The organism is Maricaulis sp. (assembly GCF_048270265.1).
Classification (GTDB): Bacteria; Pseudomonadota; Alphaproteobacteria; order Caulobacterales; family Maricaulaceae; genus Maricaulis.
Genome location: NZ_JBLWTD010000006.1, coordinates 1 through 53,697, shown reverse-complemented (window position 1 = coordinate 53,697; position 53,697 = coordinate 1). Strand labels below are relative to the sequence as shown.

The window sequence follows — 53,697 nt, the reverse complement described above, 5'->3', positions numbered from 1 at the left end:
CGTTCCAATCTGCGCCGCCGCGCCGAGACGGTGCCGACGCTCGATCTGATCCACAAATATCCGCATGACTGGAAGGTGATCATCGTCGGTGATGCCGCCATGGCACCCTATGAGATCACCCATGCAGGCGGATCGGTCGAAGGCTGGAATGACGAGCCCGGTGCGGTGTGGATCAAGCGCCTGGTCGAGACCTGGCCCAATCTGATCTGGCTCAATCCCCAGCCCGAGGAATGGTGGGAATATTCCCACTCGACCAAGCTGGTGCAGGATCTGATCGGCCCCCAGCGCATGTTCCCGCTGACTCTGGAAGGTGTCGACGAGGCAATCCGGGAACTGGCGCGCTAGCTAGCGTCGCGTGCCGCACACCCGCCCCATGCGCAGCCATTGCGTCACCGCCCAGGCGGCCGCTTCATGGCGCAGGCGCAGGAGTGCCTCATGCGGGTCGAGCCAGACCAGTTCATGGTCGTCCTCGATCTTGCCATCAGTCATCTCGTCGAGGGCACACAGGAAAAAGCCGCACTGATTGCGCCGCCGCTCGCCGGTGCGGGTGATGGTGAACTGCTCCGCCCGCGTCACGAGGGCGCCGGGCCGGACCGTCCAGCCGGTCTCCTCGCAGAATTCGCGCGCCAGGGCCTCGGCCTCGCTCTCGCCGGGATCGATCATCCCGCCGGGCAGGTCCCAATTGACATAGGTCTCGCGCGCAATGCGCACGACCGCGATCCGCGCCTGATCGTCCAGCGCGATACCGAAGGCGCAGGGACGGTCGATATAGGGCGCGCCGGCCTCGCACAGCCCGAATTGCGGCACAGCTTCGATGGTTTGCGTCAGGTCCACACGCTAGCCAATCGGATTGACACGACCATCATCGACATCAAGCCCCAGCTCCTGGTCGATGCGGGCGACCCAGCCGCGCACATTGAGGAATTCATCGAGATCGAACCCGCCTTCATCGGCCAGGCGCGTATAGGCGACCAGGGCGATATCGGCGAGCGTCATGGAGTCTCCAACGATAAAGTCACGCGACAACAAGCGCATCTCCATCACACCCAGGGCGCGGCGCCCTTTCGCCATCAGCGCCGGATCAATCGAATCCTCGGGCAGTTTCAGGAAGGCCTTCTGGAAGCGGCGAACGGCGATGGCCGGTTCATGGCTGTACTGCTCCCAGAACATCCATTCGAGCATTTTCGCCTTGTCGAAACTGTCGGCCGGGATCAGCGGCGAACCGCCGGCGAGGTGAAAGATGATGGCGTTGGACTGGGCCAGCAGCCGGCCGTCCTCGCGTTCCAGGCACGGCACCTGGCCGGCCGGGTTGATGGCGAGGAAATCATCGGTGCGCGTCTCGCCTTTCTGGACGTCAATCTCGTGCCATTCATAGGGAATGCCGAGATAATCGGCGGTCCATTTCACCTTCAGGCAATTGCCACTGCGGCGATCGCCATAAATCCTGACCGGCTGCGTCATCGCGACTCTCCCTTGTTTCGCCGCCACCATAGCGCGGCTGGCGGGCAGGTCGAACAGGCAATGCGGCCCGCAGCCCAGGTGTGACAGCTCGCCTCTTGGGGGATGCCGCCGCGCCGCTTATAAGCGCATCAGGACTGGAACAGGTTGAGCCGATATGACGACAGTGACCGCTGCCACACGCACCTCGCCGGAGGAATGCACCAGCATGGCCCAGGTCCGCGAGGGCGTGGATGCCGTTGACCGCGAGCTGGTGGCGCTGATTGCCGAGCGGGCCCGCTATATGGAGGCCGCCGCGCGGATCAAGCCGTCGCGCGATGTCGTGCATGATGACTGGCGCATCGAGGATGTGATCACCAAGGTGACCACCGAGGCAAAGCGTGTCGGTCTCACGACAGCGATCGCGGAACCGGTCTGGCGTGAACTGGTCAGCCGCTCGATTGCCTATGAATTCGAAGTCTGGGATCGCACGCGCGAAGACTGACGGCTGATCAGCTGGCGTCGAAGCAACGCCGTGTTGCGGCAAAGGCCAGCGCCACGGCCTCGGCCGCTGCCGGCCAGCCCGCCTCCGGTGCCGTCTCCGCCGCCTCGCAGGCCTCACCCAGTGCAAACGCGCCGACACCGCGTGCCGCGCCCTTGAGCGTATGCAGGGCGGATATCCAGGTCTGGCGATCCGGCGCTGCAGCGATCAGGCCGATACAGCGCTCCGCCTGTTCACACATCAGTGCCAGCAATTCCGCCTTCAGGGCAGCATCACCACCGGTATAGCGGGCCAGATGGGCGGCATCGAATACGGGCGCCGCAGCGTTGGTAGGGGCAGATCTCATCGCCGCAAGCTCGCACGCGCCTCCTTAACATCCCGCTTAACGCGCCGCGATGCCCCCGCAAATTCTGCGCCCAGGGTAAACACCGCCTTGCCGCCTCCCCCGGCGCCACGCCCGGGCCATGCCGGCGCTGAGATCAACCTCTTGCTTTGTGCCAATTCTCGCGTATGTTCCGCCGCCTCCAACCCCGGCGCGCCTATAGCTCAGTTGGTAGAGCAGCTGACTCTTAATCAGCGGGTCCTAGGTTCGAATCCTAGTGGGCGCACCAATCTCCTTTTTCCTCGCATGCACACGGAATCCGGCCGGCCTGGCCATGGCCGGAACGCACAACGCCCGAACTGAAACAGTCCGGGCGCGGCGCTCTGCAAGGTGGTGTCGGGGGGAGGGTTCAGCCGACCTTGCGAACCTCGTTGAGGAAGGTTTCGACCGTCTTGTTCAGCCGCTCGGCGCGTTCCGAGACGCTACGCACGGAATTGAGCACTTCCTGGGATGCCTCGCCGGTCTGCATCGCAGAACGGGAGACGGCACCGACATTGTCGGAAACCGAGCGGGCACTGGTGGCAGCATGCGCGACCGAGCCCGAGATCTCGCGCGTGGAAGCGCTCTGCTCTTCCGAAGCCGCTGCGATCGCGGCAGAGGCCCGGCTGATCTCCGCAACCGCGCGGGTGACATCACCGATCGAAGCCGACGAGGAGGCCGCAGCCTCCTGGATCGCCTCGATCTGGCCGCGAATATCGCCCGTCGCCTGGGCCGTCTGCGCCGCGAGGGACTTCACTTCCGAAGCGACAACCGCAAACCCCTTGCCCGCCTCACCGGCACGCGCCGCCTCGATGGTGGCATTGAGGGCGAGCAGATTGGTCTGCTCCGAAATATCATTGATCAGCTGGACGACATTGCCGATCTGCTGTGCGGCCGAGCCGAGATTGTCGACCACGGTCTGAACCGCCTTGGAGCGCTCATCAGCCTGGGCCGCCATGTTCGAGGAGTTCTGGATCTGCTGCGTGACTTCCTGGATCGACGCGGACAATTGCTCGGAAGCTGCCGCCACCGACTCGACATTGCTTGAGGCCTCTGCGGCCGATGTCGCCATCATGCCGCTCATGGTGGAGCCTTCAACGGCAGCCGTGGAGAGCTGTTCGGAAATAACCGACATCGAGGAACAGGCTTCGGTCACCTCGCCCAAAAGGGTCATGACTTCGGTGTCAAAGGCGCGGGCCAGATCATTGATCTGGGTCGCACGGCGTTCCTGTGCCTCGGTCGCTGCGCGCTGTTCCTGTTCGAGCTCTTCGGCCTTGAGGCCTTTCTCGCGAAAATGTTTCAGGCTCTCGACTACGGCACCCAGTTCGTCCGTGCGTTCCAGCGCAGCGATATCCAGCGAGTAGTCGCCATTGGCCAGGGTTTCCGTCGCATCGGCAATCGAGCGGACCGACCTGGATATCCGCGTCCCGAAGAAGACGGACAGCGAGATCAGGCCGACCGCAACCAGCGCGGTCAGGCCGACAAACACCATGATGGCCGTCCGCGCGGCTGCATCGGCCAGGTCAGCATCGGCGCGCGACAGGCTGGCAGCCGTGTCGGCGAGTTCCGTGAGATCGCCGCTCAATTCGGTGAAAACGGCATCGAATGGCGCCAGGAATGCAACCGAGCTGACAAAATCGAGTTCCAGCATCTGGCCAACGAAATCGAGCGCGTCGCGGTAGAGCGCCAATTGTTCAGTCAGGCGGTCGATGGTTTCGCCGCGACCGGCTTGATCGGCAAACGGCCGCAGGGTTTCGACCGAGGCTGAAAGCTGGTTGATATTCTCTGCCACGGGCTCGAAAGCGCTCATGACGTCAATGCCCTGCCCCGCCGCCTGCGCGGTGATGATCTGGAAGACGTCGGCATTGATGGTTTCCAGCGTCGTCTGCATGCGGCTGAGGTCAACGCCGACCTCCATGCCCGCAATGACGCGCGCCTGGCTGGCCGAGGCCTGCATCAACGACCAGGTCCCGAGGCCGGCAACGGCGGCGAGCGCGAGGATGGCCGCGATTGGCGCCACGGCGAATGACCGTGCGATCGTGAGATTGAATGATTTGTTACGCTTGGCCATCGAGCCCTCCTGCGAGCAAGTCCGCGAATGCGAATCCGGCAGGGCCGACTCTCTGCCCGAACCGTTTAAGTCAGGGTTGACGCCCCGGCATTGTTTCACCGGGGCGTCAGGTCATTCCCTAGAAGCCTGCACTGATGGAGACCCAGACGCGCGACTCGGTCTGATTGGTCGAATTGGTGACCTCTCCATCGCCGAAATTCGCATTCTGGGCGTTCACAGCGACCGTGAAGTGATCGTTGATCTGGTAGGCACCGCGCATCGACAGGGCGATATACGCGTCGATCGGCACGAGCGTGAGGGTGCCGAAGACCGGTTGCATCGGCATGTTGATCGCCGACACATAATTCGCGTATCCGTCGATAGTGAAGCGGCCATCGGTCCATCCCAGATGTCCGTTCGCAATGTGGGACGGTGTCGCCTCCTCAAAGTTCAGCGGCGTGTAGAACGGGAAGAGGGACATATCGTCCTCAACCTGCTTGTAGGTGTAATTGGCATCCCACGACCAGCCATTGTCCGGACGCCCGGCGAAGGTCAGCTCAACGCCCGAGACGCGGGTATCGCCGCGATTGTTGAACAGGAAGGTCGGAACCGGCACGGACGGCGGAAACACATCCGGCGCAATGCCAAGCTGGCTCTTCACGCCTTCGGTTTCCTGCAGGAAAATCGCCCCGCGGAAGGTGACCGTCGAGGTCAGCGACCGGTCGTAGGCGATCTCGTAATTGGTCACGATCGAAGGCTCGATATCCGGATTGCCCGACGCCACAACGGTGAGGCCCGGCAGATTGACCGGCATGGTGAAGCCGATATCGAACATCGTCGGCGCCTGGACGCCGCGAGCCGCCGACAGGCGAACCGCACCGCCGAATTCCGGTCGCCAGACCAGAGCCGCGTTATAGCTCGGCTCTTCGATGGAGACGTCATAATCAGCCTGGCTGAAGGAGTAGAGCGCCGGGTTCGGTTCTCCGTCACGGCTCCAGTCGACACTGTCATAGCGACCGGCCAGGGTCAGCTCGAGCGCATTGCTGAACTTGTGGTTCCACATCGCCGAAACGGCCGTGGTCTCATAACCGAAATCGCCATTGGTCGGGTCCGGGAACGATCCGGTTTCGCCCTCACGGAACTCGACCGAAAGCCGCACGGTATCATGGCTGCCGATCCGGAAGAGGTCCTGCAGGCGCACCGTATTCAGGCTCGCCGTCAGTGCCCCGAACGCATACTCGATTTCCGTCTCATTGCGGTAGGCAGACAGGGTCAGGAAGCCCCATTCGGTATCGGCTTCCAGATCGCCCTTGTAGGAGACGAGCGTGTAACCGGTATTTTCAGCATAGTAGATGCTGTCGCCTTCGGACGCCTGCACATTCGAGAAGCTTGTTTCGAGCGTCAGGTTGATCTTGTCGGTGAAACGGAAACGGCCTTCAAAGGCACCGGTTTCGCGGCTGAAGTCCGGATCTTCCCCAGCGAGCCGGATGGCGGTGGTGTGATCGGCAAAGGGCGCGAATTCATTGGCTTCGGACGCACCATAGCTGGCGCGGATGGCGATGTTGTCACCGAGCTGGCGCGCGGCGGTGAAGGAAATGCCTTGATACTCATCCGTGCCGGCATCGACGCGCAGCCGGGTGTAGTCACCATGGTTCGGATTGCGGGTGATGATATTGACCACGCCGGCGACCGCGTTGAAGCCATAGAGCGCCGATTGCGGGCCCTTTACGACTTCGATCTGCTGAATCTCGTCGAGCTGGACCGGAAGGGTCGACCAGGCAGTATAGCCATAGCTGTCGAGATAGACTTCGCGGCCATTGACCAGCACCAGTAGGCGCGGCGTGTAGCCGGTCGCGGCACCACGGACAGAGACCTGGCCATCACCATAGGCGTAGCGAGTGACGTCAACGCCGCCATAATGGCGCAGGATGCCGGGAATGTCGTATTCCGGGAAACGGGCGATTTCGTCCTGGGTGATGATGATCATCGTTGCAGGCACATCGGAAGCGCGTTGCGGAGCGCCAGTGGCACCGGCCGTCACGGCTTCACCGAACATCTCGCTCATCGAGGTGTAATCAAGCTCCTGGGCAGACACGCCGGCGCTGAAAGCGGCCGAGAGCGCAATTGCGGAGATTGTCGTCAGGAATGTCGTCGTTTTCATAATATGTCCTCGTTGGGGGCTCCGGCCCACCTAGATTTCTTCAACCATCATTGCGAAAGCCGCCGCGAAGGAGACCGATGAGGCCGAAGCCGCGCCGCTATTGACGACGATCCGTACGGACGGCGCGCTCTGGACGCCCATCACGCATTTGCCGGACTCGACACAGCTCATATCGGTGGAAGCGCTCATCACACCATTGGCGCTGGTCGCGGCGAAGACGCCGGCATCGCCAGCGGCAGAGCCGAGCAGAACCGCAGCATCGGCACCGGCAAGACCGCTCGTGTCCGACGCGGCAACCAGCCGGGGAGTCAGCGTCACGCGGCCAGCCGAAAGGCCACTGCCCATCGTCGTGGCAAGGGCCTGGGCTTCAGCTTCGCTGCCGGCATCGTAGACGATGGCAACAACGCGGGTTGTACCACTGGCGCCTTCGACAAAACCCAGGGCGCGACCGATGACCTCAAGGTCGCGTTGGGTGGTTTCAGCCGCAACCGGCGCTGTCAGGAGCGCACCGGCGATGACTGTCAGTAAGAATTTTTGCATGGGGGGAATCCTGTCCTTTCACAATGACACCCGGGGGGAACACGTGTCGGCAATCCGTGTAGTTTCGCGCCCTTAACCACACCCTTATTCCGGGTAATACGTTATGACCCGATGCGGTGGACCGCCCGCGACGGCCTTCTGGCCTGCCGTTGTTTTGCCCGTTTTGGATTGCATGACGTCTGGATGGGGAAAGCGGACGGGGACATGGCGCGGCGCGCACTGGCCGATCAGGGAGCCGGACAGGCGACGACCGCCTTGCTCGTGCTCGCGACCTGCCTGCTGCCACTGGGCTTGCTGCTACCGGCGCTGCGCACAACCCAGTTCGGTCTGTGGAGCGGAGAGCATTCGATTCTCGGCTTCGGATGGGCCCTGCTGCAGGACAGCGAGTTCCTGCTCGCCGGCATCGTGCTGGGCTTCTCGGTCATATTTCCGGGCTTCAAACTGATCTGGATGTGGCGTCTGCAATTTTCCCGTAGGCCGGACGCCGGCGGCGGCGATCTGCGCTGGCTCGAGCGGCTGGGCAAATGGTCGATGGCGGATGTACTGGTGCTGGCCCTGGTGATTTTCGGCGTGCGCGACAATCTTGTCTTCGCAGCCTCCACCCTGCCCGGCGTCTATCTGTTCGCGGCGGCCACCGTGTTGGCGATGCTCGCCTCCGGCCGCATCGTCAGCCAGCTCGGTGCCCGGCGTGAGGTTGGGCGGGCTACGGCCCCTTGAGCTCGCGCGCCCGGTCGCGCAGCCTGTCGAGCAGGCCGGTAAGCCGGGCCACCTCGTCAGACGAGAGGCCCGTAAGCAGATCGCGTTCGGCCTCCAGCGCCACCGGCGCAATCTCGGCATAGATCGCCCGGCCACTGGCCGTCAGGGACAGCAGACGCGAACGCCGGTCGGCGGCATTGTGCGAGCGGCTGATCAGACCGCGATCAGCCAGGGCACGCACCGCGCGGCTGACCGAGACCTTGTCCATCGCCGTGACATCGCACAGGGCCTGGGCGGTGAGCGGGCGCCCCTCGCCGAGAATCGCGATGACGCGCCATTCCCAGATCGTGATCCCGAACCGGCTCTGATAGGCCTGCGCGACCATCGAACTGACCTGGTTGGACGCGATCGCCAGCCGGTAGGGCAGATAGTCGCCCAGCCGCAGGGGGGCGGTGCCGGTCTCGTCCTGGGTCGGGCTGTCATCCATATCCGGTCTGGTGCCGCAAACGCGTTGCAGCGGCAAGCCAAATGTCGCTCGACGTCACCCCGCCCGACGCGCTATCCCGTTGCCATGACCGACATTATCCCGACTCCCGCCCTGCCAAGCCTGCCCATCGAGGACGATGCGCGGCGCTTTCCCGTCCGCCGCATCTTCTGCATCGGACGAAATTATGCCGAACATGCCAAGGAGATGGGCGCCGAGACCGACGCCATCTTCTTCATGAAACCGGCCGATGCCATCAGCACGGCCCGCACCATCCCCTACCCGCCTGCAACGGCGGATCTGCATCACGAGGTCGAACTCGTGCTCGCACTGGGCGATGGCGGCGCTATCCTTGGCTGCGGTGTCGGTGTCGACCTGACCCGGCGCGACCTGCAGGGCGCAATGAAAGCCAAAGGAGCCCCCTGGGAAATCGGCAAGGCGTTCGAGAATTCGGCACCCGTCGGCCTGTTGCGCTTCGGTCCTGTGCCCGAGCGCGGCGCCATTTCGCTGAAGGTGAATGGCGTGCGCCGCCAGTCGGGCGATCTGTCAGACATGTTGCTGCCCCCGCGGCGGGTCCTGTCGGAGCTCTCGCGCTATTTCACGCTGAAGCCGGGCGACCTTGTCTTCACCGGCACGCCGGCCGGCGTCGGGCCGCTGCAGCGCGATGATCGCGTGACCGCCGAAATCGAAGGCCTGCCGGCGCTCGAATTCACCATCACCTGATTGCCTGCCCGAGGGAGACTGCGATGAAACCTGTGCTCTATGGCTATTGGCGCTCCGGCGCCGCCTACCGGCTCCGCATCGCCCTCAATCTCAAGGGCGTCGAATACGACCAGGTCGCGATCAATCTGAAAGCCGGTGAGCAATCGAGCGAGGCCTGGCGCGCCATGCAGCCCCAGGGCCTGGTCCCGGTGCTCGAATATGGCGAGGCCCGCTTGATCCAGTCGCCCGCCATCCTCGAATGGATCGAGGAAACCTGGCCGCAACCGGCCCTGCTGCCGGCCGACCCGATCGAGCGCTGCCGCGTCCGCGCCTGGGCTGCAGTGATTGGCTGCGACACGCATCCGCTGCAGAATTTGCGCGTCTTGAAAGCCGTCGCCGGCGATCTCGGCCAGGGCCCCGACGGCATGAAAGCCTGGGCTCACCGCTGGACCCAGTCCGGGCTGGCCGCGCTGGAGACCCTGGTGGCCGATGTCCCGCGCAAGACGGATTTTCTGCATGGCGACAAGCCGGGCATGGCTGAGATCTATCTGCTGCCGCAACTGGTCAATGCCCGCCGCTGGGAGGTCGATCTGGCCCAGTTCCCGACCCTGATGGCGGCCGAGGCGGCCTGTCTGGCACTGCCGGAATTCCAGCGCGCCATGCCGGAAAACCAGCCGGACGCGGAATGAGGGCCGTTCAGGGGCGCTGGAGCCGCCAGGCCTGCGCCCGGCCGACCGCGAGCGAGCGCCACAGCCATTCCACCGGACCATAGCGGTAGCGCTGCAGCCAGAAGATCGAACCAAACACCTGGGCCACCCAGACCGACAGCACGATGAGCGCCTGGCCCAGCCTGTCGATCTGACCAAACTGGCCCAGTCCGGGAAAACCGGTGAACAGCCATGTCATCACCAGGGTCTGAAAGAGGTAGTTGCTGATCGGCATCCGACCGACCGCCGCCAGCGCCGCACGCGCGGCGCCCGCGATATCCAGTTTCGCCGCCAGCATGAAAGCCGCCGCATAGCCCAGCGCCAGGATCAGGCTGCCGAAATATTGCGCCACCCGGTTCTGCAGCACGCCTGCGGGCGAGAAGTCCGAGGCCAGGGCGTTCCAGGCACCGGCAAGGCACAACAGGACGCCGAGCGCCAGCGCGACAGCCGCGATCCAGGCGTAGTGCCGGACCGGCCATTGTCCGGTCAGGAAGCCGCTGCGCAATCCGGCCATCCCCAACAGCATGCACCCCGCAATGCGCCCGCTCATGAACACGATCTGCATCATTTCCGACTGCAGCGCGATGCTCATATTGTAGCCGAGCCGGGCGAGAAACCCGGTGCGGTAGAGCGCCTCGATTCCGGCTATGGCATCGGGATTGAACCCCATCGCCTCGGCCGCCGTGATCCGCGAACCGATCAGTCCGCCGATCGCACTGCCCGCCAGAAGCATCAAGCCGGTAAAGCCGATCAGCCCCAGTCCGAGCCCCCACAGGCCGCGCAGTGTCATGCCATTGGCGGCCACGACGATCATCGCCACCAGGGCGAGCGGGACCAGCATGTCGCCATACCAGAACAGATAGGCGTGCAGCAGGCCCAGCAAGAGCAACCAGCTCAGGCGCGGCCATTGCCGCACCGGGTTCTGCCGTGCCGCCTGAGCGCTCAGGACCAGGGCGGCGCCGAACAGGGTGATGAACAGCGTCGTGCCCGATTGCGAGATCAGGCTCTGGGTGACCAGCCAGACCGCTCGATTGCCCCAGCCGGAGAAGTCGGTCTGCAGGCCGGGAATATCAGCCGCAATCCAGACCATGGCGAAGAGCTGGACATTGACGGCGAGCATGGCCAGCACGGCAAAACCGCGCAACGCGTCCAGGGTGTGATGACGAAGGGATGGCGCATGTTCCGGCATTTTTGCTCCCCAGAGGCGAATTCGCCCGGTTTCCGCCATATTCTTACGAAGATTTCACGACCTTGCCCGGTTTGGGGAATTGTATCGAGTCTCAATAATATTCATAACTCAATCACGCATGCGGAAACGCCTTGGGGTGCGAATACGTCATGATCCAGTTACTGGTCTCCCTGATCGAGTGGTTCGCCGTGGCGGCCCTGTCGGTCCTTGGCATCGTCTATTCCCCGCCCCAACCCTGCCTCAGCTCCGAACCGACCGAGCTGCGCCAGGTCATCGTCTGGCAACCCGCCGCTGCGGCCGACAAAAGCCTGGGCATGCAGGTGTCGAGCGGTGATTGTCTGGCCGGGTCCGAGCTCCTGATCCGCGACGCCACGCCGGTCTTTGTCACACCATCGGACCACTATAACGGCTAGCCCGCCGCCCCACCGGGGCCGCTCACCGCAGCCAAACATCCATTTCGCATAGATTATCTGTGTCGATTGCGCGCGTCTGCGGCTATCATCTGCCAGAATGGCTCTCTTGAGCCCATCTGTCCGCATACCCCGTCCGGGAGCGATCACGTTTCACGGCCCGATAGAGCGCAATATGACCGATAAAACGCTAGAAAAATCAGTCCATCTCGCCGAATTCGAATTGGCTGAGCAACAGGCCGAACAGGCTGTCGCCGCGAGCGCCGCGCCGGTCGCGGCCGCCGAATCGCCGGACGTCGAGCCTCGCGAGGCGGCACTTGCGGGAGAACACCCCGGTGGCGCATGGCTGATCTGGCTGGCCAACAGTTTTGCCCTGCTCTGGGTCGGTGGCGCTACCGCCTTCATCTGGGGCGCGCTGGGCGTACAGTCGCTGGAACGCCTTGGACAATACGGTTTCGGGCAATTGACCGGCCTGGCCGTCTTCGCCATCGCCCCGGCTCTGCTGTTCATCATGAGCGGTCTCATGGCGCGCGAAGTCGTGCGCAATGCCCACAATACCCGCCGCGTCGAACGCGCCATCCGCCGCCTGTCCGAGCCGGCCCATTACGCGCGCCACGAGGTCCAGACCCTGTCCCAGGCCGTCACCGGCGAGGTGGATCGCATCAATTCGGCGCTGGAAAGCGCCCTCGCCCGTCTGGCCGCGATGGAAGAAGTCATCAGCCATCACGCGGAATCCCTTGAACTCTCGGCCACCGATGCCCGCGATCGCACCGAGGAGTTGCTCAAGGGGCTGCGCAAGGAACGCCTGCGCCTCGGCGAGGTTTCCGAATCCCTCGACGACAAGGCCGCGCTGATCGCCGCGGCGATCTCCGACCAGTCCAAGATGGTCGCCGCTGCAGCCGAGCTTGCCTCCAACCAGGCCAGCGATAGCGGCCGCCGCATTCTTGCCAGCGTCGAAAGCCTGCAGGACGCCGGCGATTCCGTCACCGAGCGTTCCAATATCGTCGCCACCAAACTGTCCGAACGCACGGCGCATCTCCATGAATTGTCCGACACCCTCAAGGGCCGCTCGGATGATCTCGATGCCGCCTATGTCAAGCATCGCAGCCGGCTCAGCGAAGCCGGCGAGGCCCTGCGCAAGGAGCAGGAGAAGATCGCCGCTGCGCTCGACTTCCATCGTGCCGAGCTTGAAGTCATGGCAACGACGGCACGCGACGGAGCCGATGCCCTCACCTCGGCCTCAACCAATGGCGCCGCGGCCTTCAAGAAATCGGTCGATGAAGCCCTTGAACGGGCCCACAGCCTGGCCGGCCGCGTGCGATCGGAATCCGAATACGCCGCACGCGAGCACGAGGCCGCACTGGCCCGGCTGGTCGCCGCTGCCCAGGAAGCCAAATCGATCTCTGAGGCTGCGATCGAGGCAATCGAGGCGCAGGCCGATGCGGTGACGCAGAAGGTCGAGCATTCCAACGAGATCGCCTTCAATGCGGCACAGCGCTCTGATGACGCCTTCCAGCAACGCCTCGCCGAGGCCGACAAGCTGACCGCGCGCGCATCGCAGGTTGCCGACGAGGCGGCCGAGGCGGTGAAACGCCGGCTCGAGGCCGTGCTGGCATCGGCCCGGGTCGAGACCCAGAATGTCGAGCGTCATATCGACAGCATGACCGACCGTCTGGCCGAACTGCCGGTGATGGCACGCGAACGCGCCCAGGAAGCCGCTGACGCCCTGCGGCGCGGTCTGGAAGGGCTCAATGCCGCCGCCATGGTCGCAGCCGAAGAATCCCAGGAAATCGATGCCGCCTTCCAGGCGCGCATCCGCCAGAATTACGAATTGCTCAGCGACTTCATGTTGCGCATGGGTTCCGTCGCTGGTGGGCGGCGTGTGCCGGACCTAGGCAGCAATGAGCTGCCCGACCCGCTGGCCGGCCGAAAGCGCAAGCCCGTTGAAGACGATGCCGCACAGGCCGAGGCGCCGGAAATCAGCGAGGAAATGAACACCCCGCTCACCGGCAGCCAACCCCGCCGCGCGGCGCCACGCGCTGTCGAGAACAGTGTCGGCTTCCCCGAACGCGGTGGCCGTCAGGCAAGCGAGCCGGGCTGGCGCTGGAAGGATTTGCTCTCGAGCATGCCGCCGGAAGACGCCGACAGCGCCTCAACGGAAGAGACACCCAAATCCCGGCGTCCCGGCAAGCGTGACAAGGACGAAAGCTGAGTTCAGCTTCGGCACCCGTCCGGGGCTGCTTCTGAAGCAAGCCGGATCAGGGCGCGGTCTGCGCTGCGGTCCAGTCGGCCAGCTCGCGGCTCACCTGGATCGAGGCCTGGTCGAAGGCCGCGACAATCGCACCGATGCGATTGCTTGATGCCCGGACTTCGCCAACCAGAACCGTTGAGCCGACAAAGCGCCGGCCGCGCGCGGCCACCAGCCGTGTCGACAGGCGTACGCGCACCAGCGGGGCCCGGTTGTCACCCTGATCGTAGACGGCTTCGAACTCATCAAGGCTGAGGCGCAATTCATAATCGGCGCGCACACCATCTTCCGGCAATGCCGGCGCCAGGCGGGAATCGGTGGCGTTGAAAGTGTCGACGATCAGGTTCTGCATCACGCGCGGAGCGGGAGAGATCCAGCGCGCCGCTGCCATATAGGCAATATGACCATCGGCCATCTGCAGCGCGATTTCGTCACCGGCCAGACCGCGTGGCGCGAGGGGCGGTACAACCTCGACAACGGTCCAGCACTCACCGGTCCAGGCGCGCGCTTCAGGTGAAGACAGACGATAGACCGCCGAGGGCGTTGTTTCCGGCAGCAGGGAGACACAGGCCGAAACCGACAATGCGCTCAGCGCCACCAGCGCCATCTTGATCGAAACGACGTGTCTCATTGCGGCACCTCTACCGTTTGACGGGGCGAACCGGCGACAAAGGCGCCGGGATTGTTTTCAAATTCAGACGCGCTGCGTTCGAGCGAGTCGACCAGCCGGTTCAGATCACCCGCAGCCTGCGTCAGATCTTCCAGACCGTCCTGGGCAAAGGATTCCAGCGAAGGCTGGATTGCCTGGATAAGACCGGTCGTGTCGGTCGCCGCCTGGTTGACCGCAATCGCGGCGGCGGTGGTTTCATTGACGGCCGTGGCCATCTCGTTGGTCAGGAAGGCCTCGGCGGTAACCCCGAACTCCTGCAGGGAGACCGCAGCCGAGGAAATGTCGGACGCCGCCGTGTCGATCCGGCCAATCGCCGAGCGCATATCCTCGACCAGCGATTGCTCGGCATTCACCCGGTCCGTGATCTCACGCAAATTGACCAGGGTCGCCGAGAATTCCTCGACATTCTGGTCGCTGAGCAATTCCGAGAGCCGGATCAGGGTCAGCTGCGCGGCGTCGAGCACGTCTTCGGACCCCTCAACCAGACCTTCAAGCTGCGCCCGGCGCGCGAAGATGCGCGGCGGCTGCCGGCTGGCCGGACTGAGCAGGCGCTGGGCATCGGGAGCCCCGCCGGAAATCAGGATATAGGACAGCCCTGTCAGGCCCTGCGGCTCAAGTTGGGCATAGGAGTCGACGCGGACCGGCGTCTGGGCCAGCACGCGAACGCGCGCAATCACCCGGCTCTGGCCGTCCAGCCCGAGCGAGGTCACCTCACCGACCTGGATACCATTGAAGCGGACTTCGGCGGATTCGCGCAAGCCGCGCACCGGACCTTCGAAGACGACATCGTAAAAGGCGTAGTCCTCGTCGAAGGAGACCTTGCCGAGCCAGACCGCGAAAATGCCGCCGCCCGCGATCAGGATCAGCGCGAACAGGCCGACCAGAACGTGATGTGCCTTGGTTTCCATCGTCTAGCTCTCCTTGCCGACGGTCGCAGTGCGACCGCGCGGTCCGTGGAAATATTCCTGGATCCACGGATGTGGGTTTCGCATCAAGGCCTCCAGTGGCGCAACCGCCGCGACACGTTTGTCCGCGAGTACGGCAATTCGGTCACAGATGGCATAGAGGCTGTCGAGGTCGTGAGTGATCATCAATACGGTCAAATCGAGGGCGCGCGACAATTCCAGGATGAGGCCGTCGAAGGCCGCCGCGCCGATCGGGTCAAGCCCGGCCGTCGGTTCGTCGAGAAACAGGATATCCGGGTCCAACGCCAGCGCCCGCGCCAGGGCGACCCGTTTGCGCATGCCCCCGGACAGTTCGGAGGGAAAGCGGTCGAAGGTCGAGGAATCGAGCCCGGCCAGGCCGAGCTTCATCCCGGCAATCTCCTCCATCAGCGGAATCGACATGTCGACATGCTCTCGTAGCGGCGCCATGACATTTTCGAGCACGGTGAGCGAGGTGAACAGGGCGCCGTTCTGGAACAGGACGCCCCAGCGGCTCTCGATCTCGCGGCGCTCGGACTCCTTCATCTCGGAAAAGGCCCGGCCTTTGAACAGGATATCGCCGTCAGTATATTTCTGCAGGCCGAGGATGGCGTTCATCAGCACGGTCTTGCCCGTGCCGGAACCGCCAACCAGGCCGAGAATCTCACCGCGGCGGATGTCGAGATCGAGATGATCGTGCACGACATGACGGCCAAAACCGGTGCACAGACCCCGAATGGAGATGAGGACATCTTCACTCATATGCCCAGCTCCAGATACATCATCGCGAACAGCGCCTCGATCACGATGACGATGAAGATCGACTGCACCACCGAGGCGGTAACGCGGCGGCCGAGGGATTCAACATCGCCAGCGACCTTCATGCCCTGACGGCAGCCGATGATCGCCACCACCAACCCGAAGACAGGCGCCTTCGACATCCCGACCCAGAAATGGCTCCAGTCCAGCTCGGAATGGATCCGCGCAATGAAGACGGCCGGCGAGATATCCTGGGCGCTCCACGCCACCAGCATGCCGCCGAAAATGCCGGTAATCATGGCCGCGAAGGTCAGCAGCGGTGCCATCAGCACGCAAGCGACCACGCGCGGCAGGACCAGCACCTCGAACGGATCGAGACCGAGCACCCGCATGGCGTCGATCTCCTGCTGCATTTTCATGGCCCCGATCGAGGCCGTGAAGGCCGAGTCGGACCGGCCCGCCAGCAGGATCGCGGTGATCAGCACGGCAAATTCGCGCAACACCGAGATGCCGATCAGTTCGACGCTGAAAATGGCAAAGCCGAAATCGGCCAGCAGGTTGGCGCCCATATAGGCGACAACGGAACCGATGAAGAAGGACAGGACTGCCACGATCGGCATCGCATTGACGCCAACCTCTTCCATGGCCCAGATCGCCGAGGTCAGACGGAAGCTCGACGGACGAACCAGTGTACGCAGGCCGGTCGTGATCGTCTGGCCGAAGAAGCCGATGGTCTCGACCGTCTCGGACAGGGCCGCTTCAAGCCCTGCCCCGATCCGGCCCAGCGCATTGCCAAAGCCGAAGCCCGGCGGCGTCTCGGGCGGGCAGACCTGGGTGCGTTGCCGGATTTCCTCGATCAGCCGCCGCGCTGTCGGATGTTCGCCGATATAGTGGAAATCCCCGTCGGGGATGCCGCAGCGGCGCGTGGCGCGGCCCAGCATATAGGCGCCTGACGTGTCGAGGCGTCCAAGGTGGGACAGGTCGATGACGATCTTGTCAGGCTCGACGCTGGCTTCAACCTGGCGAATGGGCGCATCGACGCGGCCGATCGTATCGATCGTCCAGTCGCCATGGGCCTCGATAATGGTTTTGCCCGCATCTTCGCGCAAAACCACGGTCGCACCATTCGCGGCTATCGCTGGATTACCCCTCATAACCGGGAGCCTAGTCGATTTTGCCCGCGCGAGGGAGTGCCGAATTGCGGCTCAACAGCAAAGCCGCGGCCAGGCCAGCTGCGGCGGGCAGAATCATGATCGCAAAACCTGTAGTTCCAAGCCGCGCAAAGAAATATCCCGACACTGCCGAGGCAATCGCCATCACGACACCGCCAGCCAGGGCCGAATTGATCGCCTGACCAGTCGCGGCAAACCGGTCGGGCACCGAATGTGCGGCATAGCGCAGGAAGCCGAGATAGGTGGCCGCGAAGCTCAGGGCGTGCAGGCATTGCAGGGCGAACAGCGCCCAGAGCGGCGGCGCCAGCGCCGTCAGCCCCCAGCGCACGATCGAACCGGCTCCGCCGATGATCAGCAATGCCGCCGGGCTGAGCCGTCCGAGCCAGCCGCGCCCCGACACCCACAGAAACACGATCTCGACCGCGACACCGCTGGCCCACAGGGCCCCGATGGTCAGGTCGGCATAGCCCTGGGCCGACCAGGCGACAGCCGAGAAAGCGTAGTAGAAGCCATGGCCGCCCTGGATCAGGGCCGAGGCCGCCAGCGCCAGGCCGAACGGTCCCGCCAGCAGCCGGCGCAGCGCCGTGATGTCGGCCTCCTGGGCAGGTGGATGCGGCGCACGCTCGCCCGCCGGCAATCGTGCCGCCGCAACAGAGATCGCGATCGAGCCGCCGATGATGCAGAGCAGGATGGTCTCGCTGCCACGCCAGTCGATCAGGGCTCCGACGGCGAAATTGCTGATGATGAACATCACCGAACCGATCGCCCGCACCGGCCCGAATACGAACAGTCCATCGCGTGCCTGGCGCAGGGCGAAGGCATCGATGACCGGGATCTGCCCGAACAGCACCGCGCCGGACAGGAAGGACAGCACCAGCAATATCCAGGGCGAGGACACGGGAAAATGCAGGGCAAAGACGAGGGTCGCCGCGAGGGCAAACAACAGGATCGGATCGCGATTGCGCCGCGCATTGTCGGCCCAGCGCGCGCCTAGTGGCGAAACCAGCGTCCGTCCGGCCAGCCCGGCCGCGACGATCCAGCCAATCCATTCCGCACTCAGATCCCGCCCTTCCAGCCATTTGGGGAAGTAAGGCAGGAAGGCCCCCAGGGTGAGGTAGAAAGCCCCGTAATAGGTGGCAAAACGAAATCCGGGCGTTCTGAACATTTCAATCCTCTGATGCCCGTTGCCCATAACCCGTGCCACTGTTCCTGCATAGGCATGATGCGCTTGGCGAACAGTGTTCACTTCTATAGGTTCGCCGCCAGATTGAAGCAGGGAACAACCATTCATGGATGCGGACGCCGCGGTATTGCACGGTGCGGAGGACAGTGTTGATACGGCACAAATCCGTCCCTTGAGGGTGCTGGTCACCGGCTATCGCTCCAACCCGCATGTCGGCGGCCAGGGCGTGTATATCCGTGAGCTGACGCGCAGCCTGCGCAATCTCGGTCACACCGTTTCGGTCGCATCGGGTCCGCCCTACCCGGAACTCGATGAGGGCATCGAGCTGATCAAGCTGCCCTCACTCGACCTGTTCGCCGAAGAGAATGCCTTCCTCGCCCTGCGACCGCGGCACCTGCGCTCCTGGGCCGACATGTCCGAATGGCTCGCGCACAATAGCGGCGCCTTTGGCGAACTCTATGCCTTTGCCCGCCGCCTTGAAAACTTCCTGGCTCGCGAGGGCGACCGCTTTGATGTCGTGCACGACAACCAGACCCTGGCGACGCCCTTCCTGCGCATTGACCGCCGCCTGCCCGTCATCACCACCATCCACCATCCGATCGCGATTGACCGCGATTACGCCCTCGCCGCCGGCGGCAAGTGGTGGGAACTGGCGCTGACGCGGCGCTGGTACCGTTTCATCGGCATGCAGGCGCGTACGGCGCGCAAACTGCCGCGCCTGCTCGCTGTATCCCAGGCCGCCAGCGACAGCCATGCAGCCCGTTATGGCGTCGACCCGGCCCATGTCCGCGTCGCCTTCAATGGTATCGATCACGAGATCTTCCGCCCCGACCCGACGGTGGAGCCGGAGCCTGGCCTGATCGTTACCACCGCCAGCGCCGATGCGCCGATCAAGGGGCTGGATGTGTTGATCGATGCCCTCGCCCGGGTCGCCGCGGCGCGGCCACTGGCCCGCCTGCACATTATCGGCACACTGCGCGACGGCCCTGCCAAACAGGCCCTCGCCGCTCACGGCCTCAGCAGCCGTGTCACGACCAGTTCCAACCTGACGCGCGACGCCATCGCCCAGCTCTATCGCCGCGCCCATATCGTCGCCTGCCCGGCGCGCTTCGAGGGCTTCGGCTTTCCCGCCGCCGAGGCGATGGCCTGCGGTGCAGCCGTCGCGGCCAGCAATGGCGGCGCCCTGCCGGAAGTCGTCGGCGATGCCGGACTGGTCTCGATCGCCGGCGATGCGGCCAGCCTGGCCCAGGACCTTGCCCGCCTGCTCGACAATCCCGAGGAGGCCCGCCGCCTCGGCGCCCGGGCCAGTGAACGGGCACAAAAGGAATTCAACTGGTCGCGCCATGCCATGGCGGCCTCGCGGCTCTATGCCGAAGCCCTCGCCGAGCGGAGCCCGAACGCCTGATGCTGACCATGCGACTGGAAGAAATGGACCTGCAACCGGGCATGCGTGTGCTCGATCTTGGCTGCGGCCGGGGCCGGCATTTGCACGCCCTGTACTGGAACGAGGTCCCGCTGGAAGTTGTCGGCGTCGACCTGTCCCATGGCGAGGTCAAGGCTGCACTGGACGGGTTTTTCGAACTGCCACCACCCGAGCCGCACTCGCCGCTTCGCAGTGCCGTGCTCAGCGCCGGCGATGCGGCGCGTCTGCCCTTCCCGGACAACAGTTTCGACCGGGTGCTGTGTTCCGAAGTGCTCGAGCATGTGCCCGATCCGGATGCCGTGCTCGCCGAGATCGCGCGCATCCTCAAGCCCGACGGGATTTTCGCCGCCTCGGTGCCGCGCTACTGGCCTGAAGCGATTTGCTGGAAGCTCTCGACCGAATATCACAATACGCCGGGCGGCCATGTCCGCATCTTCCGCACCAAGGCCCTGCGTGACCAGGTGCGCAAACAGGGCTTTGCCCCGTTCAAGCGCCATTGGGCCCATGGGCTGCACAGCCCCTATTGGTGGCTGCAATGCGCCCTGTGGGAGACGCGCGAAACCAGCACCGCGGTGCGCCTCTACCGCAAGTTCCTCGAATGGGACCTGATGGAGAAGCCAGCCCTGACACAGACGCTGGAATGGTTGCTGGCGCCGGTGATGGGCAAATCCGTCGTGATGTATTTCCGGAAGGTGGGCTGAATGTCCAAACGCGTCGACATCGCCGCCTGCGCTGATCACATCGAGCGCCTGCAGCGCGCCGACGGCTCGATCCCGTGGATCGAGGCGGGGATCTGGGACGCATGGAATCATGGCGAGAGTGCCATGGCGCTGGCGATTGCCGGCCGTGAGACCGCGACACGGCGGGCCTTGGATGCCCTGTTCGAACGCCAGGACGCCGATGGCGGCTGGCGCGGTGACCTCGGTGCCTCGGTGCCGCTCGACGATGCCAATCGCCGCCTGGTGCCCGGCACGCCGGAAACCGCCCGTGACACCAATTTTTCCGGCTACGCCGCAGTCACCCTGTTGCGCTCGGTGCTGGCGCTCGACGACGCTTCGGCGCTGGCGCGCTACTGGCCGCAATTGCGCAAGGCCATGGACTGGGTGCTGAGCCATCAGACCCGCCATGGCGATATCGTCTGGCGTGCACCCGATGAGGGCGAGCAGATGACGGCGCTGGATTCGCTGCGAGCCGGCAATGCCAGCCTCTACAAGGCGCTGGAATGCGCCGTCCAGATCGCACGCATGCTCGGCCATGATGATCGCGAATGGATGACGGCGCGCCAACGTCTCGGCGCGGCCCTGCGCGAGAATGATTCCCGCTTTGACCGCACCGGGATCGACCGCCGCCGCTATGCGATGGACTGGTATTATCCTGTCCTCGCCGGTGTGCTGTCCGCCGAAACCGGCCGCGCCCGCCTCTATGCCCGCTGGACCGATTTCGTCGAACCGGGGCTGGGCTGCCGCTGTGTTGCCGACGAGCCCTGGGTCACGGCCGCAGAGACGGCGGAACTGGCACTGGCCTGCATGTCGGTCGGCAAGAGCGATCAGGCCCGGGCCCTGCTGGCCGACCTGTCACCCCTTGCTGCGAAAGATGGCGGTTACTGGATGGGCTGGCAGTTCGAGGAAGGGGTCATCTGGCCCTATGAACGCCCGTCATGGACGGCCGGGGCCATGGTATTGGCCGCCGATGCGGTTCTGGGGCTGAGCAAGGGATCGGCGCTTCTGGTGCGCAATGCGGTGCCGGAGTTTCCGCTCAAGCGAGGCGGCGCAGAACTTCCAGCGTCCCGACGCGATTGACGGTCTCGTAGAGACCCGACGCCACCGCCAGTTTCCAGATTTCATAGGGCGGACGGCCGCCATCGGCCGGGTCGGGGAAGACATCGTGGATCGCCAGTATGCCGCCGGCGACCAGCTTGCCGCTCCAGCCGCGATAATCCGCCAGCGCTGCTTCCATTGAATGTCCGCCATCGATGAAGACCATGCCGAGCGGCGTGGTCCAGTGGGCGGCAATCAGCGCGGAGCGTCCGACCAGCGGCACGACACAATCCTCCAGCCCGGCGCGGAACAGCGTGCTGCGCAGGGCCGGCAGCGTCTCGACGGCGCCCAGTTCGGCATTGAAGAGTTCGGGGTCGTGATATTCCTCGCCGGCCTGGTGTTCCTCCGAGCCGCGATGATGGTCGAGCGTGTAGAGAAGGCTTCCGGCCTCGCGCGCGGCTGGCCCGAGATAAAGCGCCGATTTCCCGCAATAGGAGCCGATCTCCAGCACGGGTCCCAAACGGCCGGCCTCACGTGCCAGCGCGGCCAGGGCCTCTCCCTCGAGCGGGTCGAGAAAGCCTTTGACGGTATCGGGATCAAGCATCAGCTGAAAGGCGGCAGATTGCGCAGGTCGCGCCGCATGCGCGCCAGCTCGTCGGCCCGGTCGCGCAGGCTCTCGGACAGGAAGGCCAACTGGTCGCGGCTGGAATTCACGGCCGCAATATCGGTCTCCGAGACCCGCTCTGACAGCAGCTCCACGGCGGCATCGAACGTGTCCACCGCTTCACGGGTCAGGCCAATGGCGGTTTCGACATCATTGAGGTCACGGGTCAAGGCCGCCCGGCGGAACGCTGTGGGCTGCAGGGTGACAGCGCGCGCCGCCTGGTCCAGATGCCGCGCCAGCATCACCGCCTGCTCGACATCAGCAACGAAGGCCTCGCCGGCCTCGCGCGCATCGATGACAAGGAACTGACGGTGTTCGACATAGGCCTGTCCGGCAGAAACGACAGGTACGGCGGGGGCAGCGGGGGTTTCAGACCGCCCGGTCAGCCGGTCCATCCAGCCACGCGCGGCCTCCATGGCACCGGATGTCCCGGCCCAGGCATTGTCGCGATAGGTGGTTTCAAGCGCCTGGGCGGCATCGAGAAGGTCGGCCTGCAGCGGATTCGAGCGCAGACTGATCTCGGAAGCATCTGTTCCAACAAGGGAAATCGGATCGCTGGCACAGGCGGAGATCAATCCGCACGCGCACACTGCTGCCATGACACCCTGAAAACGACGCATCAAATGATGGTTCCCAAACACAAAGCCAGCCCCAATAGCTGTGGAAGATATAGTGAGTAGGCGTGAGAAGCTATGCAATATTATATTGATGACGCCCTAACGACAGATGGATGCGATGGATACCGCCTACTCACGCCGCCAGCTCTACCCGCCGATCCGGCCCTATCGCGCCTCGCGGCTGGATGTCGGTGACGGGCATGAGCTCTATATCGAGGAGTGCGGCCGCGCCGACGGTCTGCCGGTCATCGCCCTGCACGGCGGTCCGGGCGGCGGAATCTCGCCGGCGCTGCGCCGTTTCTTCGACCCGGCGCGCTATCGCATCATCCTGTTTGACCAGCGCGGTTGCGGCCGCTCGACCCCGCATGGCGAGCTGAACGCCAATACCACGGCCCACCTCGTCGGCGACATCGAACGCATCCGCACCGCGCTCGGCATCGACAAGGCGGTGATTTTCGGCGGCTCCTGGGGGGCGACTCTCGCCGTCGCCTATGCGCGCGAACACGCCGATCATTGCCTCGGCCTGATCCTGCGCGGCGTCTTCCTGTGCCGCCAGCTCGAACTCGACTGGTTCTATCGCCGCGGTGCCAACATGCTCTTCCCGGACGCCTGGGATCAGCTGGTCGGCTCGCTCAGCACCGCCGAGCGTGAGGATGTGATCAAGGCCTATTACGAGCGCCTGCTGGAGCCGGACATCACCCGCCGGCGGCCCGACGCGCTGGCCTGGTCCCGCTGGGAGAGCGCGCTGATCAGCCTGGCCGGCCAGCCCGATGCGCCGCTGGCCGATCCGATGCGGGCCGATGCGCTCGCGCGGATGGAAACGCATTACTTCGCGCACAAGGGATTTCTCGAGCATGATGGCGCCCTGCTCGACAGCGTGCCGCGCTTCAAGCACCTGCCCGGCATCATCATCCAGGGCCGCTATGATGTGGTGACGCCGCCGCAGACGGCCTGGAGCCTTGCGCGCGAATGGTCACGGGCCAGGCTCCGCCTCATTCCCGACGCCGGTCATGCCGCCGGCGAGCCGGGCATTGTCGACGGTCTGGTCCGCGCCACCGACAGTTTCGCGGATCAGTTCAGCTAGCCACCAAACAGCAGCGGCGTCAGCCCCCAGCCAAACTTGTCATCAAGCCCGAGAACCAGGATCAGCGTCAGCGCGACCGGTGCCAGGAAGCGCATCGAGAAGCGGAAGAAGCCGAACAGCAGCGGCGAGGCGTGCGAAAGCTGGGATCTGGCGATCTCGCGCCTGACCACCCAGCCCATGAAGACGGCGATCAACAGCCCGGCCAGTGGCAGGGCAATGCTGCCCGACAGGAAGTCGAGGAAGTCGAAGAAGGACATCGAGAACACGACGCCGACCCCGACCAGCCAGATGAAACCGCCGAACACCCAGGCGATGGTGCTGCGGCCAAGGCCGGAATTCTCCTCGGCCCAGGCGACGACCGCCTGCAGCAGCGAGATCGAGGAGGTGAGTGCCGCGATCAGAGCCAGAGTGAAGAAGATCGCGCCAGCCAGATTGCCGCCGGGCATCGCCGCGAACGCCGAAGGCAGGGCCTGGAAGAAGAGCGCCGGACCGGCGTTCGGCTCAAGCGCTGTAAAGGCGAAGACGAAGGGGAAGATGGCGAGGCCGGCGATCATCGCCACCGCAGTATCGGCAAACGCGATAATGCCCGCCGACTGGCCGATATTGGCTGTCTTGTCGAGATAGGAGCCATAGGTGATCATGATCCCCGACCCCAGCCCGATCGAGAAAAAGGCCTGCCCCACAGCCGCCAGGAAGGTGGCCGGCCGCACGGCGCTGAAATCGGCCGCGAACAGGTAGTTGAGGGCTGCGCCGGCATCGCCGGCCATCATCGCATAGACCACCATGCCCAGCAGCATGATGAAGAAGAGCGGCATCAGGATGGACGAGGCCTTTTCGATCCCGCCGGTGATGCCCCGCGAGACAACGAAAATCGTGATGAAGCTGAACAGGGAATGCCAGAACAGCACGGTGTAGGAATCGGCAGTGAAGCTGCCGAAGGCTGCAGCGATCGCCTCGGGAGACTGCCCCGTCAGCTCGCCCGTGAACATCTTGGCGATATAGGCCGAGACCCAGCCCGCAACGACCGAATAGAAGCACAGTACGAAAATGCCGCCGATCATGCCGATCCAGCCGAGCGCGCTCCACAGGGGTGGCGAGCCATTGTCCGAGGCGAGCTTTTCAACGGATCCGATGGCGGATCGCTGCCCGTAGCGGCCCACGGAAAGCTCGGCCATCAGCACCGGAAATCCGATCAGCAGGACGCAGGCGACATATATCAGGATGAAGGCTGCGCCGCCGTTTTCGCCGGCCGTATACGGAAAGCGCCAGAAATTCCCCAGTCCCACCGAAGACCCGATGGCGGCCATCAGGAACCCGAACCGCGACGACCAATGCGCATGTGAATCTGTGGGCGCTGCTGCCATGGAACCCCCTATCGCTCGGGGCTGATCCAGCCGGAGCTATTGTTTCAACGGCGACAGATTTCCTCCAAGCACACAGGGCGGTCAAGCGGAAGAATTGACCGCCAGCGGGCCTCAGACAGCAAAAGGCCCCGCCGGCGAATTGCGCTGGCGAGGCCCCTGATATGCGTATCTGGATCCGCGACGCGGAGCCGGTCAGCCGAGGCCGACCATGGCGCCGATCCGGCCGGCATTGAAGCGGTCGTCGAGGCCAAGGACCAGAATGGCCCCGATCGCCACCGGCACGATATAGCGCACGGCAAAATGGAAGAAGGCGAACAGGCCCGGCGATGCATGGGACAATTCGGTCCGCATCAGGGATTTCGGGATCACCCAGCCGGCGAAGACCGCGACCAGGAAACCGCCGAGCGGCAACAGGATCTGGCCGGAAAGCACGTCGACAAAGCCGCCGGCGAAGGCCTCGGAATACACCGCGCCCGCACCGATCATGAAGGCAAAACCACCCAGCAGGCAGGCGGTCATCGTGCGGCCGAAGCTCGCATTCTCCTCGATGAAGGCAACGGTGGCCTCCAGCAGGGAGATGGACGAGGTCAGGGCTGCGATGAAGGCCAGGGCGAAGAAGGCCCCGCCGATGAAATTACCGGCCGGCATGCCCGAGAACACTTCCGGCAGGGCGGTGAAAATGAGGCCGAGGCCTGCAGCCGGATCCATGCCCACCAGGAAGACGATCGGGAAGATCATCAAACCGGCAATCAGCGCCACCATTGTGTCGGCGGAGACGATCAGGACGGCCGAAGAGCCGATATTGGAATCCCGCGGCAGATAGGAGCCATAGGTGATCATGATTGCCGAGGCGACGCTGACCGAGAAGAAGGCCTGGCCGAGTGCGGCGATGAAGGTCTGACCGGTCACGGCGCTGAAATCGGGCGCGAACAGATAGCTCAGGGCTGCCCCGGCGGCACCATTCGTCATGGAATAGATCGTCAGGCCGATCAGAACGATGAAGAAGAGCGGCATCAGGATAGTGGCGACGCGTTCGATCCCGCCCTTGAGGCCACGCGAGACGATCAGGACCGTCAGCGTCATGAACAGGAAGTGCCAGAACATCTTGATGCTGTCGTTGTCGTAAAACATCGTCGCGCCATCGGGTTCGGCGAAACCACCGGCGAAACCGGCCGCCGAGAAGGCCATCACCTGGCCGGCGATGACGCTATAGGTCGTCAGCACCAGGAAACCGGCGGCGGTACACACCCAGCCGACCACCGACCACTTGCCGGACTTGCCGGCCTCGATCGCCATCTTGCGCGTCGAGGTGATCGCGGATTGCTGCGCGTGGCGGCCGATCGCCAGCTCGGCCATCAGGACCGGCAGGGCAAACAGGATGACACAGCCGATATAGATCAGCACGAAGGCCGATCCGCCATTCTGACCCGTCATGAACGGAAAACGCCAGAGATTGCCCAGCCCGACGGCGGAACCCACCGCGGCCATGATGAATGCAAAACGCGACGACCAATGGGCGTGCGTACCCGCGAGCGCTGCTGCCATGAAACTCTCCCCTGATGCCCGGCGCTTGAGCGCCTCGGCGGCTATTGATTAACGCGCACACTTCCCCAACCCTCCTGCCGGGTCAAGCGTGCGTATCCAATGAAACCCCTCAGCCGAACAGGCCGACCCCGCGCGGCGGTTCGGCATTGCGGTGAATGTGCGCCCCGAGAATCAGCCCGAAGCCCGCCAGCACCGCCAGCATCACCGTGCCGCCGTAGGAAATCATCGGCAGCGGCACCCCCACCACCGGCAAGGTCCCCATCACCATGCCGACATTGATGATCACATACAGGCCGAACGTGGTCGCCACCCCCATCGTCATCAGGCGCAGGAAGGTCGATTTGCAACTGGTCGCAATCGCCACGGTATTGGCCAGTACCAGGGCGTAGACCGTCAGGATCACCAGCCCGCCGACAAAACCGAATTCCTCGCCCAGAATCGTGAAGATGAAGTCGGTCTGCTTCTCGGGCAGATAGTCGAGCTGAGACTGGGTGCCCTCCATGAAGCCCTTGCCGGTAAAGCCGCCGGAACCGAGCGCGATCTTGGACTGCAGGATCTGGTAGCCCGCACCGAGCGGGTCGGAATCGGGACTGAACATCGTCATGATGCGCTGGCGCTGATAGTCCTCGAGCCCGTAGGTGAAGAAACCGATCCCCCCGGCAATGCCCGCGATCACGCCGGGCACGATCACTTTCCAGCTCAACCCGGCCAGGAAGACGACCGCGCCGCCGGTCGCGACCAGCAGCAGGGTGGTGCCGAGATCGGGCTGTTTCAGGATCAGCATCGCGGGAATGCCGATCAGCGCCGCCGGTACAAGCAGCCCGCCCAGACGTGACACCCGGTCAGTCGGGAGGTCGTGGTAGAACCGGGCCAGCGCGAAGACGAGCGCGATCTTCATGATCTCGGAAGGCTGCAGCCGGATCGGGCCGATATCCAGCCAGCGCTGCGAGCCATTGACCGTTGCGCCGAAGACTTCAGCGCCGACCAGCAAGACCAGGGCGACCACATAGATCGGATAGGCCACCCCCATCCAGAAGCGCGGTGGAAACATCGCGATCACAAGCATGCCGGCGAAACCGACCGCGAAGCGCATCGCATGGCGCGCCGCCCAGGGTTCCCAGGAACCACCGCCGACCGAGTAGAGCATGCCGACGCCGGCTGCGCCCAGCAGGACCAGGAGCAGAACCAGCGACCAGTTGAGCTCCATCAGCTTGCCCGGCAGGTCGCGCGGGACGCTTTCACGGAAGACGGCCATCAGGCACCCCTCCCCGGCAGATTGCCCAGATCGGCGAAGACACCGGGCCGGCTGGATGGATCGCGCGCCACGACCCGGCGCAGGATATCGCGTGCCGGCCGCGTTGCCGCGCTGGAGCCGCCGCCATGCTCAACCACGACCGCGACGGCGTATTTCGGCTCGTCCGCGGGTGCATAGCAAACGAACAGGCCGTGATCGCGCAGCCGCCAGGGCAGGTCGAGCTGGGTGCGAACACCGGATTCGCGTTCCGCTGCAGAGATCGAATAGACCTGCGCCGTACCGGTCTTGCCGGCCATTTCAATGCCATCAATGCCCAGACCGCCCAGCGAAAAGGAGGTGCCGCCCGGCTCCTCGGCCGCCGCGCGCAGCGCATCGCGCACGCGGGTCAGGGTCTCGTCGCGCAGGCCGACATGCGGCGCCGGCGGTGCCATGGCATTGCGGTAAAGCGTCGGCTCGATCGCACGGCCAGAGGCCACGCGCGCCGTCATCACGGCCAGCTGCAAGGGCGAGGCGAGCATCGAGCCCTGCCCGATCACGGTGTTGTAGCTGTCGCCCGTCGACCAGCCCTCATTGCGCTGCGCCCGTTTCCAGGCCGGGTTGGGCATATTGCCCCGCGCGACGCCGGAAATGCCGATATCAAATTGCTGGCCGATCCCGAAGCGCTGGCCCATCGCATCCAGCCGGTCGATCCCGAGCCGGGCCGCCGCTTCGTAGAAGAAGATGTCACAGGAGGTCTTCAGCGCGGTGCGCAGGTTGACGGCGCCATGGCCCTGACGGCGCCAGCAATGGAATTCGCGATTGCCCAGCCGCACCGAGCCACTGCAATGCACCGTCTCATTGGGCCGGAAAACATTGTGCTCGATCGCTGCGGCAGCCGAGACCGCCTTGAAGGTCGAGCCCGGCGGATAGGTGCCCTGGATCGACTTCTGGAACAGCGGCCGGTGATCATTATTGCGCAGACCGGCAAAGTCGGCGCTGGAAATGCCGCCGACAAACAGGTTGGGATCAAAGCTGGGCGCAGAGACCAGGGCTATCAACTCGCCACTATTGACGTCGATCACGACCGCCGAGGCGCTGTCCTGCCCGAGCCGCTCATAGGCATATTGCTGGATGTCGGCATCCAGGGTCATGACCACGTCATGCCCCTGCTGCGGCGAGGTCGACTGTTCGGGCAATTCGCGGATCACGCGGCCAACGGCATTGACCTCGATTTTCAGGGCACCGGCCGAGCCGCGCAGGTCGCGCTCGCGGGCGATCTCGACCCCGGTCTTGCCGACCCGGAAGCCCGGGTGGCGCAGAAGCCGCTCGGCTTCACGCGTTTCGTTCGCGAGGTCATCCTCATTGGGGGCCTGCACATAACCCACGACATGCGCAAAGGCCGCCGCATAGGGATAGGAGCGCACCTCGCCGACATCCGGCGCCATGCCGGCCAGCTCGGGCGCATTGAGATTGATGGCCGAGAAGGTCTGCCAGTCGAGATCCTCGGCGACGGTAATGGCATTGAAGCGGGCACCGCGGCTGGCCGCACGCAGGACGCGCTCGCGCTCATGGTCGCTCAGCGGCATGAAGCGCGCGAGCCGGTCGAGCGCAGCGGCGATATCGCCCGCCTGTTCCGGCACGATCAGGACGCGGAAACTGTCGCGGTTATCCGCCAGCAGGGCGCCGAACCGATCGAGAATGCGGCCACGCGAGGGCGGGACCAGGCGGAAATTGAACTGGTTGTCCTCGGACAGGAGGCGATAGCGTTCGCCCTCAAGCACCTGCAGCGAATACAGGCGTGCACTCAGGCCCGTAAAGGCCAGCGCCCCGCCACCCGCCATCAGCAGGGCCCGGCGGGTGAATTTCATATCCTGTTCCTGGCGATCAGCGCGCATCGGGTCTCGCGATCATCCTCCGATAAAGCCGGTTCGGCTGCTGCGACGCCGGCGGAGTGCCAGATGAGCGATCAGCGGAAACATCAGCATGGTGGCCGTCGCTTCGATGATCAAGGGGCGGACATCGGCCAGCTGGCCCAGCGCCAGGCTGCCGGCGCCATAGGCAATCGTGTGCGCCAGCACCAGCGTGCCGGCAAAACGCGCCAGGATCGGCGGCAGGTCGCGTGGCATGCCGTCCTCGCCGCGAAAGCGCAGCGCCGAGATGGACACCAGATAGGACAGTGCCCACACGCCCATCGGAGCGCCGGTCAGCAGGTCCTGGCAGAGCCCGATCGAGAAGACGATGATCGGCGGCATGAAGTATGGGCGCAGCCCCGCCCACAGGAAGATGGCGATCAGCGGCCAGGTTGGCATGATGTTGACGCCGTCGATCAACTGCGTCGGTGCAGCCTGGACCACCAGCGCAAGAAAGACGCTCAGGGCGCAGGCGGCCGCAGACCAATAGGGTGTCTGGCGTTCAGAAGATTTTCTCATTCCTCGCCTCCGGTCGGCTGCGCATCAGGGGCCGGCTCGGCATCTACAGCCTCGTCCGCGTTTTCCACCGCCGCATCGGGCTCCTCAGCCGGCAAGGCCTCGGTGTCGTCGGGCGCTTCAATCCGCTCATAGGGCCAGACCCAGACGAAATCGACCGGGGCCTGGTCGGAATAGAGCTGCACACGCCAGCCGCCATCGCGCGTCTCGACCGCCTCACCCACCGGCAGGCCGCGCGGCAGGATTCCGTCATCGCCGGAACTGACAATGCGGTCACCCGGGCGGATGTCCGCGTCGCGGCCGACATAGTCCAGACGCGGGAAGGCGGAGTTGTCGCCGACCAGGATGGCGCGCGCGTTGGAGCGGTCGGCCATCACCGGAATGCGGCTGTTGAGATCGGTCAGCAACAGAATGCGGGCCGAACGCCGGCCGGTCTCGAACACGCGTCCGACCAGGCCGTAGAGATTGATCACCGGATAACCGTCATCAATGCCGGCATCGCGGCCGCGGCCGATCAGGCGGGCGCGGACGAAGGGACCTTCAGGATCGGCCACGGTCCAGGCGCCGATCCGCTCGCGCGTCGCCGGCGAGACGATCTCGAGCGCCGCTTCATAAACCTCGATCCGGTCGCGCTGCCGATAGGCGAGGTCTTCCCAGTAGCGCGCCTCGATCAATTGCTGGCGCAGACGGGCATTTTCCTCGGCCAGCTCACCCTGGCGCCGGAAATAGGGACCGATATTCTTGAGGCCACGCACAGGCTGAGCGGCCAGTTCAAGCACGGGTGCAGCAATATCGGTAAAGCCGGAGCGGAAGCTGGCAAAGCCGGCAGAGCGGGTTTCGGGGCGATCGAAGGCGATCAGGGCGCCCGAGAGGACAAGCAGGGCGATAAACAGTGTTCGAGAGAATCGAACACCACCCTCACCTTCGTGCCGTCCTGAACGACGAGAAGCCAACCACTCACTCCTGCCCTTGCATGAACCGGCAGATTAGACCGCTTCAGACAGAATGGGGCGCCAAAGCTTAAGATCTTCAACCGCCTTGCCACAGCCCAGCACAACGCAGGACAGCGGGTCGTCGGCAAGGCAGACCGGCAGACCGGTCCGCTCGCGAAGCTCGGTATCGAGATTGCGCAACAGGGCGCCGCCGCCGGTCAGGACAATGCCCTTGTCGACGATATCGGCAGCCAGCTCGGGCGGGGTCGCCTCGAGCGCCTGCTTCACAGCCTCGACGATCTGCTCGACCGGCTCGGAAAGCGCGTCGGCAATCATCGCCTCGGTGATCGAGATTTCGCGCGGCACGCCATTCATCAGGTCACGGCCCTTGATATCGAGCGTCAGGCCTTCGCCCTTGATCGGCGGCATGGCCGAGCCGATTTCCTTCTTGATCCGTTCAGCGCTGGTTTCACCGATCAGAAGATTCGCCGAGCGGCGGATATAGTTGATGATGGCTTCATCCATCTTGTCGCCACCGACGCGCACCGAGCGCGAATAGACGATACCCGACAGCGACATCACGGCGACTTCCGTCGTGCCGCCACCGATATCGACGATCATCGAACCGGTCGGCTCATCGATCGGCAGGCCGGCGCCGACAGCAGCGGCCATTGGCTCGTCGATCAGGTAGACCTTGCGGGCACCGGCACCGAGAGCCGACTCATGAATGGCGCGGCGCTCAACGGCGGTGGCGCCGGACGGCACGCAGATCACGACCTGCGGGCTGACCATCGAACGGCGATTGTGCACTTTCTGGATGAAATGCTTGATCATTTCTTCCGCGACGTCGAAATCGGCAATCACGCCGTCACGCATCGGGCGGATAGCTTCGACATTGCCGGGCGTCTTGCCCAGCATGAGCTTGGCTTCGGCGCCAACGGCCTGGACGTATTTGCGCCCCTTCTCGACCTTGTAGGCCACCACGGAGGGCTCATTGAGCACCACGCCGCGTCCCTTGACGTAGACGAGTGTGTTGGCGGTGCCGAGATCGATGGCGATGTCTGCGGAAAGTAAGCCGAAAAGATAGTTGAGCATAGGGCGCGCTGATTTCGAGGGGTGTGGCGGCAAAGCCGCGGAAAAGCTTTTTTTGTTGTGCGATGGTCCGCGCCATATTGCAAGGGGTACGCAGGTGCAAACGCATACTCGCGCGCTTGAACGGCTAGGCCTCTGTGTCCTCGGACGCCTCCGGCGCGACTCCATCGACCGGGCGATTGCGGCGCAACCAGCGCCGGGCGACCAGCATCATGCCGATCCAGCCCGCGACCGCGACCGCCAGGGAAAGCCCGATCAGCAATTGCCCCTCGCTCATGATCGCCAGGATGCTTTGACCGGCGAGCGCCACGACAAACAGTTTCGGCCCGGTGCCCAGCGCCGTGCCGAGCCCGAAGGCCCAATAAGGTGTCCGCGCTATGCCGAAACCCATATTAACGACGATGAAGGGGCCGGACGGCACCCAGCGCACGATCATGCTCGCCAGCAGTCCGTTGCGGCCGATGAAGTCGGAAATCCGGTTGGCCCAGTCACCGCCAAAGCGGGCCAGCAGGCCGGCACCGAACCAGCGGCCGAGATAGTAGTTGACCGTCGCTGCCGCCAGGGTCGAGATCCAGGCATAGATGAAACCGGTGCGCGGCCCGAACGCGACAATCGCTGCGGCCATCAGGCCGAATTGCGGCGCACCGAGAAATGACAGGGCGATAAAGACCAGGATCGTCAGTGGCAGCGCATACCAGCGGCTGGACGCGGAATCGAACCAGTCCCCGATGGCGCCGGGGCCGATATCAAGCACGAAGCGCCCGATCACGAACACCGCCGCGACCACGACGAACAGCGCGATCGAGACGCCGATCGCACGCGCGGCACGCACATCCATTCGCGTGATGAATTGGATCAGAGCGTTCATTCTCTCCGGCACCCGACTGGAAGCAGTGGTTTAACTAAACACGGATCCGAGGGCCCGCAATGATGATCATCGGTCGGCGGCGGCCGGGGATGTCGACACTTCGCCAGCCGCGATTGCGGCGAGCTTGGCCCGTTGCAGCGCCAGTGTCCCCAATTGCTCGTCGAGCAGTTTGAGAATTTCGCGCGCTTCCTGCTGGTCGACCTCCCCGGGCGAACGCTCGGTTTCACCCAGCGATTCCATCAGCGCCGCGATATTGCGGGCATTGCGCCGGCTGGCTTCGCCGGCCAGGGCCAGCCAGTTGGCGTCATCGGCCTTCTCGACCGGCACGAAAATACCGCCAGCCAGGGCGGCGAGGTGCTGGGCGGCAGCGGTGGCGCCGGCCTCGGTCAGCCGCGCGATGCGGGCATAGGAGATGTCATTGCTGGAATCGGGATCGGCGAGCGCATAGACCCGCGTGCGGCTGAGCTCGAGCAGCTTCATCACCTCGGGGATGCCACCCACTTCCTCGAACATGCGCGCCACGACTTCTTTCGGCTCGCCATAGCGGCGTTCCTTGACCGGATTGAATGCCATCTTTGTCCCCAAGCATTGGTTATGGATCCCTGTAACGGACAGAGATGAACAGTTTTATTGTCTATTTCGTGGCACGGCCAAGTCTGGAGCGCAATTCATCGCCCGCCGCCTCGATCGGCAATGTGCGGTCATGCGCCCGTTCGGCCTGCAACCGGTCGCCCGATTCATAGCGCTCGACCCATTTGCGGGCAAAGCTGCCGGACTCGATATCCTCCATCGCCGTATCGAAGACCTTGAGCAGTTCAGGCCCCGCGATGGCATCCTCGATCTCGCGGGCGCCGAATTCCGCCGTGTCCGAGATCGCCTCATACATGCCGGCAATTCCGCGCTGCTGGATCAGGTCGGCGAGATATTTCAGCTCGTGGACGCAATCGATATAGGCCATGCGCGGGCTCACCCCGGCCGCCGTCAGCCGCGTGAAGCTCGCCTTGGCCAGCGCGACCATGCCACCAACCAGCACCACCTGTTCACCGAACAGGTCCGAAACCGTCTCCTCGCGAAACGTGGTCGGGAAGATACCGACATTGCCCGAGCCGATCGCAGCGAGATAGGCCAGCGCCAGCTCACGCGCATGGCCGCTGGCATCCTGGTGCACGGCCCAGAAACCGATCAACCCGCTGCCCTTGAGATATTCCTCGCGCACGGCCCCGCCCGGCCCCTTGGCCGCAGCGAGGATGATATCGGCATCGGCAGGCGCGTCGATCAGGCCGAAATGCACGGAAAAGCCGTGACAGACGATCAGCGCCTGGCCCGGCTTGCGCGCGGGCAAAATCGCCTCGGTCCATATCTGGCGGTGCGCCTCGTCGGCCGCGAGCAGCGCGATCACATCAGCCCAGCCGGCAGCCTCGGCCACGGATACGACCTCGAACCCGTCGGCCTCGGCCTTGGCCCGCGATGGCGAACCGGCGCGCAGGGCAATACGGATCTGCCCCACTCCGCTGTCGCGCAGGCACAGCGCGTGGGACCGGCCGTGATTGCCATAGCCGACGATCGCAACGCGCCGGCTCGTGATCGGGGCAAGGTCGATATCGTGCGTGTAGAGCGGTTCGGTTGTCTCGGGCGGCATCGGTGAATCATCCCTGGCTGGTGCGGCTTGATTAGGACGCATCCCCGCACCCCAAGTCCAGCACACCGCGCCATTCGCCTGCAGCATGGCCGCGCGGGACACGCCTTCGCCCCGCCGCGTGCGACGGGAATTGGACCTTTCGCCGCCGCACCACCACACTCGGCCCGACGGCGCCTGTGAAACACCGTGCCGGACGCCGGCACCCGGCAGGGGGGAGATGTTTGAATTGAACCGGCTTCTGCATCCCCTCGTGGCGTTCGCCGCGCGCTTGTCGCCCAATAGCCGCGGCATGGTCTGGATGATCCTGTCGGGGATCGTCTTCACTATCCATCTCGGCCTGGTCAAGACGCTGGGCGGCGAGTTCGGCTCGGGCCTTCTGGCCTTTTTCCGCGCCGCCGCCGGGATGCTGATCCTGCTGCCCGTCCTGCTGCGCACGCGGCCGGAAACCCTGCGCGTGCATCAGCCCGGCCTGATGCTGCTGCGCGGCGGCCTCGCCTCGGCAGGCTTCCTGCTCTCCTTCGCCGCCATCGCCATCATGCCGATGTCGCAATTCAACGCGATCTCGTTTTCGCGCCCGCTCTTCATCATCGTGCTCGCCGCGATCTTCCTGCGCGAGAAGGTCGGGGCCCAGCGCTGGATCGCTACGGGCGTGGGATGTGTCGGCGTGCTGATTATCGTCCAGCCCTCGATGCAGATGGAGATGTCCAGCCTGCTCGCCCTCGGCGCCGCCCTCGCCTTCGCCGGCTCGATCGTGATGGTGAAGGAGTTGTCACGCCTGCACTCGACCCTGACGCTGATCATCGCCACCAATCTGCTGTCCGGCCTCTTCACCCTGCCCTTTGCCCTGCATGAATGGCAGACACCACAGGGCGAGCAATGGCTCGTCATCGCGCTGATGGCACTGACCGCCACGGCGGCCCAGGCCTGCTATATCAAGGGCATGGCGATCGGCGAGGCGAGCTATGTGACGGCGATGGATTTCCTGCGCCTGCCGATGGCGGTGGCGGCGGACTGGCTGGTGTTCAAGACCCTGCCCGGTTTCTGGGTCTGGCCCGGAACAGCGCTGATCATCGGCGCGACGGCCTATATCTCGATCCGTGAGGCGCGCCTGCGGGAACGGGCCCGCATCGCCGCCGCAGCCTTGCCGCCCGAGCCCCTGCCCTGACAGATCGCACCGGTCAGGTGCCCAGGATCGCACCCAGCTCGCGCCCGGCGCCCGCGGCATCGAGCGAGTGAATGCGTGACCAGTCGGGATGCTGGTTGCGGAACCAGGTCATCTGCCGCTTGGCGTAGCGCCGCGAATCCCGCTGCGCCAGGAGCACGGCATCCGCGAGCGTCATCTCGCCGCGCAAATGCGCCATCAGGGGCGGCACACCCAGCGCCTTGCTCGCCGGCAGGAGCGGGTCGAGCCCCAGCGCGGCGAAGGCGCGAACCTCGTCAAGCGCGCCGGCCTCGAGCATCAGCTCGAAACGGCGGTTGATGCGGTCATAGAGTTCCTGCCGCTCCGGCTCGATCACCATGCCGGACCATTCATCCACATCCAGCATCGGCCTCGTTTCGGCCTGAAAGCTCGTCAGCGCCTCGCCGGTGGCATAGCCGACCTCGACGATCCGCATCAGCCGCTGCAGATCGGCTGGCTTGACCCGTGCAGCCGCGACCGGATCCAGGCGCACCGCCTCGCTGCGCAAGCCATCCGGCCCCGTGGCGGCAAGCAGCTCGACCACCTGCTGCCGCGAGTCCGCATCGATATCAGGGACCGGCGCCAGCCCCTTGGTCAGGGCGAGGAAATACAGGCCCGTCCCGCCGACCAGAATGGGCGTGCGGCCACGGCCGCGAATTTCAGCGATGAGGGCCAGGGCCGCCTCGGTCCAGTGCCCGACCGACCAGCGTGTCGACGGATCAACACTGCCGAACAGGTGATGCGGCGCGCGCGCGAATTCGGCAGCCGAGGGCTGTGCCGTGATCAGCGGCAGGCCGGCATATATCTGCATGGAGTCGGCATTGATGATCTCGCCATCCAGCGCCTCGGCCGCCGCCAGCGCCAGGGCGGTCTTGCCCGCCGCCGTCGGTCCCGCAATCAGCAGGCAGCGCGTCACGGCCGGATGGATTGCAGCACGTACTGGCCGCCACGATTGAGCTGGAAGCGGACAGGACCTGTCGGGACACCGTCAACGATGCGGCGAATATCCTCGATCGTCGCCACGCGCGCGAACTCGACTTCCTCGATGACATCACCCGGACGCACCTTGCCGGAGGCATCGCTGTTCGGCGCGACTTCGGTCACCAGCACACCTGTCGCATCGGGATGCACCCGGAAGCGCCGGCGCGAGGCGGTATCGAGGACAGCCAGCGTCATGCCGCGCACCGTATTGGACGGGGCCTGGTCAGGCGTGACCACCGTGGTGTTGGCTGTTGCCGGCGCCGCAGCGGCTCCGGCCTCGGTGAGCTCGCCGACGGTGACGCTCAGGGTCATCGGCCGGTCCTGGCGGATAATGCCGATCTCGGCGACCCGGCCGATCTCGGTCTCGGCCACGAGGCGCGGGAAGCTGCGGCTGTCCCGGACACGCCGGCCATCGAAGCGGATGACAAGATCGCCGGTGCGCAGATCAGCGGCAGCCGCCGGACCGCCCGGCTCGACGCGTGAAATGATCGCGCCATAGGGCGAGTCGAGCTCGAAGCTCTCGGCCAGTTCCGGGGTCACCGGCTGAACACTGACGCCGAGCCAGCCGCGACGGGTCTCGCCGAACTCGATCAACTGGGCCACGACGCGGGTTGCGATATTGGACGGGATGGAGAGCGAGATACCGACACTGGCGCCCGTCGGCGACAGGATCAGCGTGTTCACGCCGATGACATCGCCATCCATATTGAACAGCGGGCCGCCGGAATTGCCGGTATTGATGGCGACATCGGTCTGGATGTAATCGTCATAGCGGCCGCCCGCCTCACGGCCACGCGCCGAGACGACACCGGCCGTCAGCGTGCCGCCAAGGCCAAAGGGATTGCCGATCGCGATCACCCAGTCGCCGACGCGCGCCGCATCGCTATCGCCGAAACTGACGTGCGGCAGGTCCTCGTGAACATTCATCATCCGCAACACGGCGAGGTCGGTCAGCGGGTCGACACCGATCACTTCAGCGGGAAACACGCGCCCGTCGGGCAGCGAGACCTCGACCTCGTCGGCACCGTCGATGACGTGATTATTGGTGACGACAATGCCGGTGGCGTCGACGATGAAGCCGGAACCGAGCGAATTGGCGATGCGCGGGGCATCGCCGAAAATATCATTGAAGCGTTCGAGGGGCGAGCCTTCGGGGAATTCGGGCAGACCGTCGCCGGCATCAAGCCGCTGTGCGGCGGCGATGTTCACAACCGCGGGCGACAGCCCCTCGGCCAGATCCGCGAAACCGCCATCGCCCGGGTGCGCCAGGGCGACCGGGGGCAGGACGAACAGCAAGACGAGGGCAAACAGGCGACGCATGAACTCAGCCAATCCGAAAAATGAAAACCGCACTTTACACATTGAGTGATAGCGCCATGCGGCCCGGTGCCGCAACCGCTGTGACGCGAAAGTCATCGCGATGACAACTTCGTCACGCGCCGCTCACGGCCCGAAAAAGGCCACGAGCGCTACGCCGGACACCAGAGCGACCAGCCCCGCAATGCGCAGCTGGTCGCTTGGCATGTCCAATATCTGCGACAGGAACCGCTTCATCGCCTCGGGAGCCAGCGCGTAGGCCGCCCCCTCAAGCGCCAGAGCGACGCCCACACCGACAAGCAATGCCGTCAACACAGATTAGTTCCGGCCCGTCTCGCTCCGGAAATAGTCGAAGAACTCCGAGTCGGGTGCCACCACGATCGGTGTCCCTTCGCCGAACGCTTCCTGGTAAGCGATCATCGAGCGGTAGAAGGCGAAGAACTCAGGGTCACGGCCATAGGCCGCCGCATAGATGGCGTTGCGCTGGGCATCACCCTCACCCTTGATCCGTTCCGACTGTGCCCGGGCTTCAGCCCGGATGATCGTCGCCTGACGATCGGCATCGGCCTGGATTTCCTGTGCTTCCTGGGCACCGACAGCGCGGATTTGCGCGGCGCGCTGTTCACGCTCCGAGCGCATGCGCTGGAAGACGCGTTCGGCGATCTGGTCCGGCAGGTCGGCGCGAAGGATGCGGACATCGATCACTTCGATCCCGAGATCCTGACGGGCGACCTGGTCTTCCACGGCCGTCTGGACGCGGTCCATCAGTTCGGCACGCTGGCCGGAGACGACTTCCTGGGACGGGATCGAGGCGATCACGCCGCGCAGGCTGTCATCCATGATCGAGCGCAGGCGAGACTGGGCCCCGCGCTCATCACCGACCGTCTGATAGAAACGCAGCGGATTGACGATGCGGTATCGCAGGAAGGCATCGACGACGAGACGGACCTGGTCCGACGCCTGGATTTCCTCCGGCTGCATGTCGAATTCCAGATTGCGCTTGTCGAACATCAGCACGTCCATGATGAACGGGATCTTGAAATGCAGACCCGGATCTTCATCGCCGGCTTCATTGACAGCATCGACCGGCTCGCCGACGCGCAGGATCAGGGCCTGCTGCAGCTCATTGACCGTATAGACGCTCTGCAGGCCGACAAAGATGACGCCGAACAGAAGGATTATTCCGAGGGTGCGGATCATTGGTTGTCCCCCTGGCTGCGAGTACGGTTCTGACCAAGCTGGTCAAGCGGCAGGTAAGGCACGGCGCCGGACTGACTATCCAGGATGGTCAGCTCGGAATCACGCAGAACGCCTTCCAGGGTTTCCAGATACATGCGGTGACGCGTGACTTGCGGCGCCTGTGCATATTCCTCGTAGATGGAGACGAAACGATCCGCCTCACCCTGGGCTTCGGCGATGACAGAGTCGCGATAGGCTTGGGCCGCCTGGGTCAGACGGGCAGATTCACCACGCGCTTCCGGGATCACCCGGTTGGAGTAGGAGGTGGCCTGCAGTCGCAGACGCTCGGCATCCTGTTCGGCGACATCCACATCGCGGAAGGCGTCGATCACGCTGGCCGGTGGCTGCGCGGTGCGCAGGTTGACCTCGAGGATCTCGATCCCCGCCGTGTATTCATCCAGGGTTGCCTGCAACAGCGCCTTGGTCCGGCGCGAGACTTCGCCGCGGCCCTCGGTGATGATGTATTGCAGGTCGGAGGTCCCGATCACTTCGCGCATGGCACTTTCAGCGACGGCGCGAACCGTGCCTTCAGGGCTTCTGACGTTGAAGAGATAATCGCGAACGCCGTCGGGATAGCCGAGATTGACGCGCCACTGCACGGCAAATTCGATATCGACGATATTCTGGTCACGGGTCAGCATCTGACCTTCAGTGCCGGCACCGATGGAGAGCGTATTGGTCGTGGTGACCTCGGGCAGGAAGACCGTCTCGATCGGGGTCGGGAATTTCACATGCAGGCCAGGGCCCGTCGTGCGGGTGTATTCGCCGAAGCGCAGAACGACACCGTTCTGGTTTGGCCCCACCTGATACCAGCCGGTGAAGGCAAACCAGACGCCGACCAGGATCGCCAGCACGAGACCGACGCCGAAAACGCCGCCGCCCTTGCCGCCATCCTTGCCGCCGGCTTTGCCGCCGCCACCGAACATGCCGCGGAAGCTGCGCTGCAACTGGCGCACGACCTCATCGAGATCGGGCGGCTCCTGGCCGCCACCGCCGCCACCCTCGGGCTTGCGGCCCCAGGGGTTCTGTCCGTTACCATTATTGCCGCCGCCGGAACCCCAAGGGCCTCCGCCGCCGCCGCTACCGCCGGTATTATCGTTCCAGGGCATGGATGCTTCATTCCTCTCGATACATTGCGTCAATAGATGAACGTTTGCGGGCAAAGGTTCAAGCTTTGTCGGGGGGGACACGCAGACTTCCAATCCCCGTAGCGGGAATCAGGCGCGTTCCAGTACCCGGCAAACGAAGCTGTGATCATCGCCCGGGCCAGCGTCGCAGACCGTGCGGCTCGCCTCGACCCAGTCGCTGCCGGCAATCTCCGGAAACACCACATCGCCTTCCGGTTCGGCATCGACTTCAGTGATATAGAGCCGATGGGCATGTTCGAGGGCGGCACCATAAATCTGCGCACCGCCGATCACGAAGACCTCGTCGACCTCGTCCATGTGCGCCTGCGCCAGGGCGTGGGCAAAGGCGGCACCCAGATCTGCGACCCGTTCTGCGCCCTCGGCGAGGAAATCCGCCTGGCGCGTCACCACGATATTGAGCCGGCCCGGTAGCGGCCGTCTGGGGAGGCTCTCCCAGGTCTTGCGGCCCATGATGATCGGCTTGCCGCTGGTGACGGCCTTGAAATGCTTCAGGTCGGAGCTCAGCCGCCAGGGCAGGTCGCCGCCGGACCCGATGACGCCATTGCGGCCGCGCGCGACGATGAGGCAGATGCGGGGCTGTGTCATGACGCGTCCTCGCGCTCCAGCCAGCTGAGCCATTTTTCCTGCACGGCGGCATCGAGATCGACGCCCTCATCGCGCGCCAGCAGCAGGAGCATGCCGAGCACGTCGGCCATTTCCAGCGCCATCTGGTGACGCGCCGCCTCATCGCTGGCGCGGCGGCTGCGACCGGTGACGTCAAGATAGGCCTGGGTCAGCTCGCCGAGCTCTTCCTGCAGCTTGAGCAGATACCAGTCGCCCGAACGGTCTATGCCGTAATTCTTCGCATAGATGTCGGAGACCTGCGCAATGCGCGCGCCGAGTTCGCCGAGCGCCTGGCTCATACCGCGACCGGCGCCTTGATGGCCGGATGCGGATCATAATCCTCCAGCATGATGTCCTCATACTCGAATCCGAACAGGTCATTGGCGTCCGGGTTGAGGCGCAGGCGCGGCAGTTTGCGCGGCTGGCGCGACAGCTGTTCGGCCACCTGGTCCATATGGTTGGAATAGATATGGGCGTCGCCAAAGGTGTGGATGTATTCGCCCGGCTCCAGCCCGCATACCTTGGCGACCATCGTCGTCAAAAGCGCGTAGGAAGCGATATTGAAGGGCACGCCGAGGAACATGTCGGCCGAGCGTTGATAGAGCTGGCAGCTCAGCTTCCCGTCGGCGACATTGAATTGATACAGGGTGTGGCAGGGCGGCAGCGCCATCGAGGGCACATCGACCGGGTTCCAGCCCGACACGATCAGCCGCCGCGAGGACGGGGTGTTGCGGATCTGGTCGAGCAGGTTGGAGAGCTGGTCGATCTCGGTGCCGTCCGGGCCGGCCCAGCGCCGCCACTGTTTGCCATAGACCGGGCCGAGCTCGCCATCGGCATCGGCCCATTCATCCCAGATCTTGACGCCGCGCTCCTGCAGCCAGCGCACATTGGTCTCGCCGCGCAGGAACCAGAGCAATTCGATCGCGACCGACTTGAAATGCACCTTCTTGGTCGTCAGCAGCGGAAAGCCTTCGGACAGGTCGCAGCGCAATTGCCGCCCGAACACCGAGCGCGTCCCGACGCCGGTGCGGTCGTCCTGCTGGGTGCCGTTCTGGAGGATGTCGCGCAGCAGGTCGAGATAGGCCGCTTCCGCCGCCGACCCATTGGCCGCAGCAGCACTGCCGGTCTCAATACCGGGCTCTAGAACGGCGGTCTCTGCCATTGCGATCTCCACTGCCTTGCCTGATCGCACACTCTACATCCGATTCGGCCCGGCCGGACCTCCGCCGGCAGATTGATCCACACGTTTCTCGGCAGACACCACCGTCAGGATTTCGGGGCAAGGGGCGAAATTTCGCTTGCATTGCCCCTGATGGCCGGTCAATTTGCCGTCCTGGAACATTTGCAGAACAATCAATCTTGAGGGAGAATTCTGATGCTGGGCTATGTCACACTGGGAACCAACGACCTGCAGCGCGCCGCGGCGTTTTACGACAAGATCTGTGCCGAATTCGGCGTTGGCCGGATGATGGATTCCGACACCTTCATCGCCTGGGGCAAGCCCGGCGGCGGTGCCGGGATCGGCCTGACCAAACCCTTTGACGGCAAGCCCGCCACCGTCGGCAATGGCGTCATGGCCGCCTTCCATGCCGAGAGCCAGGAACAGGTCGACAAGGTCTACCAGCTCGCCCTCTCCCTCGGCGCAAAGGATGAAGGCCCCGCCGGCCCGCGCGGCGACAGCTTCTATGCCGGCTATTTCCGCGATCCGGACGGCAACAAGCTGAACGTCTTCCATATGTCGTTCGGCGGCTAGGCAGGGACCGGGAAGCTGGCCTCCCCGCAAATATGTGCCGGGAAAATTTGCATCCGGGCGCAGATCAGGCGGTAATCATGCCAGACCGCCACGGGGGACAAGGCCGATGAACGATCAGGAAGCAAGCGCTGGCATGCCAGGCACCGCCCCGGCTGCCACCGTCCGCCGGGCCACCGCGGCGCTGGATCGCTGGGACATCCTGTTGTTCGCCCTCATTGGCGGACTGGGCGGCCATGCGCTGCGCCTGCTCGCCACAGTCGATGGACTTGAAGGGCGGCTGGTCACCGCCCTGGCTGTCGGCATCCTCGCAGCCTGCGCCAGCTTTCTTGTGACCTGGGCGCGCCAGGCCATCCCGGCGCGCCTGGCGCTCAGCCTCGGACTGACAGCGCTGCTCGCCATCGGAACATGGCTGGTGATTGGCGCCGCCCCGGCAGAAACGCCCGACCAGAATCTCGGCTTCATGCAGAATTTCTGGTTCTTTCCCAGCCTGCCCCTGATCGGCTATCTCGGCCTTGTCTTCGGCCTGGTGGCAATCGATGAAGGCGGACCGCGCTGGCGCTACCCGGCGATCTTCCGCACCGGGCTCAATCTGCCGATCCAGCTCGGCCTCGGCCTGCTGGCGGGCGGTCTGATCTGCGGCTTCGTATTCCTATGGGCTCTCGCCCTGTCGGCCGCCGGCTGGGACGGGCTGAAGGCGGCGTTCGAAGATGGCTGGCTCTGGCCCGTGCTTGGCGGCTTGATGGCCGGCATCGCCGTCGGCCTGGCCCGCTCGGTCGACAAGCTGCGCGAAGCGGCCGAGGCCATCATCCTGATCGCGGCCCGGCTCGGCCTGCCCCTGCTGGCGGTGTTTTCGAGCCTGTTCGCCGTCGCCATCCTGATCGGCGGGATTGATAACCTGCGCGCGGCCGGCAGCCCGACGGGCATCCTGCTCAGCCTGGCCATCCTCGCCAAACTGATTTTCAACGCCGTCTATCGCGATGGCGCCGAGACGCCGGGCCGGATCATGCGAAGCTTCGCCTGGATCGCCATCGCCGCCCTGCCCGTCTATGCCAGCCTCGCGGTCTACGGGATTTCGGTACGGGTGCTGGAATACGGCTTCACCCCGTCGCGTTTCGTGGTCCTGATCGTGGCCAGTCTTGTCGCGGCCTATACGCTTCTCCTGCTGATCAGCCTCGCCGGCGACGTGTTGCGCCCGGGCAAGACGCGATGGATGCCGCTGGTCTCGCGGCTCAATACCGGCTTTGCCGCGCTCTGGTTTGTTCTGCTGCTGGCGCTGCAATCCCCCCTGCTCAACGCCAACCAGATCAGCGTCGATGACCAGATGGCCCGGTTGATGGACGGACGCACCGAGGCTGACACATTCAGTTACGCGGCCCTGCGCTTCGATATGGGCGAGCCGGGCCGGCGCGCCATCACCGGGCTGGCCGAAATCACCGACCACCCGCAAGCTGATTATATCCGCGGGCATGCCGGCGCGGCGCGCGACGCCGCCACACGCTGGTCCCTGCGCTCCGCAGTACCGACCCCGGACGACCCCGTGCCCGATGCCCTGCTGGGAGAAATGGATGCGCTAACCTCCATCGGCCAGGAAGAGGCGCGCGCCCTGCTGGCCGCCGCCATCGCCCGGCTCGACGCGGCCCAGGCGCTGATGTGCGGAATCGAGGCCGATGACACGCTCTCCGATGCGCAAAAACTCTCCGCCCAGTACGAATTGCAGCAACGCGTGCCGCACCTCGTCAGCGATGCGGTCAGAATTGCCGAAAACTTTCCGGAGCTCGGGGATGTGCCGGCGCTGAGAGACCGCGTGGACTACGCCGCCTACACGCCCGCAGACTGGGCCCCGGAGCTGTCCGAGTGCGAGTAGCCGGGCGCCCGGGGCGTGGCAGCGACTTCAACGAGTCTCGTCCCCGACGGGGCTGAAATTGTGATCGCATTGCGCGATCATGAAAGCACACGCGGCAACGAAATCGGCCCAGCTCAGATAGCGATCCCCCGCACCATGGAAATACCGGCTGTGGATGCGCAAGACTTCGCGCCACTCCTTGCAATCGCCTGCGCCATAGGGCCGCCCATTGGCATCAACGCTCAAATCCAGCCGCAGGGGCAGGTCGATATAGGTGTTTTTCCCCGACCACACTTGCGCCGCCCTGCGCAAGTCATCGACCGCCTCTGACCGCTCTTTTCTGGCGAAAAGAAGATCGAGCTGCGGCCCATCCAGCTCAGCCGGGTCCGCGTTCGGCCAGATCGACCTTTCCCGGCCTCCATGCAGTAACAAGGTACCGTCAAAGGTCGACCACTCAAAGATCGCGATCCGTCCACCGGTGCTGACCTGCAGGGCATTGTCGCCCAGGCGGTAGGTCAGCTGGCCGCTGCCCAGATAGACAAAGCGCTTCGAACGGATCGACTGGGACAGGGAGGCAATTTCGGCCCCCTCATGCTCGAGCACCCGGACGTCGAAAATTCTGACCCGCAGATAGCCGCAAATCGCCAGCAAGCCCGCAACGCCCGAAACGACCAGGCCAGCCAGGACCGGCAAAGGAAGTCCCACCACGACGAGGCAGCCGCCTTCGGGATCACATCCAAACCCGCGCTCGATCAACGGCTGCAACCCCGGGACGGTCACGGTATCAAGCACGAAGTCCAGGGCCGCGATGACAGCGCCGATCAGGCCCAGCACGGAAACGCCCGCCAAGACGTGAACAGCCGTTTGCAGCCGGACAACCTGGTAGTCGATCGCGATGCTCTGCTGCGTCAATCCCAGGTCTTCGGCGCGCACATAGTCCGCCTTGCTCTGATACCGGCCGATTGCCCGGATGGTGTAGCCGTCATGGATATCGGGCGATCTGTGATCGGCCCGCGCCTCGAACTCCTGCATGTACGCCCCCTCTAATTCCCCAAAGAGAGTTAACGCCACCTAGACGGGAGTATCAACGCAAACCTGAAACGATTGAGCGAAATCGGCCCTGCGCTGACCCCACCCCTTCCGTATCCGGTCCCGAACGCCTATATTGGCTTTGTCAGCTTGCTGACTATGGCGATAAACGCACTCGTAATAACCAGACCGGACCCGGGGGCAGTACCCGGCGGCTCCACCATTACCTTCCGCTTGTATTGGCAAGCGAATATGGGGCCGAAACAGGATCGACGGATGGGTAAAGGGGAAAGCTTTCGCCCGGGTGAGGCCCGATACAGGCTCATTCTTAAAGTTGCCAATGACAACTTTGCTGAAGAAGTTCGTCTCGCTGCCTAGTCAGCGCGTATAACTTCGCATTAACTCCTGGGTGTTCGCACGCTCAGGCGGGGTCCGGAGGCACCTGGCAACAGAAGCCTCCACTTTCCTTCATCGCCGGTCTGCAGGCACGCCCGTCTCCGCCCTGCGCTTGACGCGAGGCGTCGGGCGCAGGCTAGATACGCCCTGCCCGCGCCGGCGCAGGAGCCCGAATTGACCACCACCGCACCCTCTCCGGATACCGGCCCGGCCATCTGCGCCAATTGCGGCGCCGCGCTCGAAGGGCCCTTCTGCTCCGCCTGCGGCCAGTCCGACGCCGATCTGCGCCGCCCCGTCCTATCGCTGGCAACGGATTTTCTCGATGGCGCCCTGGCCTGGGACGGACGTTTCCTGACCACGATGCGCGGCCTCTACATGCGCCCGGGACGGGTTGCGCGCGACTATGTCGACGGCCAGCGCGCAAAATACTCGCCGCCGGTCCGCATCTATCTGATCGTGACTCTGGTCTTCTTCGCGCTGTGTGCCGGGATCGGCATTCGCCCCGTCGGCATCCACCTCACCCCCGACGCCGCCAGCATTCGCAGCCAGGATGCCGCGCAGATCGAGGCGCGGCGCGCCAACTGGGCCCGGATCGATGCGGCGATCCAGGCCAGGGGCAGTGCGCCGCAGCTGGATTGCGGCGTCATGCCCGGCCCCGACGAGATCGCCGCCGATGGCAGCCTCGTCTTCGCGCGCGATACCGGCATCAATCTCAGCCTGTTCCGGCGCGGCAGCCCGCCCGAACCGCGCAGTCTCGACGCCGCCAACGAGGCCTGTTTCCAGCGCACGCTGGACGCTCAAGGCATGGGCTGGATCCAGCCGGTCGTCGTCGAGGCAATCCGCCATCCCGCCGCCTATGAAGCCCGCGCCGCCGCAATCGCCAGCCAGGCCTTCCTGCTGATGGTGGCCGGTTTCGCACTGCTGAACCTGGCGCTGCATCCGCGCCGCCCCGTGATCGATCATGTCGTCTATTCGCTGTACTGGAACGCGGCCCTCGTACCGCCGGTGATGCTGATCCTGCTGACCCTCAACCTGGGCGGCAACAGCTGGCCAGCCCTGACCGCGACAGGCATCGTCGCGCTGGCGCTACTGGTCTTCGCGGCCCTGCAGGAACGTGGCTTCTACGGCTCAAGCTGGCTGGGCACAGCCCTGCGCCTGCCTGTCCTGCTCCTGGGCTGCGCCCTGAGCATGACTGCGGTCGCGATCGGCCTCGTCTGGCTGGGTGCGCGCTAGGCCCGCCGGCAGCTTGCTCCGCCCTTGCAGGCACACCGCCTCAACCTCCCCGACGCCTTGTGCAGTGAAACGACCAGAATGCGTTGACCTGTTCACGGCGTGCGATACGCTTGCGGCAAGGGAAAAACGGGGATGTCCATGGCCAAGGATCTGATGCGCTACGACTTGATGGCGCAAGAGGCGCTGCGCGGGGTTGTGCGTCAGGCCCTGCTCAAAGCCGCCATGCCACAAGGCCTTCCCGGCCCGCACCATTTCTACATCACCTTCCGCACACGTGCGCCCGGCGTCGATATCGACCCGTCTCTGCTCGAGAAATATCCCGACGAGATGACGATCGTGCTGGAACACCAGTTCTGGGATCTCGAAGTCACCGACACCGGATTTGAAGTGACGCTGAAATTCGGCGGCGTGCCGAAATACATCAAGATGCCCTATTCCGCCGTCTCGCGCTTTCACGATCCGAGCGTCGGCTTTCACCTCCAGTTCGAGCCCTCGCTCACCGGTGGTGATGGTGCGGCCGAAGGCGGCTCTCCGGCCAAGACCGGCGCCCGGCCGGCTCCGGCCGATGGCGAAGCAGGCCAGGTTGTCAGCCTCGACAGCTTCCGCAAGAAGTGATGCCGGGCGATCGTCCGGTTGCACCTGATCTCAGCGACGGGCCGGTCAACCGGCTCGATGCCGACCAGATTCGCGACCGCCTCACCAACATGACCCAACTCGAGCATGCCGCGACCCTGCTGGGTTTCCGCCTGCTCGACTTCTCCATTGAAGAGGGCTGGCTCGAGGCCGAATTCAATCCCTCACCCCAGGTCTCCAACCTGCGCGGCGGCGTCCAGGGCGGCATGATGTGCGCCATGCTCGACGAGGTCATGTCCCTCGCCGTTCTGGTGCATCAGCGCTTCACCGTCGGCGTACCGACGCTGGAGATGAAGACTAGCTTCCTGGCCCCCCTGCCCCTGGCCCGCTGCCGGGCCCGCGGACAGGCCCTGCGCGTCGGGCGCAATGTTGCTTTCATGGAAGGCACGATCTGGACCGGTGACGGCATTATCGCAGCCAAGGGCACGGCGACCTGCCAGGTGCGGCGCCCGCGGGCACTGCGCGACAAGCTCTAGGCGATCAGGGCCGGCTTCACGCGTCCTCGAGCACGCGCTGGCGCACCGCCAGCGGCGGCGCGATCACCGGCGGACACGGCAATGGGCGAGCGGTCACGCTCACCCGCGCATGCTCGCCGGCATGCTTGGACACCAGCAGGCGATCAATCAGGCTGCCGTCATGGAAGACGACCCCGGTCAGCGCATCGAGCACGGCCTTGGCGACGCAATCGACATCGCCATCACCGGCATCGCCGGGCCGTTCGATCCGGACATCGACTTCATAGCTGCGCCCGCTCGGCTGGGCGCGCTTGAATTCATGGCGGAAGAATTCGCCGATCAACGCCTTGAAGCGCCGCGTCTGCGTGGTCGGCGCATCAACGCGCAAATTGAGTTCGTCACCGGACATGAAAGTTATGTTCGTCCCTGATTCCCGAGTGAATGAACGCTTTGCCCCCACGGCGATGCGCATCATCGTCTTGATCCGTCATCTGTGAGTGATACACGTCCGACCTGTCATTCACCATCTTCGTCCGGCGCCACGCGCGCTGCAAGGAGCTTCCCCTCATGCGCGAGACCCGCACCGAAACCGACAGCTTTGGCCCACTCGAAGTCCCCGGCGACAAGCTCTGGGGTGCGCAGACCGCGCGCTCGCTGATCAATTTCCCGATCGGCACCGAGACCATGCCGAAACCGCTGATCCGCGCCCTGGGCATTGTCAAATACAGCGCCGCCCGCGCCAATCAGCGCCTCGACAATCTCGAGCCGAAACTGGCCGACGCGATCGCCCAGGCGGCGCTCGAAGTCGCCGAAGGCAAGCTCGACGACCACTTCCCCCTCTCGGTCTGGCAGACCGGCTCGGGCACGCAGTCGAACATGAATACCAATGAGGTTGTCTCCAACCGGGCGATCCAGATTCTCGGCGGCGAGGTCGGATCGAAGGATCCGGTCCACCCCAATGATCACGTCAATCGCTCGCAATCCTCCAACGACACCTTCCCGACCGCAATGCATATCGCGGCGGCCGAACAGATCACCCACCGGCTGATCCCGGCGCTGCAGAAGCTGCACAATGCGCTCAACGACAAGTCGCAGGCCTTCAAATCCATCATCAAGATCGGCCGCACCCATCTGCAGGATGCGACGCCGCTGACGCTCGGCCAGGAGTTTTCCGGCTATACGGCCATGGTCGCCAACTCGATTCGCCGCGTCGAATCAGCCTTGCCGGCGCTGTGCGAGCTGGCCCAGGGCGGCACTGCCGTCGGCACCGGGCTGAACACCAAGATCGGTTTCGCCGAGGCCTTCGCCGAGGAAGCCGCTGCCTTCACCCAAATCCCCTTCATCACCGCGCCCAACAAGTTCGAGGCGCTGGCGACCAAGGATGGTCTGGTCGAGGCGCATGGCACGCTCAATTCCGTCGCCGTCTCCCTGTTCAAGATCGCCAATGATATCCGGCTGCTTGGCTCGGGCCCGCGTTCCGGTCTCGGCGAGCTGGCCCTGCCGGAAAATGAGCCGGGCTCCTCGATCATGCCGGGCAAGGTCAATCCGACCCAGTGCGAGGCGCTGACCATGGTCTGCACCCAGGTGATGGGCAATAACACCACGGTCTCGATGGCCGGCAGCCAGGGCCATTTCGAGCTCAATGTCTACAAGCCGGTGATCATCTTCAACGTGCTGCAGTCGATCCGCCTGCTGGCCGATGCCGCCGAGAGCTTCACGGAACGCTGTGTCACCGGCATCAAGGCGCGCGAGGACAATATCGCGCTTCTGATGAACCGCTCGCTGATGCTGGTCACCGCCCTCAACTCCACCATCGGCTATGACAAGGCCACCATCGTCGCCAAGACCGCCCACAAGAATGGCACCACCCTGCGCGAGGAAGCCGTCAAGCTCGGCTTCGTCACGGCGGAACAGTTCGACGCCATCGTGAAGCCGGAGAATATGCTCGGCCCGAAGGATTAGATCAACGGTCACCTGCGAGAGAGTCGAGGTTGTTTTTCTGGGACCCATCGGGATTAGTCCGCAGGTATGACTTCCCGTTCGACAGGTGGACTGTGTGGGCATTGTCCACCAGCCCCCTGTCTGCCATGTCTTTGGCCTTTTCCACGCTGGTGAACCGTTGGTTTCCAGCGAACCTCACCTGCTTGATATCCCCGTCAGCATCCGCCCGGGCATCCACAACATGCTTCTTTTCAGTCATAATTGGCTCCAGTTCTTTTTGCCGAGGAACATTATAGGAACATTTGACTGAGATGTCAACATATGGGGCCTGCTGTTGCGGGGGACACAAAATACGCCATGACCAAGCCCATCAATCTCAAACAGGTGCGCAAGCGCAAGGCGCGCCGGGAGAAAGCCAAGAAGGCCGAGGCCAACCGGCTGCTGCATGGCCAGCCAAAGGCCGTGACCGATCTGGCGAAGGCGCGCGCTGCAAAGGCTGCGCGCGAGCTGGACGGCAAGAAGCTGGAGAGCTGATCACCACGCGACATGCTCCGGGGGACATGCTCCGGCCAGCAGGTCCGGCCTCCCTGCTTATCCCCGCCGGCGCCGCCGGCGTTAGACTGCACATCGCAAGGGCCGCAGGCGGGAGGCGATGTGCATGTTCAAACGGGCAAAACCGTGGAAATCGGGGAGCAAAGCGATCGCGCAGAAACGCAAGGCATTGTTATAACACAATATTTTGTCAAATCTGAGCGCCGCAACCGGGCAATCAACGTCCCATCGACGCCACAGGAAAGCACCACCAGGGACACACGAGGGGCATATCGGGACACACGTCATTTTCCCGGACAACGCCCCGGGAAGAACGCTCCCCTTGCAGAACCCGCGCTGCCCTAGAATCCCGAATTATACATCGGCCGTTCGCCGCGCCGGTTGCGGTATTCGGCGAGGAAGCGGGTGGCTTCCTCCGATTCGCTCAAGCTTTCGAAATACAGGAAGGCCGCCGGTCGCACCGGCCAGTTGGCCTCGGGCTCGGAGCGAATCTGGCTGAACGCCCCGCGCAGGGATCGCGAGGAGGCGATCTTCAGAACAGAGGACGGGTCGGTCTCGGAACGCAGCAGGACGTAGACGCCTGGCCGGTTGGGGACGCGCCGTTCACTCATCGCCGTAAACGGCAGGGGGGAACTCCATTTGCGCATACATCCAGATAACACGAAAAAAGCTGCCGATTGGTAACCATGAACGGTTGCCGCGCAGCTGGAGCTGCGCATCGCCGGCTTGCCTGCCGGGGCGGGCTGGAGGATGCTGGAGCCATGCCCCTGATCAAACGCTCAGTTTCGCTTGCCGGCCACCGTACCTCCCTGTCGCTGGAGCCGGAATTCTGGGCCGTGATCGATGCCGCGATCCGGGCCGAGGGCCTCTCCCTGGCCGGGCTGATCGCCCGGATCGACGAGGCGCGCGGGCTGGAACCCCTCGCCTCCTCAATGCGCGTCTGGGCCCTGAAACGGGCGCAGGGCCTGCCGGACGATCAGTGACCGGGGCGGCGCTGGGCAGCAATGGTGAGAACATCCATCTGAGAGTCGAGATCGAACACGATCGGCTCATCGACACCGCATTGCCAGCCGGGCGCGAGATAGTCGGCCGCATCGCGCGCAATCTGATTGGCACCCGGCTGCCGTGCCGCCTCGACATAGGCAACATGGCAGGCGCCGATTTCACCGTCCGGGCGCAGGGCCGAGACGGTAAGATACTGCCCGCCATCGCCCGGTTCGAAGCCGGTGAAGATCGAACGATAGATCGTCGCGAAGGGCGCACCGGACGCGTCGAGGCGCCATTCCATCACCTCGCCGAGATCCTGGAAAACCGCCACGCGCGGCGGATTCTCGCTCCATTGGGCTTCCTTGCCGCGCTGGGAATAGGCCACCGCCGCACCATGTTCCCCGGCGACAATATGAACCGTCCAGCCGCCATAGCCGGCGCAATCGGAGAAATGGACCGGCTCGTCCTCGGCCTGGTAGCTGGTGCAATTGTCGAAGACACGCACATAGGCGCTGTCATTGGTCTGGGCGAAGGCCGGGAGCGCGGTGATCCCGGCAAGCACCAGGGCGCTGACAAGGCTCGATGAAATCGTCTGTCGCATGGGATCTCCTGTTTTCCCCCTCACCCTAGCCGCATTTTGCGCGCGAAGACCAGCGCGCATCGGCCCCGGCCCTTGACCCTGACCACCGGCGCACGGCAAATCGCACCCGTGTCAAACGCGAAACCCAAAGCCTCCGGCCTCGATTTTCTCAGCCGTTCGATCCGCGAAGGCCGCGGCCCCGTGCTCTGGGTGCTCGGCATACTCGTCGGCCTCGTCGCCGGCTATGCCACGATCGGGCTCAGGCTCGGCATCAGCTTCTTCGAGCAGACCGCCTTTGGCGTCACCGAGGAGAATCTGGCGAGCCAGGCGGCCACCCTGTCCTATCTGCGCCTGATCCTGATCCCGCTCGCGACCGGCATCGTGATCGCCTCGCTGTATTATCTCGGCCTGCGCCTGGGCCTGATGACGGAACCCTATGGCAAGGCCGTCGCCGACGTGCTGGAAGCGCGCGCCGTCAAGGGCGGCAAGGTCGAGCTCCGGTCCGGCCTGTATTCGGCCCTGCTGTCAGCAATCTCGCTCGGCGGCGGCGCCAGCGCCGGACGCGAGGGCCCGGCAGTGCATCTGGGCGGCACGATGGGATCCGCCCTGGCGGCCTGGCTCGACATGCCCGCCCGCGCCAGCCGCATCCTGCTGGCCTGCGGGGCGGCGGCCGCGGTCTCGGCCAGCTTCAACGCGCCGGTTGCCGGCGCCCTGTTCGCCTTCGAGGTCGTGCTCGGCCACTACGCCCTGCGCTCGATCGCCCCGGTGGCGGTGGCGAGCGTCGTCGGGGCGCTGATCCTGCGCCATCATCTCGGCGAGGATCCGGTGTTCGGACACCTGCCCATCGCACCGGTCGGCCTGTGGGATTATCCCGCCGCCGCCGTGCTCGGAATCGCGGCAGCCGGCCTGGCTGTCCTGTTTGACCGCGGCGTGCTGCACGGACCCGTTATTGTCACCGGCTGGGCCGACAGGATCGGCTTTCCCCACT

59 protein-coding genes, 1 tRNA gene and 1 other RNA gene (1 of these 61 only partly in view) are annotated in these 53,697 nt (G+C 64.6%); 23 read left to right on the top strand and 38 right to left on the bottom strand.

Annotated elements, in window-relative coordinates; genetic code table 11:
* Window positions 1-345, top strand: partial view of a vWA domain-containing protein gene (locus tag ACN0YF_RS04860; RefSeq protein WP_417482195.1) — the 3' end only. The gene continues 831 nt to the left of window position 1, outside the view; 345 of the gene's 1,176 nt are visible here — the last part of the coding sequence; its start codon lies off the left edge, out of view; the stop codon is at window positions 343-345.
* On the opposite strand, the gene ACN0YF_RS04855 is transcribed toward ACN0YF_RS04860, so the two are convergent.
* Entirely contained in the window at window positions 346-834 is a 489-nt protein-coding gene (locus ACN0YF_RS04855) for an NUDIX domain-containing protein (RefSeq protein WP_417482196.1), read from the bottom strand.
* 3 nt (window positions 835-837) lie between these two features.
* On the bottom strand, window positions 838-1,461 hold the full coding sequence (locus tag ACN0YF_RS04850; RefSeq protein ID WP_417493552.1) for a glutathione S-transferase family protein: 624 nt from the start codon (window positions 1,459-1,461) through the stop codon (window positions 838-840).
* A 154-nt stretch (window positions 1,462-1,615) separates the two neighbouring features.
* On the opposite strand from ACN0YF_RS04850, the gene ACN0YF_RS04845 reads away from it, so the two are divergent.
* Complete coding sequence (locus ACN0YF_RS04845; RefSeq protein ID WP_417482198.1) at window positions 1,616-1,942, top strand: chorismate mutase; 327 nt, start codon at window positions 1,616-1,618, stop codon at window positions 1,940-1,942.
* A gap of 7 nt (window positions 1,943-1,949) precedes the next feature.
* On the opposite strand, the gene ACN0YF_RS04840 is transcribed toward ACN0YF_RS04845, so the two are convergent.
* Entirely contained in the window at window positions 1,950-2,285 is a 336-nt protein-coding gene (locus ACN0YF_RS04840) for an Hpt domain-containing protein (protein ID WP_417493551.1), read from the bottom strand.
* A gap of 189 nt (window positions 2,286-2,474) precedes the next feature.
* Between ACN0YF_RS04840 and ACN0YF_RS04835 the strand changes: the two genes are divergently transcribed.
* Window positions 2,475-2,550: transfer RNA gene (locus ACN0YF_RS04835), tRNA-Lys, on the top strand.
* Between the two features lie 120 nt (window positions 2,551-2,670).
* Here the strand turns inward: ACN0YF_RS04835 and ACN0YF_RS04830 are convergent.
* The 3 genes from ACN0YF_RS04830 to ACN0YF_RS04820 form a co-directional block, all read right to left on the bottom strand.
* A complete protein-coding gene (locus ACN0YF_RS04830; protein ID WP_417493550.1) occupies window positions 2,671-4,371 on the bottom strand; it encodes a methyl-accepting chemotaxis protein in 1,701 nt (566 codons plus the stop codon).
* A gap of 118 nt (window positions 4,372-4,489) precedes the next feature.
* A complete protein-coding gene (locus ACN0YF_RS04825) occupies window positions 4,490-6,511 on the bottom strand; it encodes a TonB-dependent receptor plug domain-containing protein (protein ID WP_417493549.1) in 2,022 nt (673 codons plus the stop codon).
* A gap of 30 nt (window positions 6,512-6,541) precedes the next feature.
* On the bottom strand, window positions 6,542-7,051 hold the full coding sequence (locus ACN0YF_RS04820) for a hypothetical protein (protein WP_417482202.1): 510 nt from the start codon (window positions 7,049-7,051) through the stop codon (window positions 6,542-6,544).
* 204 nt (window positions 7,052-7,255) lie between these two features.
* Between ACN0YF_RS04820 and ACN0YF_RS04815 the strand changes: the two genes are divergently transcribed.
* Complete coding sequence (locus ACN0YF_RS04815) at window positions 7,256-7,768, top strand: paraquat-inducible protein A (RefSeq protein WP_417493548.1); 513 nt, start codon at window positions 7,256-7,258, stop codon at window positions 7,766-7,768.
* On the opposite strand, the gene ACN0YF_RS04810 is transcribed toward ACN0YF_RS04815, so the two are convergent.
* Window positions 7,755-8,234, bottom strand: coding sequence for a MarR family winged helix-turn-helix transcriptional regulator (locus ACN0YF_RS04810; protein WP_417493547.1), 480 nt, complete (start codon window positions 8,232-8,234; stop codon window positions 7,755-7,757). The two genes, ACN0YF_RS04815 and ACN0YF_RS04810, sit on opposite strands and share 14 nt — an antisense overlap.
* An 84-nt stretch (window positions 8,235-8,318) precedes the next feature.
* On the opposite strand from ACN0YF_RS04810, the gene ACN0YF_RS04805 reads away from it, so the two are divergent.
* Window positions 8,319-8,954: a fumarylacetoacetate hydrolase family protein gene (locus ACN0YF_RS04805; RefSeq protein ID WP_417482205.1), complete on the top strand. Its 636-nt coding sequence runs from the start codon at window positions 8,319-8,321 to the stop codon at window positions 8,952-8,954.
* A gap of 23 nt (window positions 8,955-8,977) precedes the next feature.
* Complete coding sequence (gene maiA, locus ACN0YF_RS04800) at window positions 8,978-9,622, top strand: maleylacetoacetate isomerase (RefSeq protein ID WP_417493546.1); 645 nt, start codon at window positions 8,978-8,980, stop codon at window positions 9,620-9,622.
* Window positions 9,623-9,629: 7 nt separating this feature from the next.
* Here maiA and ACN0YF_RS04795 read toward each other — a convergent pair whose 3' ends face one another.
* On the bottom strand, window positions 9,630-10,829 hold the full coding sequence (locus tag ACN0YF_RS04795) for a DUF418 domain-containing protein (RefSeq protein WP_417493545.1): 1,200 nt from the start codon (window positions 10,827-10,829) through the stop codon (window positions 9,630-9,632).
* Window positions 10,830-10,978: 149 nt separating this feature from the next.
* Here ACN0YF_RS04795 and ACN0YF_RS04790 point away from each other — a divergent pair, with 149 nt between their 5' ends.
* Complete coding sequence (locus tag ACN0YF_RS04790) at window positions 10,979-11,242, top strand: hypothetical protein (RefSeq protein WP_417493544.1); 264 nt, start codon at window positions 10,979-10,981, stop codon at window positions 11,240-11,242.
* A gap of 172 nt (window positions 11,243-11,414) precedes the next feature.
* Complete coding sequence (locus ACN0YF_RS04785; RefSeq protein WP_417493543.1) at window positions 11,415-13,451, top strand: hypothetical protein; 2,037 nt, start codon at window positions 11,415-11,417, stop codon at window positions 13,449-13,451.
* A 46-nt stretch (window positions 13,452-13,497) separates the two neighbouring features.
* Here the strand turns inward: ACN0YF_RS04785 and ACN0YF_RS04780 are convergent, their stop codons facing one another.
* From ACN0YF_RS04780 to ACN0YF_RS04760, 5 genes are read right to left on the bottom strand one after another with little or no spacing between them, the layout of a single operon-like run.
* A complete protein-coding gene (locus ACN0YF_RS04780; protein WP_417493542.1) occupies window positions 13,498-14,118 on the bottom strand; it encodes an ABC-type transport auxiliary lipoprotein family protein in 621 nt (206 codons plus the stop codon).
* Entirely contained in the window at window positions 14,115-15,065 is a 951-nt protein-coding gene (locus ACN0YF_RS04775) for an MlaD family protein (protein ID WP_417482211.1), read from the bottom strand. Before ACN0YF_RS04775 ends, ACN0YF_RS04780 begins: the two co-directional genes overlap by 4 nt.
* Before the next feature lie 3 nt (window positions 15,066-15,068).
* Window positions 15,069-15,842 (bottom strand): ABC transporter ATP-binding protein, encoded by a 774-nt coding sequence (locus ACN0YF_RS04770; protein WP_417482212.1) that lies wholly within the window; start codon window positions 15,840-15,842, stop codon window positions 15,069-15,071.
* Window positions 15,839-16,993, bottom strand: coding sequence for an MlaE family lipid ABC transporter permease subunit (locus ACN0YF_RS04765; RefSeq protein WP_417493541.1), 1,155 nt, complete (start codon window positions 16,991-16,993; stop codon window positions 15,839-15,841). Before ACN0YF_RS04765 ends, ACN0YF_RS04770 begins: the two co-directional genes overlap by 4 nt.
* 10 nt (window positions 16,994-17,003) lie before the next feature.
* Entirely contained in the window at window positions 17,004-18,176 is a 1,173-nt protein-coding gene (locus ACN0YF_RS04760; RefSeq protein ID WP_417482214.1) for an MFS transporter, read from the bottom strand.
* A gap of 124 nt (window positions 18,177-18,300) precedes the next feature.
* On the opposite strand from ACN0YF_RS04760, the gene ACN0YF_RS04755 reads away from it, so the two are divergent.
* Genes ACN0YF_RS04755 through ACN0YF_RS04745 form a run of 3 tightly spaced genes read left to right on the top strand, consistent with a single transcriptional unit; the run spans window position 18,301 to window position 21,416 of the window.
* Window positions 18,301-19,599 (top strand): glycosyltransferase family 4 protein, encoded by a 1,299-nt coding sequence (locus ACN0YF_RS04755; RefSeq protein ID WP_417493540.1) that lies wholly within the window; start codon window positions 18,301-18,303, stop codon window positions 19,597-19,599.
* On the top strand, window positions 19,599-20,318 hold the full coding sequence (locus ACN0YF_RS04750; protein WP_417482216.1) for a class I SAM-dependent methyltransferase: 720 nt from the start codon (window positions 19,599-19,601) through the stop codon (window positions 20,316-20,318). The genes ACN0YF_RS04755 and ACN0YF_RS04750 overlap by 1 nt, the downstream gene beginning before the upstream one ends.
* Window positions 20,319-21,416 (top strand): hypothetical protein, encoded by a 1,098-nt coding sequence (locus ACN0YF_RS04745; protein ID WP_417493539.1) that lies wholly within the window; start codon window positions 20,319-20,321, stop codon window positions 21,414-21,416.
* Here ACN0YF_RS04745 and ACN0YF_RS04740 read toward each other — a convergent pair.
* Both ACN0YF_RS04740 and ACN0YF_RS04735 read right to left on the bottom strand, forming a co-directional pair.
* On the bottom strand, window positions 21,373-21,978 hold the full coding sequence (locus tag ACN0YF_RS04740; RefSeq protein WP_417493538.1) for a class I SAM-dependent methyltransferase: 606 nt from the start codon (window positions 21,976-21,978) through the stop codon (window positions 21,373-21,375). The two genes, ACN0YF_RS04745 and ACN0YF_RS04740, sit on opposite strands and share 44 nt — an antisense overlap.
* Complete coding sequence (locus ACN0YF_RS04735; protein WP_417493537.1) at window positions 21,978-22,658, bottom strand: hypothetical protein; 681 nt, start codon at window positions 22,656-22,658, stop codon at window positions 21,978-21,980. The genes ACN0YF_RS04740 and ACN0YF_RS04735 overlap by 1 nt, the downstream gene beginning before the upstream one ends.
* Window positions 22,659-22,773: 115 nt before the next feature.
* Here ACN0YF_RS04735 and pip point away from each other — a divergent pair, with 115 nt between their 5' ends.
* Window positions 22,774-23,739, top strand: a complete 966-nt coding sequence (gene pip / locus ACN0YF_RS04730; RefSeq protein WP_417493536.1) for a prolyl aminopeptidase — start codon at window positions 22,774-22,776, stop codon at window positions 23,737-23,739.
* On the opposite strand, the gene ACN0YF_RS04725 is transcribed toward pip, so the two are convergent.
* From ACN0YF_RS04725 to ilvC, 10 genes are all read right to left on the bottom strand, one after another.
* Window positions 23,736-25,103: a sodium-dependent transporter gene (locus ACN0YF_RS04725; RefSeq protein WP_417493535.1), complete on the bottom strand. Its 1,368-nt coding sequence runs from the start codon at window positions 25,101-25,103 to the stop codon at window positions 23,736-23,738. The genes pip and ACN0YF_RS04725 overlap by 4 nt on opposite strands.
* A gap of 192 nt (window positions 25,104-25,295) precedes the next feature.
* Complete coding sequence (locus ACN0YF_RS04720) at window positions 25,296-26,648, bottom strand: sodium-dependent transporter (RefSeq protein ID WP_417482222.1); 1,353 nt, start codon at window positions 26,646-26,648, stop codon at window positions 25,296-25,298.
* Between the two features lie 109 nt (window positions 26,649-26,757).
* Complete coding sequence (rodA, locus tag ACN0YF_RS04715) at window positions 26,758-27,903, bottom strand: rod shape-determining protein RodA (RefSeq protein WP_417482223.1); 1,146 nt, start codon at window positions 27,901-27,903, stop codon at window positions 26,758-26,760.
* Complete coding sequence (mrdA, locus tag ACN0YF_RS04710) at window positions 27,903-29,750, bottom strand: penicillin-binding protein 2 (protein WP_417482224.1); 1,848 nt, start codon at window positions 29,748-29,750, stop codon at window positions 27,903-27,905. Before mrdA ends, rodA begins: the two co-directional genes overlap by 1 nt.
* 39 nt (window positions 29,751-29,789) lie before the next feature.
* Entirely contained in the window at window positions 29,790-30,311 is a 522-nt protein-coding gene (mreD, locus tag ACN0YF_RS04705) for a rod shape-determining protein MreD (RefSeq protein ID WP_417482225.1), read from the bottom strand.
* Window positions 30,308-31,261 (bottom strand): rod shape-determining protein MreC, encoded by a 954-nt coding sequence (mreC, locus tag ACN0YF_RS04700; RefSeq protein WP_417493534.1) that lies wholly within the window; start codon window positions 31,259-31,261, stop codon window positions 30,308-30,310. The genes mreD and mreC overlap by 4 nt, the downstream gene beginning before the upstream one ends.
* Before the next feature lie 33 nt (window positions 31,262-31,294).
* Window positions 31,295-32,335, bottom strand: a complete 1,041-nt coding sequence (locus tag ACN0YF_RS04695) for a rod shape-determining protein (RefSeq protein WP_417482227.1) — start codon at window positions 32,333-32,335, stop codon at window positions 31,295-31,297.
* 124 nt (window positions 32,336-32,459) lie between these two features.
* A complete protein-coding gene (locus tag ACN0YF_RS04690) occupies window positions 32,460-33,200 on the bottom strand; it encodes a TVP38/TMEM64 family protein (protein WP_417482228.1) in 741 nt (246 codons plus the stop codon).
* Between the two features lie 66 nt (window positions 33,201-33,266).
* Window positions 33,267-33,773, bottom strand: a complete 507-nt coding sequence (locus ACN0YF_RS04685; protein ID WP_417482229.1) for a hypothetical protein — start codon at window positions 33,771-33,773, stop codon at window positions 33,267-33,269.
* A 61-nt stretch (window positions 33,774-33,834) separates the two neighbouring features.
* A complete protein-coding gene (gene ilvC, locus ACN0YF_RS04680) occupies window positions 33,835-34,839 on the bottom strand; it encodes a ketol-acid reductoisomerase (RefSeq protein ID WP_417493533.1) in 1,005 nt (334 codons plus the stop codon).
* A gap of 226 nt (window positions 34,840-35,065) precedes the next feature.
* Here ilvC and ACN0YF_RS04675 point away from each other — a divergent pair, with 226 nt between their 5' ends.
* On the top strand, window positions 35,066-36,004 hold the full coding sequence (locus tag ACN0YF_RS04675) for a DMT family transporter (protein ID WP_417493532.1): 939 nt from the start codon (window positions 35,066-35,068) through the stop codon (window positions 36,002-36,004).
* A gap of 13 nt (window positions 36,005-36,017) precedes the next feature.
* Here the strand turns inward: ACN0YF_RS04675 and miaA are convergent, their stop codons facing one another.
* The 8 genes from miaA to ACN0YF_RS04635 all read right to left on the bottom strand — a co-directional run bounded on the left by miaA (window position 36,018) and on the right by ACN0YF_RS04635 (window position 42,469).
* Window positions 36,018-36,935, bottom strand: a complete 918-nt coding sequence (miaA, locus tag ACN0YF_RS04670; RefSeq protein ID WP_417493531.1) for a tRNA (adenosine(37)-N6)-dimethylallyltransferase MiaA — start codon at window positions 36,933-36,935, stop codon at window positions 36,018-36,020.
* Window positions 36,932-38,320 (bottom strand): Do family serine endopeptidase, encoded by a 1,389-nt coding sequence (locus ACN0YF_RS04665; protein WP_417493530.1) that lies wholly within the window; start codon window positions 38,318-38,320, stop codon window positions 36,932-36,934. Before ACN0YF_RS04665 ends, miaA begins: the two co-directional genes overlap by 4 nt.
* 123 nt (window positions 38,321-38,443) lie before the next feature.
* Window positions 38,444-38,629, bottom strand: a complete 186-nt coding sequence (locus ACN0YF_RS04660; RefSeq protein WP_417493529.1) for a DUF2065 domain-containing protein — start codon at window positions 38,627-38,629, stop codon at window positions 38,444-38,446.
* Window positions 38,630-38,635: 6 nt separating this feature from the next.
* On the bottom strand, window positions 38,636-39,517 hold the full coding sequence (gene hflC, locus ACN0YF_RS04655) for a protease modulator HflC (RefSeq protein ID WP_417482235.1): 882 nt from the start codon (window positions 39,515-39,517) through the stop codon (window positions 38,636-38,638).
* Complete coding sequence (gene hflK, locus ACN0YF_RS04650) at window positions 39,514-40,665, bottom strand: FtsH protease activity modulator HflK (protein WP_417482236.1); 1,152 nt, start codon at window positions 40,663-40,665, stop codon at window positions 39,514-39,516. Before hflK ends, hflC begins: the two co-directional genes overlap by 4 nt.
* Before the next feature lie 108 nt (window positions 40,666-40,773).
* Window positions 40,774-41,289, bottom strand: a complete 516-nt coding sequence (locus ACN0YF_RS04645) for a dihydrofolate reductase (RefSeq protein WP_417482237.1) — start codon at window positions 41,287-41,289, stop codon at window positions 40,774-40,776.
* On the bottom strand, window positions 41,286-41,606 hold the full coding sequence (locus ACN0YF_RS04640) for a phosphoribosyl-ATP pyrophosphohydrolase (RefSeq protein WP_417493528.1): 321 nt from the start codon (window positions 41,604-41,606) through the stop codon (window positions 41,286-41,288). Before ACN0YF_RS04640 ends, ACN0YF_RS04645 begins: the two co-directional genes overlap by 4 nt.
* Window positions 41,603-42,469: a thymidylate synthase gene (locus ACN0YF_RS04635; RefSeq protein WP_417482239.1), complete on the bottom strand. Its 867-nt coding sequence runs from the start codon at window positions 42,467-42,469 to the stop codon at window positions 41,603-41,605. Before ACN0YF_RS04635 ends, ACN0YF_RS04640 begins: the two co-directional genes overlap by 4 nt.
* A gap of 213 nt (window positions 42,470-42,682) precedes the next feature.
* Here ACN0YF_RS04635 and ACN0YF_RS04630 point away from each other — a divergent pair, with 213 nt between their 5' ends.
* Both ACN0YF_RS04630 and ACN0YF_RS04625 read left to right on the top strand, forming a co-directional pair.
* Window positions 42,683-43,060: a VOC family protein gene (locus ACN0YF_RS04630; RefSeq protein ID WP_417493527.1), complete on the top strand. Its 378-nt coding sequence runs from the start codon at window positions 42,683-42,685 to the stop codon at window positions 43,058-43,060.
* Between the two features lie 106 nt (window positions 43,061-43,166).
* Complete coding sequence (locus ACN0YF_RS04625; RefSeq protein ID WP_417493526.1) at window positions 43,167-44,924, top strand: hypothetical protein; 1,758 nt, start codon at window positions 43,167-43,169, stop codon at window positions 44,922-44,924.
* Between the two features lie 27 nt (window positions 44,925-44,951).
* Here the strand turns inward: ACN0YF_RS04625 and ACN0YF_RS04620 are convergent, their stop codons facing one another.
* On the bottom strand, window positions 44,952-45,935 hold the full coding sequence (locus tag ACN0YF_RS04620) for a hypothetical protein (protein WP_417493525.1): 984 nt from the start codon (window positions 45,933-45,935) through the stop codon (window positions 44,952-44,954).
* Window positions 45,936-46,037: 102 nt separating this feature from the next.
* Here ACN0YF_RS04620 and ssrA point away from each other — a divergent pair.
* From ssrA to ACN0YF_RS04600, 4 genes are all read left to right on the top strand, one after another.
* Window positions 46,038-46,395: a transfer-messenger RNA gene (gene ssrA, locus ACN0YF_RS04615) on the top strand.
* A 107-nt stretch (window positions 46,396-46,502) separates the two neighbouring features.
* Window positions 46,503-47,561 carry a DUF3667 domain-containing protein gene (locus ACN0YF_RS04610; protein WP_417493524.1) on the top strand — a complete coding sequence of 353 codons (1,059 nt, stop codon included), beginning with the start codon at window positions 46,503-46,505 and terminating at the stop codon, window positions 47,559-47,561.
* Between the two features lie 138 nt (window positions 47,562-47,699).
* The gene (locus tag ACN0YF_RS04605) at window positions 47,700-48,176 is read left to right on the top strand and encodes an SspB family protein (RefSeq protein WP_417482244.1); all 477 of its coding nucleotides are present in this window, start codon (window positions 47,700-47,702) and stop codon (window positions 48,174-48,176) included.
* Complete coding sequence (locus ACN0YF_RS04600; RefSeq protein WP_417482245.1) at window positions 48,176-48,670, top strand: PaaI family thioesterase; 495 nt, start codon at window positions 48,176-48,178, stop codon at window positions 48,668-48,670. Before ACN0YF_RS04605 ends, ACN0YF_RS04600 begins: the two co-directional genes overlap by 1 nt.
* A 16-nt stretch (window positions 48,671-48,686) precedes the next feature.
* On the opposite strand, the gene ACN0YF_RS04595 is transcribed toward ACN0YF_RS04600, so the two are convergent.
* Window positions 48,687-49,058, bottom strand: coding sequence for a RusA family crossover junction endodeoxyribonuclease (locus ACN0YF_RS04595; RefSeq protein WP_417482246.1), 372 nt, complete (start codon window positions 49,056-49,058; stop codon window positions 48,687-48,689).
* 158 nt (window positions 49,059-49,216) lie between these two features.
* On the opposite strand from ACN0YF_RS04595, the gene fumC reads away from it, so the two are divergent.
* On the top strand, window positions 49,217-50,611 hold the full coding sequence (gene fumC, locus ACN0YF_RS04590; protein WP_417482247.1) for a class II fumarate hydratase: 1,395 nt from the start codon (window positions 49,217-49,219) through the stop codon (window positions 50,609-50,611).
* A 1-nt stretch (window position 50,612) separates the two neighbouring features.
* Here the strand turns inward: fumC and ACN0YF_RS04585 are convergent, their stop codons facing one another.
* Window positions 50,613-50,849 carry a DUF3892 domain-containing protein gene (locus ACN0YF_RS04585; protein ID WP_417493523.1) on the bottom strand — a complete coding sequence of 79 codons (237 nt, stop codon included), beginning with the start codon at window positions 50,847-50,849 and terminating at the stop codon, window positions 50,613-50,615.
* Between the two features lie 98 nt (window positions 50,850-50,947).
* Here ACN0YF_RS04585 and ACN0YF_RS04580 point away from each other — a divergent pair, with 98 nt between their 5' ends.
* Entirely contained in the window at window positions 50,948-51,124 is a 177-nt protein-coding gene (locus tag ACN0YF_RS04580) for a DUF4169 family protein (protein WP_417493522.1), read from the top strand.
* 359 nt (window positions 51,125-51,483) lie between these two features.
* Here ACN0YF_RS04580 and ACN0YF_RS04575 read toward each other — a convergent pair whose 3' ends face one another.
* Window positions 51,484-51,753, bottom strand: a complete 270-nt coding sequence (locus tag ACN0YF_RS04575; RefSeq protein ID WP_417482249.1) for a hypothetical protein — start codon at window positions 51,751-51,753, stop codon at window positions 51,484-51,486.
* Window positions 51,754-51,903: 150 nt separating this feature from the next.
* On the opposite strand from ACN0YF_RS04575, the gene ACN0YF_RS04570 reads away from it, so the two are divergent.
* Window positions 51,904-52,125 carry a ribbon-helix-helix domain-containing protein gene (locus tag ACN0YF_RS04570; RefSeq protein ID WP_417493521.1) on the top strand — a complete coding sequence of 74 codons (222 nt, stop codon included), beginning with the start codon at window positions 51,904-51,906 and terminating at the stop codon, window positions 52,123-52,125.
* Here ACN0YF_RS04570 and ACN0YF_RS04565 read toward each other — a convergent pair.
* Window positions 52,119-52,730 carry a hypothetical protein gene (locus ACN0YF_RS04565; RefSeq protein ID WP_417493520.1) on the bottom strand — a complete coding sequence of 204 codons (612 nt, stop codon included), beginning with the start codon at window positions 52,728-52,730 and terminating at the stop codon, window positions 52,119-52,121. The genes ACN0YF_RS04570 and ACN0YF_RS04565 overlap by 7 nt on opposite strands.
* 108 nt (window positions 52,731-52,838) lie before the next feature.
* Here ACN0YF_RS04565 and ACN0YF_RS04560 point away from each other — a divergent pair.
* A partial coding sequence (locus ACN0YF_RS04560) for a chloride channel protein (RefSeq protein ID WP_417493519.1) occupies window positions 52,839-53,697 on the top strand: 859 nt, incomplete at its 3' end.

What these genes read in the sequence shown, in the direction of transcription:
- hflK (WP_417482236.1), bottom strand. Translation starts at nt 40,665, where the DNA reads ATGCCCTGGAACGATAATACCGGCGGTAGCGGCGGCGGCGGAGGCCCT.
- ACN0YF_RS04805 (WP_417482205.1), top strand. Translation starts at nt 8,319, where the DNA reads ATGACCGACATTATCCCGACTCCCGCCCTGCCAAGCCTGCCCATCGAG.
- ACN0YF_RS04635 (WP_417482239.1), bottom strand. Translation starts at nt 42,469, where the DNA reads ATGGCAGAGACCGCCGTTCTAGAGCCCGGTATTGAGACCGGCAGTGCT.
- ACN0YF_RS04695 (WP_417482227.1), bottom strand. Translation starts at nt 32,335, where the DNA reads ATGCTCAACTATCTTTTCGGCTTACTTTCCGCAGACATCGCCATCGAT.
- ACN0YF_RS04625 (WP_417493526.1), top strand. Translation starts at nt 43,167, where the DNA reads ATGAACGATCAGGAAGCAAGCGCTGGCATGCCAGGCACCGCCCCGGCT.
- hflC (WP_417482235.1), bottom strand. Translation starts at nt 39,517, where the DNA reads ATGATCCGCACCCTCGGAATAATCCTTCTGTTCGGCGTCATCTTTGTC.
- ACN0YF_RS04775 (WP_417482211.1), bottom strand. Translation starts at nt 15,065, where the DNA reads ATGGAAACCAAGGCACATCACGTTCTGGTCGGCCTGTTCGCGCTGATC.
- ACN0YF_RS04575 (WP_417482249.1), bottom strand. Translation starts at nt 51,753, where the DNA reads ATGAGTGAACGGCGCGTCCCCAACCGGCCAGGCGTCTACGTCCTGCTG.
- ACN0YF_RS04665 (WP_417493530.1), bottom strand. Translation starts at nt 38,320, where the DNA reads ATGCGTCGCCTGTTTGCCCTCGTCTTGCTGTTCGTCCTGCCCCCGGTC.
- ACN0YF_RS04815 (WP_417493548.1), top strand. Translation starts at nt 7,256, where the DNA reads ATGGCGCGGCGCGCACTGGCCGATCAGGGAGCCGGACAGGCGACGACC.
- maiA (WP_417493546.1), top strand. Translation starts at nt 8,978, where the DNA reads ATGAAACCTGTGCTCTATGGCTATTGGCGCTCCGGCGCCGCCTACCGG.
- ACN0YF_RS04770 (WP_417482212.1), bottom strand. Translation starts at nt 15,842, where the DNA reads ATGAGTGAAGATGTCCTCATCTCCATTCGGGGTCTGTGCACCGGTTTT.
- ACN0YF_RS04780 (WP_417493542.1), bottom strand. Translation starts at nt 14,118, where the DNA reads ATGAGACACGTCGTTTCGATCAAGATGGCGCTGGTGGCGCTGAGCGCA.
- ACN0YF_RS04580 (WP_417493522.1), top strand. Translation starts at nt 50,948, where the DNA reads ATGACCAAGCCCATCAATCTCAAACAGGTGCGCAAGCGCAAGGCGCGC.
- mrdA (WP_417482224.1), bottom strand. Translation starts at nt 29,750, where the DNA reads ATGAAATTCACCCGCCGGGCCCTGCTGATGGCGGGTGGCGGGGCGCTG.
- ACN0YF_RS04820 (WP_417482202.1), bottom strand. Translation starts at nt 7,051, where the DNA reads ATGCAAAAATTCTTACTGACAGTCATCGCCGGTGCGCTCCTGACAGCG.
- ACN0YF_RS04830 (WP_417493550.1), bottom strand. Translation starts at nt 4,371, where the DNA reads ATGGCCAAGCGTAACAAATCATTCAATCTCACGATCGCACGGTCATTC.
- ACN0YF_RS04645 (WP_417482237.1), bottom strand. Translation starts at nt 41,289, where the DNA reads ATGACACAGCCCCGCATCTGCCTCATCGTCGCGCGCGGCCGCAATGGC.
- ACN0YF_RS04745 (WP_417493539.1), top strand. Translation starts at nt 20,319, where the DNA reads ATGTCCAAACGCGTCGACATCGCCGCCTGCGCTGATCACATCGAGCGC.
- mreD (WP_417482225.1), bottom strand. Translation starts at nt 30,311, where the DNA reads ATGAGAAAATCTTCTGAACGCCAGACACCCTATTGGTCTGCGGCCGCC.
- ACN0YF_RS04750 (WP_417482216.1), top strand. Translation starts at nt 19,599, where the DNA reads ATGCTGACCATGCGACTGGAAGAAATGGACCTGCAACCGGGCATGCGT.
- fumC (WP_417482247.1), top strand. Translation starts at nt 49,217, where the DNA reads ATGCGCGAGACCCGCACCGAAACCGACAGCTTTGGCCCACTCGAAGTC.
- ACN0YF_RS04810 (WP_417493547.1), bottom strand. Translation starts at nt 8,234, where the DNA reads ATGGATGACAGCCCGACCCAGGACGAGACCGGCACCGCCCCCCTGCGG.
- ACN0YF_RS04850 (WP_417493552.1), bottom strand. Translation starts at nt 1,461, where the DNA reads ATGACGCAGCCGGTCAGGATTTATGGCGATCGCCGCAGTGGCAATTGC.
- ACN0YF_RS04600 (WP_417482245.1), top strand. Translation starts at nt 48,176, where the DNA reads ATGCCGGGCGATCGTCCGGTTGCACCTGATCTCAGCGACGGGCCGGTC.
- ACN0YF_RS04640 (WP_417493528.1), bottom strand. Translation starts at nt 41,606, where the DNA reads ATGAGCCAGGCGCTCGGCGAACTCGGCGCGCGCATTGCGCAGGTCTCC.
- ACN0YF_RS04765 (WP_417493541.1), bottom strand. Translation starts at nt 16,993, where the DNA reads ATGAGGGGTAATCCAGCGATAGCCGCGAATGGTGCGACCGTGGTTTTG.
- ACN0YF_RS04785 (WP_417493543.1), top strand. Translation starts at nt 11,415, where the DNA reads ATGACCGATAAAACGCTAGAAAAATCAGTCCATCTCGCCGAATTCGAA.
- ACN0YF_RS04595 (WP_417482246.1), bottom strand. Translation starts at nt 49,058, where the DNA reads ATGTCCGGTGACGAACTCAATTTGCGCGTTGATGCGCCGACCACGCAG.
- ACN0YF_RS04735 (WP_417493537.1), bottom strand. Translation starts at nt 22,658, where the DNA reads ATGCGTCGTTTTCAGGGTGTCATGGCAGCAGTGTGCGCGTGCGGATTG.
- ACN0YF_RS04790 (WP_417493544.1), top strand. Translation starts at nt 10,979, where the DNA reads ATGATCCAGTTACTGGTCTCCCTGATCGAGTGGTTCGCCGTGGCGGCC.
- ACN0YF_RS04620 (WP_417493525.1), bottom strand. Translation starts at nt 45,935, where the DNA reads ATGCAGGAGTTCGAGGCGCGGGCCGATCACAGATCGCCCGATATCCAT.
- ACN0YF_RS04740 (WP_417493538.1), bottom strand. Translation starts at nt 21,978, where the DNA reads ATGCTTGATCCCGATACCGTCAAAGGCTTTCTCGACCCGCTCGAGGGA.
- pip (WP_417493536.1), top strand. Translation starts at nt 22,774, where the DNA reads ATGGATACCGCCTACTCACGCCGCCAGCTCTACCCGCCGATCCGGCCC.
- ACN0YF_RS04725 (WP_417493535.1), bottom strand. Translation starts at nt 25,103, where the DNA reads ATGGCAGCAGCGCCCACAGATTCACATGCGCATTGGTCGTCGCGGTTC.
- ACN0YF_RS04685 (WP_417482229.1), bottom strand. Translation starts at nt 33,773, where the DNA reads ATGGCATTCAATCCGGTCAAGGAACGCCGCTATGGCGAGCCGAAAGAA.
- ACN0YF_RS04630 (WP_417493527.1), top strand. Translation starts at nt 42,683, where the DNA reads ATGCTGGGCTATGTCACACTGGGAACCAACGACCTGCAGCGCGCCGCG.
- ACN0YF_RS04585 (WP_417493523.1), bottom strand. Translation starts at nt 50,849, where the DNA reads ATGACTGAAAAGAAGCATGTTGTGGATGCCCGGGCGGATGCTGACGGG.
- ACN0YF_RS04825 (WP_417493549.1), bottom strand. Translation starts at nt 6,511, where the DNA reads ATGAAAACGACGACATTCCTGACGACAATCTCCGCAATTGCGCTCTCG.
- ACN0YF_RS04840 (WP_417493551.1), bottom strand. Translation starts at nt 2,285, where the DNA reads ATGAGATCTGCCCCTACCAACGCTGCGGCGCCCGTATTCGATGCCGCC.
- ACN0YF_RS04570 (WP_417493521.1), top strand. Translation starts at nt 51,904, where the DNA reads ATGCCCCTGATCAAACGCTCAGTTTCGCTTGCCGGCCACCGTACCTCC.
- ACN0YF_RS04605 (WP_417482244.1), top strand. Translation starts at nt 47,700, where the DNA reads ATGGCCAAGGATCTGATGCGCTACGACTTGATGGCGCAAGAGGCGCTG.
- ilvC (WP_417493533.1), bottom strand. Translation starts at nt 34,839, where the DNA reads ATGCCGCCCGAGACAACCGAACCGCTCTACACGCACGATATCGACCTT.
- ACN0YF_RS04845 (WP_417482198.1), top strand. Translation starts at nt 1,616, where the DNA reads ATGACGACAGTGACCGCTGCCACACGCACCTCGCCGGAGGAATGCACC.
- ACN0YF_RS04565 (WP_417493520.1), bottom strand. Translation starts at nt 52,730, where the DNA reads ATGCGACAGACGATTTCATCGAGCCTTGTCAGCGCCCTGGTGCTTGCC.
- rodA (WP_417482223.1), bottom strand. Translation starts at nt 27,903, where the DNA reads ATGGCCGTCTTCCGTGAAAGCGTCCCGCGCGACCTGCCGGGCAAGCTG.
- ACN0YF_RS04755 (WP_417493540.1), top strand. Translation starts at nt 18,301, where the DNA reads ATGGATGCGGACGCCGCGGTATTGCACGGTGCGGAGGACAGTGTTGAT.
- ACN0YF_RS04795 (WP_417493545.1), bottom strand. Translation starts at nt 10,829, where the DNA reads ATGCCGGAACATGCGCCATCCCTTCGTCATCACACCCTGGACGCGTTG.
- ACN0YF_RS04720 (WP_417482222.1), bottom strand. Translation starts at nt 26,648, where the DNA reads ATGGCAGCAGCGCTCGCGGGTACGCACGCCCATTGGTCGTCGCGTTTT.
- ACN0YF_RS04690 (WP_417482228.1), bottom strand. Translation starts at nt 33,200, where the DNA reads ATGAACGCTCTGATCCAATTCATCACGCGAATGGATGTGCGTGCCGCG.
- ACN0YF_RS04760 (WP_417482214.1), bottom strand. Translation starts at nt 18,176, where the DNA reads ATGTTCAGAACGCCCGGATTTCGTTTTGCCACCTATTACGGGGCTTTC.